Source organism: Parabacteroides sp. KHUB-02, assembly GCF_056640955.1.
The window spans coordinates 230,686-288,356 of the sequence record NZ_JBWQEV010000002.1 but is presented as its reverse complement, the minus strand read 5'-3'; the positions used below and the strand labels follow the sequence as shown (position 1 = coordinate 288,356).

Sequence of the window (57,671 nt, the reverse complement as noted above, 5' to 3'; positions counted from 1 at the left end):
TTATAGGACGAAAGAGATTCTGTTCGACGCTATTTTCGGGCAATTGCTTTCTTCATTGTTGCCGAACATCGATCGGGTTTTGGATGAGAAGAGTACGATGCTGGAGAAAATGCCGGTGATCGTTGATCTGTATATGGGAATTGTTCGTGCGAACCCGATGTTCCCGAATTTTGTGGTGGGCGAGTTAAACAGAGATCCGGAACGTTTATTCCAGACCGTGCTGAAAGATCCGAAAAAAATACAGCCCATCTTGCGTCTTCGTCGTCAGATAGAGGAGGAGATGGACAAGGGGCTTCTACGGAAGATGCCGGTCATAGATTTGGTTTCGACCTTGGTGAGCCTAGTGGTCTTCCCGTTGTTGATCCGCAAGCCACTAGCGGCGGCTTTTTTGGATAACGATATGGGGCGGTTTGAGGAATATATGGATAGGCGCAGGGATTTGATCGTCGAGGTAATAACCCAGCTGATGGTCCCGGATGCCAGATGATGGATTTGTTCAATTTAATAAACATATCATAGAGTATATGAGAGGTGTATATGTATTATTGTTAATTAGCCTGTTGGGTTATGCCGGAAGGGTTAGCGGACAGGAATCGGTCACGATCACCCAATGTTACGAGTGGGCGAGGGCGAATTATCCGCAGATTCATCAAATGGGTTTGATCGATCAGACGGAGCGTTATAGCTTGAGTAATGTGGGTAAGGCTTGGCTTCCCCAGCTTTCGGTAAGCGGTAAGGCAAGCTATCAGAGCGACGTGACGAAGTTGCCTTTGGATGGCGATAAGATCTCCTCGCTTCTTCCCGGCTTTGAGATCCCTAGCTTGAGCAAGGATCAGTATCAAGTCGTGGCGCAGGTGGACCAGACGATTTGGGACGGCGGTAGCACCCGTTCGGCCCGTGCCTTGACTCGTGCCGAGGCGATCGCCAACCGGGAGCAATTGGAAAGTGAGTTGTATGCGCTGAACGACCGGGTGAATCAAATCTACTTCGGTTGCCTGCTGCAAGACGAGTTGATACGTCAGAACGCTTTGCTTCAAAAGGAGTTGCAGGTCAATATCGAGCGTATCAAGGCGATGATGGACAATGGCGTGGCGAATCAATCGGATCTGGAAAGTATGGAAGTGGAACTGCTGAATGCCCGCCAAAATGAGATTGAGCTAAGAGCGTCTCGCACGGTATATCGGCAGATGTTGGCGACCTTTATCAATAAACCGTTGACGGATCAAGTCGTCTTGAAGACTCCGGAGTCACCCGAGCGTTCATTGTCCACGCAAATCAACCGTCCGGAATTACGGGCCTTGGATGCTAAGAGCGAATGGATTGAGACGCAAAACAAGCAGGTAACGGCGGGCTTGATGCCTCGTATCGGAGCTTTCGTACAAGGTGGTTACGGACGGCCGGGCTTGAACATGCTGGAGGATAGTTTCGAGCCTTATTATGTGGCCGGTGTCCGTCTTTCTTGGAATCTGGGGAAGTTGTACACGCTGAAGAACGACCGGAGGAAGATCGAGGTAAGCCGTCGCCAGATTGATGTGCAACGGGAGACCTTCTTATTCAATACCCGCCTGCAACTTTTGCAGCAAAACACGGAGATAAAGAAAATGACGGACCTGATGCGTGCCGATGACGATATCATCCGTCTGAGAACAAGCATCAAGCAGGCGGCGGAGGTGAAGCTGGAGAATGGCGTGATTTCTGTCACGGACCTAATCCGGGAGATCAACGCCGAGGACATGGCCCGGCAAACCGCCGCGGCGCACCGTGTACAGCGCTTGATGACCATTTATAATTATATGTATACAACGAATTAAATAGAGTATGACAAATACAATTGATTTATGAGACATTTGATTTTTATCAGCTTATGCAGCCTTCTATGGACGGCTTGCGGTAATACAGACAATGATTTTGACGCTTCCGGTACCTTTGAGGCAACCGAGATCTTGGTATCTTCGGAAGCCAACGGAAAGATCATGGAACTGAATATCGAGGAGGGCGATCGCTTGGATGCCGGCGCCATCGTGGGTTACGTGGATAGCACCCAGCTTTTTCTGCGGAAGATGCAACTCTCTGCCAGCCTTCGCTCGGTAGATATTCGCAAGCCGGATATCCGTAAGCAGATCGCTGTCTTGGAACAACAAATCGCCACGGCTAAAACCGAGCAACAGCGACAGGAAAACTTGGTGCGTGCGAAAGCGGGTAACCAAAAGCAACTAGACGATATCGTGAATAACATCAAATATCTCCAGAAACAACTGGATGCCCAATACTCCTCCTTAAGCAAGACGACGGGAGCTGCCGACGCCGAGGCGGAGGGCCTGCAATACCAGATCATGCAATTGGATGATCAACTGATGAAAAGCCGTATCCTCAATCCCCAGACCGGTACGGTATTGGTGAAATACGCCGAGCCGGGAGAGGTGACGGCGGCAGGCAAACCGCTTTACAAGATCGCCGATACGGACTTGCTTTATCTCCGTGCCTATGTGACGGCGGATCAGTTATCCCACCTGAAACTAGGGCAATCTCTCAAGGTCTTCGCCGACTATGGGAATGATCGCCGGGAATACCCCGGTACGATCACGTGGATCTCCGATAAATCCGAGTTTACCCCGAAAGGTATCCAGACGAAGGACGAACGGGCTAATTTGGTATATGCCATCAAGATCGCCGTCCGCAACGATGGTTATCTGAAGATCGGGCAATATGGGGAGATTAAATATGAATAACGAGATTCATATAAATCATATCACCAAGCGTTATGGCGATGTCGAGGCCCTGCGGGATCTGTCGCTGGAGATCGGCTCCGGTGAGTTGTTCGGGTTAATCGGTCCGGATGGGGCGGGAAAGACCACCCTGTTTCGTATCCTGACCACGTTGTTGCTGGCCGATAGCGGTACCGCCTCTGTCTGCGGCTTGGACGTGGTGAAAGACTTGAAGGAGATCCGTCGGCGGGTAGGATATATGCCCGGCCGCTTCTCGCTCTACCAAGACCTGACAGTAGAGGAGAACTTGAACTTCTTCGCTACGGTCTTCAATACGACGATCGAGGAGAACTACGATCTGGTACGGGATATCTATAGTCAGATAGAGCCGTTCAAGCATCGGCGGGCGGGGAAGCTGTCCGGTGGTATGAAGCAGAAGCTGGCTTTGAGTTGCGCCTTGATCCATCGTCCGGATGTCTTGTTCTTGGATGAGCCTACGACGGGGGTCGATCCTGTCTCCCGCTCTGAGTTCTGGGATATGCTGGATCGTCTGAAACGGCAAGGCATTACGATACTTGTCTCTACGCCTTATATGGATGAGGCCTCCCGTTGCGACCGTATCGCTTTGGTGCGTTCTGGGGAATGCCTGTCTATCGATACGCCGGTAGGTATCCGTACCTCATTCGATAGGCGGCTATACGCGGTGCGATGCGCATCGATGTATAAGTTGTTGGGAGACTTGCGGGAGTTCCCGGATACAAACTCGTGTTTCGCTTTTGGAGATGCTCATCATCTTACGTTGAGGAGGGATGGGGAGGATGTCATGAGGCGATTACAGGAATATCTGAAAGGCAAAGGTTACGCGGACGTAAGCATCGAACGCCTTGAGTCAAGCGTTGAGGATTGTTTCATGGCCTTGTAAGAGAGGGGAAATGCGGCATTGTAATTATGAAATAAGGATAAAAAATGAAAGCGATAGAAGTAAAACAACTGACCAAACGTTTCGGCACCTTCACCGCCGTCGATCATATCAGTTTCGAGGTGGAGCCGGGCGAGATATTCGGCTTCCTCGGGGCAAACGGGGCAGGGAAGACCACCGCCATGCGTATGCTCTGCGGCTTGTCGGCCCCGACATCCGGCGAGGCCCGGGTAGCCGGTTTCGATGTCTACCGGGAGAGCGAGTCCATCAAACGGAATATCGGATACATGAGCCAGAAATTCTCCCTATACGGCGATCTAAAGGTATGGGAGAATATCCGTCTTTTCGGCGGTATCTACGGCTTGTCTAAACGGCAGCTGTCCCAGAAAACGGATGAGCTGCTGGATATCCTCGGGCTGGAAAAGGAGCGGAACACCTTGGTCGATTCCCTGCCCTTGGGGTGGAAGCAGAAGCTATCCTTCTCCGTGGCGATCATCCATGAGCCCAAGATCGTTTTCTTGGATGAGCCTACCGGAGGCGTCGATCCCGTCACCCGCCGCCAGTTCTGGGAGTTGATCTATGAAGCGGCTGCCCGGGGGATCACGATCTTTGTCACCACCCATTATATGGATGAGGCGGAGTATTGTAACCGTGTCTCCATCATGGTAGACGGAAAGATCGAAGCGTTAGACAGTCCCTCCGCCTTGAAACGGGATTTTAAGACAACGAATATGAACCAAGTCTTCCACGCCTTGGCTCGAAAAGCAACGAGAGGAGAATAAACGATGAAACAATTCATATCCTTTGTTAGAAAGGAGTTCTATCACATTTTCAGGGACGCACGCACGACAATGATCCTCTTGCTCATGCCCGTCATCCTGATCATCTTGTTCGGATATGCCATCACGACCGAGATCAAGCGTGTGCCGATCGCTATTTTCGACCAAAGCCGGGATGAGCTGACACTGAAGATGGCAGACCGCTTGAATGCCAGCGAGTACTTCGAGCTGTATACGACCGTCGATAGCTATGAGGATGCCGGGGCCTTGTTTCGGCAAGGAAAGGTACACGTCATAGTTGTCTTCCCCCCCGGGTACGCTTCCACGGCCGATGCCCAAGTACAAGTCTTGGCGGACGCTACCGATCCGAACGAGGCCACGCAGCTAATCGCCTATTGCTCGGCGATCATCGCGGAACAGTTGAAAGGCGAGTCGGCGGTTGAGGGTAAAGCCGTGACCCCGGTTACCTCTTTGCTCTACAACCCTCAAATGAAAGGCGCCTACAACTTCGTTCCCGGCGTGATGGGCTTGATCCTTATCCTTATATGCGCCATGATGACCTCGATCGGCATCGTGAAAGAGAAGGAGATGGGAACGATGGAAGTCCTGCTGGTCTCCCCGTTGAAACCCATCTACATCATTCTGGCCAAGGCGATCCCATACCTATTGCTGAGTATGGTGAATATCGCTACGATCTTGCTGCTATCCTATTTCCTGCTGGACGTTCCGATAAAAGGCAGCCTGCTGTTGCTGGTTTCCGTGTCCATCCTGTACGCGATCGTATCCCTCTGTCTGGGCCTGCTGATCTCCACGGTAGCCGATACCCAGCAGGCGGCTATGTTGATCAGCGGTATCGCCTTGATGCTTCCGATCATGTTGTTGAGCGGCATGATGTTCCCGATAGAGAATATGCCGGATATCCTGCAATGGTTCTCCCATATCGTTCCGGCCAAATGGTATATCATCGCCGTGAAGGACGTGATGATCAAGGGGCTTCCCGCCGTGTCGATCTTGAAGGAGATCGGGATACTGTCGTTCATGGCGGTCGTGCTGGTATTCTTGAGTGTGAAACGTTTTAAAATACGATTATAAGCTATGTTACGATATTTGTTAGAGAAAGAGTTCAAGCAGATCCGTCGGGACCGGTTCATGCCGAAGATTATCTTCATCATCCCGATCATGCAGTTGATCATCTTGCCTTTCGCCGCTAATTTCGAGATGCGAAATATTAACCTTAGCATCGTGGACAACGATCATTCCGTCACCTCCATGCAATTGGTAGATAAGGTACTATCCTCCGGATATTTCCGCCTGACAGACCGGTCGGATCGCTACGACGAGGCGCTGACCTCGGTGGAGAGCAATGAGTCCGATATCATTCTGGAAATCCCCTCTGATTTCGAGCGGGACTTGGGTAAGGAGGGCAGGGCGGACGTGATGATCGCCGCTAACGCCGTGAACGGAACCAAGGGCGGCTTGGGTAGCTCCTACCTCTCCTCGATTATACAGGATTTCAATAGGGAGAAAGGTTTCGCCTCTATGGGATCGGGCAGGGGAGTGGCTTCGATTAACCTGTTTAATCCCCACTTGAGCTACAAGATCTATATGGTTCCCGGCATCATGGTATTCTTGCTGACGATTATCGGGGGATCGATCTCCGCCTTGAATATCGTGAGCGAGAAGGAGAAAGGGACGATCGAGCAGATAAACGTCTCGCCCGTACCCAAGTCCCTGTTCCTGCTGTCGAAGCTGATCCCTTTCTGGGTGATAGGCTTTGTCCTGCTGACGGTGGCGATCCTCATCGCTTGGCTGATCTACGGCTTGGTGCCGGAGGGGAGTTTCGGGGTGATCTATTTGTTTGCCGCCGTATATTTGATCGCTTTTACGGGATTTGGCTTGGCGATCTCCTCCTTCTCGTCCACACAGCAACAAGCGATGCTTACGGCGTTTTTCTTCTTGATCATTTTCGCCTTGCTAAGCGGATTGTTCACGCCGATCAGCAGTATGCCGGAATGGGCGCAGAAGATCACGCTGGCGAACCCGGTGCGTTATTTCGTGGAGGTGATGCGTATGGTCTATTTAAAGGGGAGCGGCTTTGCCGATTTACGGGGACATTTTGTGATTGTCTGTCTATTTGCTGTTTTTTTTAATCTGTTAGCGGTAATTAGTTATCGTAAAAAGGGGTAGTTCGGAAATAAATGTTTTCTTTGTATCCCGTTTACGGATTATAAACTAATACAGCGAAAAAACATGTCATTTATCATTGTCGTACTTTGTTTGGCCTTATTGATTGTCTTGATATCCTACTTTAAGGTGGATGCTTTCATCGCGTTTCTGATCTCCTCTATCTTGGCGGGCATCGCTTTGGGCATTCCGTTGGAGAAGCTGCCGGACTCGGTGAATAACGGTATCGGGAGTATCTTGGGTGGGTTGACGTTGATTATCGTATTAGGCGCTATGCTAGGCAAGTTGGTGGCCGAGAGCGGAGCGGCACAGAAGATCGCTTCCGTGATGGTGTCGCTTTTTGGTACTAAGCATATACAATGGGGGCTGATGGTGACAGGCTTTGTCGTGGGTATTCCGTTATTTTATGGGATCGGATTTGTGTTGTTGGTGCCATTGATCTTCTCGATCGTGTATAAATACAAGCTTCCGGCGGTCTATATCGGGTTGCCGATGTTGGCGGCGTTGTCCGTGACGCATGGATTCCTGCCCCCGCATCCGTCTCCGGTAGCCTTGGTGGTACAATTCAACGCGAATATCGGCCTTACGCTGATCTACGGTTTATGTTTGGCGATTCCGGCTATCATTATCGCCGGGCCGGTGTTCGGCAGTCGGTTGAAACATATAAAATCCGGTCCGGTCACGTTGTTCGAGCAGAAAGAGGATAGCGGGAGATATAGCATGCCGGGCAAGGCGAATAGTTTTATCAGCGCTACGTTGCCTGTCTTTTTACTGATTATCGTGACGGTTATTCCTTATTGCTTTAAGGATATGGGCGAGATGGCGAGCGGGATAGTCTCTTTTATTGGTGCTCCTTCCATTGTAATGCTGATCGCCTTGTTGTTCGCTACATATACGCTGGGCATCCGGCAGGGACGTAGTATCAAGTCGGTTATGGCAGTCTATGGGGAGGCCGTGAAAGATATCTCTATGATCCTTTTGATCATCGCGGGTTCCGGTATCTTCAAGCAGATCATGGAGGATAGCGGGGTAAGCAATGAGCTGGCGACAAGCCTAGAGCAATTGCCCGTTCATCCGTTGATCTTGGGTTGGTTGATCTCTGCCGTGATCCGTTTGTGCGTGGGATCGGCTACGGTGGCGGCGTTGACGGCGGCGGGCGTGGTGATGCCTTTAGTTACGCAAACGGGTGCGAACCCGAACTTGATGGTTTTATCTTTAGGAGCGGGTAGCTTGATGTTCTCGCATGTCAACGATTCCGGCTTCTGGATGTTCAAGGAATATTTTAACCTAAGCATAAAGGATACGATCTGCTCATGGTCTATCATGGAGACGATCGTGTCGGTCGTAGGATTGATCGGGGTAATGATCTTAAATATGATTGTATAACAAAAGAATGATTGAGCAATGAGAAAGAGATGGCTGCTTAGTATCGTTATTATGCTTTTCCCTTTCGTCGCCTCGTTTGCGGCGGACCCGGAGGAAGGTACTTATCCAACGGTCGGGAGGCTTTTTCATATAGCACGAAGCGTGAATAAGAACTTGGTTTGTTACGATGTGAATCTGAGGGATGGTAAGCTGGATACACATGATCCCTTGAACGTTTATTGGGTCAATCGGGAAAAGCATCCGGGGGAAACCAATGGCTTGAGCTATATCCAACGGAAAATGGCTTATGGGTATAAACTGATCTCGGCGAGTGATAATGCTTGTGTATGCTCATTGACCGCTTATCCCTCCCGCCAGTTGACGATTACCAAACGTGATTCCCGCTATGTATGCTACATAACGATCAACAACCAACAGGCGATTCTCCAGTCCCTCTACGTTAAAGCCAGCTCTAAGAATCCTTTAAGCGTCGAGTATGTAGAGCTACAAGGAATCTCTGTCGCCACGAATCAACCGGTAACGGAAAGAGTCAGGAAATAGATCAATATATTTTTTTACTAACATATAAATGAAAGAAATTATGAGCATGATTAACGCAGATGAGAATTTTGAGAAATTAGGGTTGACCTTACCTCCCGCACCGGCTCCGGCCGGAGTTTACAAGCCTTGTGTGATAGATGGCAAATACCTGTATCTTTCCGGTCACGGGCCTGTGCGGAATGATAAATCCTTGATCATCGGACGTATCGGTAAGGACTTGACGATGGATGAAGGCAAACTCGCCGCCCAGCAAGTAGGACTTACCATGTTGGCGACCATCCAGGCGAACCTTGGTAGCTTCAACAAGATAAAGAGAGTGATCAAGGTATTGGGTATGGTAAATTGTACGCCCGATTTCGGAAAGCATCCTTATGTGATCAATGGCTGTAGCGAGTTGTTCGCCGCCGTATGGGGGCCGGATAACGGTGTAGGTACCCGTAGCGCCGTAGGATTCGGTTCTCTTCCCGATAATATTCCTGTAGAGATAGAGGCTTTGTTCGAATTATACGAATAAGCCATGGACGATTGGTACGTCATAAGTAATGTAGACCGGATAGACTCGCCAGCCTTGGCGTTCTATCCGGATCGTATTTCCGGCAATATCGAGTTGGCCAAGAGGATCATAGGCGATACGAACCGGCTTCGTCCGCACGTGAAGACGAATAAGGCGGCTGAGGTATCCCGCATGCTGCTGGATGCCGGAATCCGGAAGTTCAAGTGCGCTACGATTGCCGAGGCCGAGATGCTGGGGCATATGAATGCCCCCGATGTATTATTAGCCTATCAGCCGGTAGGCCCGAAGATTTCCCGCTTATTAGATTTGATAAAGGCATATCCCGCCACCCATTACTCCTGCTTGGTAGATCAAGCGGAGAATGCCCGTGCGATCTCGGCTCTTTGCGAGGCCGGGAATATCACCTTGGATGTCTTTATCGATCTGAACGTGGGAATGAATCGTACCGGAGTCCTCCCGGAGAGAGCGGAGGCACTGGTGGATGCCATCCTGCCGCTGAAGTCTCTGCAGATTATCGGGTTGCATGGCTACGACGGACATATACATGACGCGGAGCTATCGGTACGTTGCCAAGGTGCGGATGCAGCGTACGCCTTGACCGAACGTGTGTTCCGGGAGATATCCCGCAAGTTTGCCTATCCATTGGTAAAGGTGATGGGAGGTACTCCTACATTCCCGATGTACGCGAAGCGGAAGGATTGCGAATGCAGTCCCGGCACGTTTGTGTTCTGGGATTGGGGGTATGGAAACGCTTATCCGGATATGCCGTTCAAGGTAGCTGCCTTATTGATAACTCGGGTCATTTCCGTGCTGGATGAGCATCATGTTTGCGTAGATCTTGGTTACAAGGCGGTAGCCTCGGAAAGTCCTTTGCCCCGTGTGTTTTTCTTGAACCATCCGGAGGCGAAACCTATCTCCCAGAGCGAGGAGCATCTGGTCTTGGAAGTCCCGGACAGTCGGCTCTATCCATTAGGTTCCGTATTCTATGGCATTCCCGTTCATATTTGTCCTACGGTCGCTTTATACGACAAGGCTTATGTGATCCGGGATCGTGAGGCGATCGGCGAATGGCCTATCATTGCCCGTTCACGCCGCATCACCTATTAACGGTAATCAAATTTTCAATTATCAATTATCAACTCTCAATTAATAAAATGAATAAGCCATTTATTATCGACGCCCATCTCGACCTTAGCATGAACGCTTTGGAGTGGAACCGGGATTTGCGTGAACCCCTAAAAGAAATCAATCGGAGAGAAATCGGTATGACCGATAAGCCCGACCGTGGAAACGCCACTATATCGTTTGAGGAACTGCGTAAAGGAAACGTCGGGTTAGTAGTCGCCACCCAGATCGGTCGCTATGTAGGGCCGGATAATCCACTTCCCGGTTGGCATTCCCCGGAACAAGCTTGGGCGCAGACCCAAGGCCAACTCGCTTGGTATAAGGCGATGGAAGAGGAGGGCCAGATGGTCATGATCCGGGATAAGAAGGCCTTGGAAGCGCATCTGGCTCTTTGGAAAGACGGTGAACCCGCCGACAAGAAGCCGATCGGTTATGTATTAAGTATCGAGGGCGCCGACTCGTTCATCACGGTGAATCATGTGGAAAGGGCGTATGCTTATGGCTTGAGGGCGGTTGGCCCGGCACATTACGGCCCCGGAAGATATGCCAACGGTACGGATTCTACCGGTCATCTGAATGCCATGGGGAAAGAGTTGTTGCGTACCATGGATCGCTTGGGTATGATTCTTGACGTGACCCATTTATGTGATGAGGCTTTCTGGGATGCGTTGGATTTGTATAAGGGACCGATTTGGGCGAGCCATAACAACTGTCGGGCCTTCGTAGATCACAACCGCCAGTTTAGCGACGAGATGATCAAGGCATTGATAGAGCGTGGCGCCGTGATCGGTATCGCCCTAGACGCTTGGATGATGGTACCGAACTGGGTGCGAGGCGAGTCTACTCCAAGAGGCATGAACTGTGGTATGGAGATTATGGCGAACAATATCGATCATGTCTGCCAATTGGCCGGAAACGCGAACCATGTGGCTATCGGCAGTGATCTGGATGGTGCTTTCGGTACGGAGCAATGCCCGTATGACCTAGTAACGATCGCCGATCTCCAAAAGATATTCCCGATCCTTCAATACCGTGGCTTTACGGACGATGCTATCAACCGTATCGCCTCTGGTAACTGGATTGAGTTCTTACGGAAGCATTTGCCGGAATAAGCTACTGCAATCCGGGTTGCAGTGATACCGCGATGCGGATGCAGTGTTACTGCAACCCGGATTGCAGCGTCACTGCATCCGCATCGCGGTAAAAAGACAAACAAGGTGAGTCTATTTTATATCTGCAATACCAAGACGAACCGGCATCCCTTCTTATATTCCTTATCGATAGATAGGGTTCCGTTTAATTTACTAGCCATCAGTGCGCAGATGGGTAATCCCAAACCATCGCCTTGCGCTAGATCCTTCGCCTCATTGAATGGCTTGAATAAGTTCTCTTTTAGATCATCCGGTATGCCTATACCATTATCGGTAATGATAAATTGGCAAACATGAGCGCCTTTCCGTTTAAATTCCAGACGGATGTTACCGCTGGAAGTATATAATGCGGCATTCTTTAACAAATGTAATAAGACTTGCTCCAGATGCTCGGCGTTCGTCTTAATCTCCAATTGGGGCACGTCTGTTACGAGATTGACCTCCGGTTGAATATCCCCTTTAACCTTTTCCACGATTTTCTTACTGAAGTTTCCTACATTAAAAGAACTAACCTCATACGGTTCCATCAACGTATTCTCCAAGGAGGAAAGCTCTTGGATATGAACCGTAAACTGTTTCAAAGCCTCTACCCGTGTCCATACATCCTCGGCCTGCTTCGGAGCTACCGCCTGTAATTCTTTGGCGGATGCGCTAAGCTTGTTCAAGGTAGGCTCCATCTGAACCGATATGTTTTGGATGAATTGGGCTTGTTGTTCGCTATGCTCGTTTGTCGTCTGGATGATTTTCTTTAATTTCTTGTTCAGCACAATAAAGCGTAATAGAAGGAATCCCAAGAAAAGCAAGGCGGCTATCAGGATTACCACGAATGTGATAAGTCCGACAATCATATATTGCTTAACAGACAATTTATCGTCTTTCTCCTGTATTGTCTGTAGGCTCTGATCGTATTTTTGCTGTAATGCCCCTAGTTTATCCTCTGCCGTAAGAGCTTTTACGGAATCCGTCCATACGATGTATTTGTCGTAGGTACGTTCCATCAGTGGGGCGTTGTTTGCCTTACGAGCGATAGAGATCAGGTTCCGGTAGCAATCGTTCACCTTCTCGTATTCTTTTTTCTCCTTATACTGGTTGATCAGTTTCTGGAAAGCAGCATCCCCCTGCTCGTTTTGCCCGAACGTATAATAATAACCTGCTTGGGTATATAATAAATTGTTCGATAACTTCTCATCGCCCGCTTGGCTGGCCAGATTATCTAATGTATTGAGTTGAACTTGCGCTTGGGCGGCGTTCTTTAGCTTAATATACATTTCCAACCGCTCTTTCGTTACTTGGAAGCGTTGCTCATAGAGCGATTTCTGCAACTTCTGTTCCTCGGTTAAGATGAATTGGTTCATCTGGCGGCAAAGATCGAATGCCTCTTGGTAATAATTCTCGCGATAATATAGATAAGCCGCCTGCGTACCGGCATCGATCGCCTGTTTGTAATCACCTTTTTGGGATAAGCTCTTGTAAGCTTGTAAAAAAAGATAACGAGCTTTGGTGTAGTCTTTTTTTTCCAGGCTGCTTTGTGCCTGTGTCATAAATTGATTCGTCGTGTTTTGCGCCTGTGTGACAGGGTAGAAACAAAGCATAAAAGATAGTAAAAGATAAATGACCCTCATAACTTAAATTTTTTTGAAGTAAAAATATGTATTTACTGGGATTCATACAAAATATATCAGGGGAAAAATAATAGATATTTTATTTTAAGATACGATTTGTGTGTCAATATTCATATTTATTTTGTCAATTCTGAAAGTTCCGAACAAGTGGAATGTGCTATCTTTATCACATTTATTAACCTTAAGAATTGTGTTTATGAGTATATCCGTATTAACAAAAGGCATGTCGTGTCTATTCTTTTGTTTTTGTGTTTGTTGTATGAATGCGCAAGTAAGAAACACTGATCCTGTACGTCACTTGAGGATATCCGGTTATTTGGGGCAACGGATCGACGCTTGTATCGAGTATCGAGTGAAAGCTCAAGATGTGGATCATTTGGTGGAACCTTTCCGGCATAAGGAAGAGACCTCGCGCTGGCAATCGGAATTTTGGGGAAAATGGATACAAGGGGCGATCGCCTCATACCGTTATGATAAAGATCCTGAGTTGTACAAGATTATTAAGAATGGAGCGGAATTGTTGATGGAAACCCAATTGCCGAATGGATATATCGGTAACTATTCCGAGGAAGCACAGTTGAACCAGTGGGATATATGGGGGCGAAAATACACGGCTTTAGGTTTGATCGCTTATTATGACTTATCCGGGGATCGAAAAGCTTTGGATGCCGCCTGCCGGGTGATCGACCATTTGATGACGCAGGTGGGACCCGGAAAAGTGAATATCGTGACGACCGGTAATTATATAGGAATGCCAAGCTCTTCGGTACTTGAGCCGGTGATGTATCTGTATAATCGTACCCGGCAAGATAAATATCTGGATTTTGCCAAGTACATCGTAAAGCAATGGGAGACTCCGGAAGGCCCTCGATTGATTAGTAAGGCGATTGCGGATATTCCTGTCGCCGGACGTTTCCCACATCCAAAGGTTTGGTTCTCTCCGGAGAATGGACAAAAAGCATATGAGATGATGTCTTGTTATGAGGGCTTGTTGGAACTTTACAAGGTCACTAAGAATCCATTATATTTATCTGTGGTGGAGAAAACGATGAATCATATAATCAATGAGGAAATCAATGTGGCCGGTTCTGGTAGTGCGTTCGAGTGCTGGTATGGAGGCAAGGCGTTACAGACCTATCCTACTTATCATACGATGGAGACTTGTGTGACGTTCACGTGGATGCAGATTTGTGACAGGATGCTCGGACTAACCGGAAATTCCTTATATGCGGACCAGATCGAGAAGGCTATGTATAACGCTTTACTAGCCTCGCTGAAAGCGGATGCCTCTCAAATAGCGAAATACAGTCCGTTGGAGGGCTGGCGGCATGAAGGAGAGGAGCAATGCGGTATGCATATCAATTGTTGCAATGCGAATGGACCTCGTGCTTTCGCGATGATTCCGCGGTTCGCTTATCAGGTAAACGGCAGACGTATCGATGTCAACCTATATGCGGCTTCGAGCGTGGAGGTAGAGTTGGATAAAAAGACGAGGGTGTCGATGACGCAGGAGACGGACTACCCGATAGATGGGCAAATCCGGATTGTGGTGGAACCGGAGAAGACGAGTGATTTTACGATCGCCTTGCGTATCCCGGCGTGGAGTGAGCGAACTGTGGTGTCTGTCAATGGTGAGCCTTTAACGGATCTGTTGGCTGGAGCATACCTACCGATTCATAGGACTTGGGAGAAAGGGGATGAAATTACGGTGGAGTTGGATATGCGGGCTCGCTTGGTGGAGCTGAACGAGGCTCAAGCGATCGTAAGAGGCCCTTTGGTGCTGGCTAGAGATAGCCGCTTTAAGGATGGAGATGTGGATGAGGCTTCCGTGATCGTCAGCAAGGATGGTTATGTGGAATTAACTCCGGTACAAGCCCCCGATTTCGCTTGGATGGCTTTTACCGTTCCTATGGTTTTAGGAACGGATTTGGAAGGAAACGGCAAGGCTCGCCCGATTCATCTGTGCGATTTCGCATCAGCTGGTAATACGTGGAATCAGGCAGAACGTTATAGAGTGTGGCTACCAAAAACATGGAATGTCATGCGTACGCCTTATAAACCTTATTGAGCGGTTCACTCCAGCTCAATGCGTCCGATCCCTGAACTCCGAGGGTGTAACCCCTTCTTTCTTCTTGAAGAATGTGGAGAATTGGCCGGCATTCTCGAAATGTAGGCTATAGGCGATCTCGGAGATCGTCAAAGGGGTACTAGTCAGAAGCTCTTTCGCACGAAGGAGCTTCTGTTGTAATTGATATTGGGCGGGGGAGACGCCGGTGTATTCCTTAAACATCCGGCGAAACCATGAATAACCTAAACCAAGACGGGCAGCGATCTCTTCCGGACTTAATGGGTCCTCGATGTTCTCCTTCATTAATATACGTGCCTCGTTGATTTTATCTACGACATAGGTGTTCGTGAAGGAGTTGTTCTTTTCCTTATAATATACGGAGCCTAATATATGAAGCACGATACTGGAGATCATCTGTTGGTAACCGGATTTCTCCTCCGAGGCGAACTTCAGTATATCCTCATAAAGTCCGACGATCGTAGCGCTCAGCCCGATCCGGTGTAGCGGCTCTTCCTTGGTAAAGAATTTCTTCTCCACACGTTTATCGATATGAATGCCCCGGAAACCTACCCAATACTCATCCCATCCCGTTTCCCGGTCCGGATAATAACTATGCCATTCCCCGGGGAAAAGGAGGATCATCGTCCCTGCGTTTATCTTTTGCGATTTACAAGACTGGGAGGAAAAGTACCCGCTACCTTTCGTTATATATACCAATTGATACTCATTCAGGATGCGCCCGGTCTGAGGCTTGAAATTATACTTCTCCGGATGCCGGGAAAGCGGATAGGCGCAACCCGGCGGGATGAATTGATATCCGACCGTCGTGACGACGATTCCCCATTCCTCATCCGTAGCGCTGATCGTCAAGTAACGTAGTAAATCATTCCGCAGTTCGTTCATGTCAGATTTGAAAGGTTTAAAATCATTTTCGTAAGCAAATATAGCAATAATGCTTCTACTTTTGCTTTCGTCAAACAAATAACTTTGTTAAGCCATGAAGGAATATAATTTTCTAGCCTTTGATATAGGGGCTACCAGTGGACGGGCCGTGCTCGGAACCTTAAAGGATGCCAAATTTGAAATGAAAGAGATCCATCGGTTCCCGAATCCGATGGTGGAATTACACGGACGGTTTTATTGGGATATCTATCATCTTTATACTTCTCTTATAGAAAGCTTGACGATATGCGCCCGGCAAAGAATCCGGTTGCACTCGATCGGAATAGATACATGGGGGGTGGATTTTGGGTATGTGGCTTTGGATGGCTCTTTATTGGGCTTACCTCGTGCTTACCGAGATCCTTATACGGACGGCGCTCCCGAGGACTTTTTCAAACGGATTCCCAAGGAAGAGGTCTATAAGCGGACAGGTATTCAAGTGATGCCGTTTAATAGCTTGTTCCAGCTTTTCAGGGCGGGGCAAGACTCGTTTATACCGCAGGAAGTGGCGGAAAAGATATTATTCATACCGGACCTTTTGGCTTATATGTTGACGGAGCGTATGGTATGTGAATATACGATCGCTTCCACGTCTCAATTATTGAATCCGGAAACCCATAAATTCGATTACAAGCTCTTGGAGGCCGTGGGTGTATCTCCTACTTTGATGTGTCCGGTGGTGATGCCGGGGACGTTGATCGGGCGGTTGAGCGAGTCGATCGCCCGTAAGACAGGAATCGGGGAAATCCCGGTAATCGCCGTGGCTGGTCACGATACGGCGTCGGCGGTAGCCGCTGTTCCTGCTTCTTCTCCTAATTTCGCTTACTTGAGTAGCGGTACTTGGAGCTTGATGGGTATCGAGGTGGAGAAGCCGATCATCAACGAGGTCTCTTTCAAGAATAATTTCACGAATGAGGGGGGTATCGAGGGTACGACCCGCTTTTTGAAGAATATTACAGGTATGTGGATCTTGGAACGTTGCCGGGAGCAATGGAAGCGGTCCGGATTGGATTATTCGTACGATGATATGGTTCGGATGGCGGAGTTGAGCGAATTTACTTCTTTGATCAATCCGGATGATCCCCGTTTCGCCAATCCAGAGAATATGCTACGTGAGATCACGGCCTATTGTGAGGAAACCGGACAGGCTGTTCCCGCTTCGGACGCCGATTATGTACATTGTATATTTTATAGCTTGGCGAATCGTTATAAAGAGGTGCTGGAAATACTCAAACCGATGTCGCCACATCCGATCGAACGATTGCATGTGATAGGTGGTGGCTCTCGGAACGATCTGCTGAATCAGTTGACAGCCAATGCTGTCGGTCTTCCCGTATTGGCTGGCCCGTCTGAGGCGACAGCCATTGGAAATTGCTTGATACAGGCTAAGTCGGCAGGATTACTGACGGATTGTTGGGAGATGCGAAGACTGATAGCCACCGCATTCCCTCCCAAGGAATTTTATCCGGAAAGATGATACACATTCAAATCATATAAATTTAAAAACATCATACCATGACAAAAGACAGTTTAATTCAACAGGCATTTGAAGTAGCGGCAGAACGTTATGCGGCCGTAGGTGTAGACGTTCGTAAAGCTTTAGAGGATATGAAGAAAATATCCCTATCCCTGCATTGCTGGCAGGCCGATGACGTAAGCGGTTTCGAGAACCAAGGCGGCTCCTTGACCGGTGGTATACAAGTGACCGGCAATTATCCGGGACGTGCCCGTACTATCGACGAGTTGCGTCGGGATGTATTGAAGGCGAAATCCTATATCCCCGGTAATCATCGGCTTAGTCTGCATGAGATCTATGGGGATTTCCAAGGGGAGAAAGTAGACCGTGACGAGGTAGAACCCCGTCATTTCGAGAGCTGGATACAATGGGCGAAAGAGAATGATTTCAAGCTAGACTTCAACAGTACCTCTTTCTCGCACCCTAAAAGCGGAGATTTGACCTTGGCGAACCCCAGCGATGATATCCGTAACTTCTGGATCGAGCATACGAAGCGTTGTCGCTGGATCAGCGATGAGATGGGTAAAGCCCAGAACGATCCTTGTATGATGAACCTTTGGATACATGACGGGAGCAAGGAAGTACCGGCCAGCCGCTTACGTTATCGCCGTATCTTGGAGGAATCGCTGGATGAGATATTCGCTACCGAATATAAATGGATGAAAGATTGTATCGAGGCGAAACTCTTCGGTATCGGTCTGGAAAGTTATACGGTAGGTTCCTATGATTTCTATTTGGGTTACGGGGCGAAAAAGAACAAGATCGTTACCTTGGACACCGGCCATTTCCATTTGACGGAAAGTATCGCCGACAAGGTTTCCTCGTTATTGCTGTTTACGCCCGAGATCATGTTGCACGTAAGTCGTCCGATCCGTTGGGATAGCGATCATGTCGTGATCTTGAATGACGATGTGCAGGATTTAGCCCGTGAGATCGTGCGTTGCGACGCCTTGGACCGGGTACATATCGGTTTGGATTATTTCGACGCTACCATCAATCGTATCGGTGCTTATGTCATTGGTAGCCGTGCCACGCAAAAAGCCTTTATGCTCGCTTTGCTGGAGCCGATCGCCTTGCTTCGCCAGTACGAGGATGAGGGTAAGTATTTCCAGCGTCTTGCCTTGCAGGAGGAAGCGAAGAGTCTGCCTTGGGGGGCGGTTTGGGATATGTATTGTCTACAAAGTGGGGTCCCCGTAGGAGAATCTTATATCGCTGAGATCGAGAAATATGAGTCCGACGTTACCTCAAGACGGCAATGATAGAGATCGGGATCGGGTTGTTGATCATCGCGATCGGCAGTTTCGGGCAGAGTAGCTCGTACGTGCCGATCAATAAGATCCGGGATTGGAGTTGGGAAAGCTTCTGGTTGGTGCAAGGTATCTTCGCTTGGTTGGTTTTCCCTTATCTCGGAGCGATGTTGGCGGTACCGGAAGGGAGTACCTTACTGGAGCTATGGCGTTCGCCGGGTAGCTTGGGAGCGGTTATCTATGGCATGCTCTGGGGCGTCGGCGGGTTGACTTTCGGGTTGAGTATGCGTTATCTGGGCGTAGCTTTGGGACAGAGCATCGCCTTGGGTACATGCGCCGGTTTCGGTACGCTCTTCCCGGCTTTGTTCGGTGGAACGAATCTGTTTGAGGGAACCGGATTGATCCTGTTGACCGGTGTTTGCATTACCTTGGCAGGTATCGCCGTGATCGGTTACGCCGGAAGCCTGCGGGCCCGGAATATGAGTGAGGAGGAGAAGAAAGCGGCGGTGAAGGATTTTGCCTTGACTAAGGGCTTGGCGGTAGCCTTGCTTGCCGGTGTGATGAGCGCCTGCTTCAATTTGGGTTTGGAATCGGGAAACGAGGTGCTGGCGAAAGCGAGAGAGGCGGGAGCTAGCGATCTGTTCGCCTTGAATCCCGTGATACTGTTGGTTACTTTGGGCGGCTTTTGTACGAACGCTGTGTATTGTATTTTCCAGAACGTGAAAAACGGGACGGGCAAGGATTATTTCTCGGTATCGGGAGGTACATTGCTGAATAATGTCTTATTTTGCGCTTTGGCAGGCGTGCTTTGGTACTCGCAGTTCTTCGGACTGGGGATGGGAAAGAGCTATTTCTCGGATTCCCCGGTTATGCTGGCTTTCTCGTGGAGTATCCTGATGTCGTTGAATGTTATTTTCAGTAATGTCTGGGGCATCTTATTAAAAGAATGGAAGGGCGTGGATCGCCGGACGATCGTGGTATTGATTACCGGCATGTGTATCTTGATCCTTTCCTTATTATATCCGAATATAGTTTAATTAAAATAGACATGATAATACTAAGAAACAATGAACGCCTGATGGCGGAAATAGATCGTATCGCCGAGGTCGCCGGCTATTTGTGGACCAAGGGTTGGGCTGAGCGAAACGGCGGGAATATATCGGTGAACCTGACTACTTTATTGAGCGAGGAGGAGAAGGCGTTGCCGGCTTTGGTTTCCTCGATTCCCTTGCAAGAGGCGATGACGGCCTTATGCGGGCACGTCTTTTATGTGACGGGTACCGGAAAACGGATGCGTTACGTGGCGAAAGATCCTTTCGCCAACGGCTCTTTGATCCGTATCGCCGCCGATGGGAAATCGTATGATATCCTAGCGGAGCAACCGATCCAACCGACTTCCGAGTTGCCTTCCCATTTGTTGATGCACAATTTCTTGCGTGCGAAGGGACGGGATAACCGGGTGGTATTGCATACGCATCCGACGGATATTATCGGCATGACGCATTGTAAGCCGTTCTTGGATTCGGAGAAGATTACCCGCACGTTATGGAGTATGATCCCGGAATGTCGGATTATCGTGCCGAAAGGGGTTGGTATCGTTCCTTACGAGATACCGGGCACTTTGGCGTTGGCGCACGCTACGATCCGCCAATTGGAGGAGCACGACGTGGTGTTCTGGGAGAAGCACGGTATCCTTGCCGTCGGTGAGGACCTGATCGAGTGCTTCGATGCGATCGATACGTTGAGTAAATCCGCCCAGATCTATTTCAGTGCCCGCATGACCGGTTACGAGCCGGAAGGTATGACGGATCAGCAATTGGATGACTTGGTTCCGGCTTTTGGACTCTAGCGTATGCGAAAGAAATTAATCATTCTATTCATAGGGATCGGTTCGTTCACGTTGTTCGCCCAGCAGCGAGACCATCGGACACGGGAGTATATCGCCCCGGTCCGTATTGTCTGGCAGCAAGATAGTTCGCGAATTACGGGAGCGAACCATTTGCTTGTTCCGGGCAACGGACAGTCGGATTTGGCGAATAATCGGTTGTGTGTGTTGAAAAGTACGCCAACCGAACATCCCGCTTTGCTGCTTGATTTCGGGAAGGAGTTGCAAGGCGGCCTTCAGCTGGTGACCGGTATGCCGCCGTCTCACGATCCGGTTTCCGTGCGGGTTCGTTTCGGCGAGTCCGTTAGTGAGGCTATGTGCGAGATAGATGGCGCGAACGGGGCGAGCAACGATCATGCGATGCGGGATTTCGTGGTATCGCTCCCTTGGCTGGGCGTGCAGGAGATCGGTAATTCCGGTTTCCGTTTCGTGCGTATTGATGTATTGGGTGATTCTACGGAGTTGCAATTAAAAGAGGTTCGTGCGATCTCTACGTTTCGGGATATTCCTTATCTGGGCTCTTTCCGTTGTAATGACGAGCGGTTGAACCGGATCTGGAAGACAGGTGCGTACACGGTCCACTTGAATATGCAGGAATATCTATGGGACGGCGTAAAACGGGATCGTCTGGTCTGGGTGGGGGATTTACATCCGGAGGTAATGACGGTCAGTACCGTCTTCGGTTATAATGAGGTGGTTCCTAAGAGCTTGGATTTGATTCGGGATATTACGCCGCTGCCTAGTTGGATGAACGGTATCAGTTCGTACTCGATCTGGTGGTTGTTGATTCAGCGGGATTGGTATTATTACCAAGGGAATCTTGCGTATCTGCAAGAGCAACGCTCTTATATGACTGCTTTGTTGCGTCACTTGATCTCGAAGGTTGACCCAAGCGGACAAGAGAGACTGGATGGGAACCGTTTCTTGGATTGGCCTTCCAGTGAGAATACACCCGCTATCGATGCCGGCCTTCAATCGCTGATGATACAAGCCATGCGTGCGGGAGAGGAGTTATGTACCGTTTTAGGCGAGGATGCGTTGGCTTCGGAATGTCGTATGGTAGCTTCCAAGGCTATTAAGTTTTCCCTTCGGAAGAAATCCCGGTTCCCTTCGGAGAAAGATCGGATTACGCCCGGGGATAAACAGGCCGCCGCCTTGATGGCTCTGGCGGGTATCATGGATGCTAAGGAGGCGAACGAGCGTTGCTTGGCGGTGGACGGGGCGAAAGGCTTCTCTACGTTTTACGGGTATTATATGCTACGGGCGATGGCGTTGGCTGGTAATTACCAAGGTGCGTTAGATGTGATCCGTACGTATTGGGGAGCTATGCTGGATGTAGGTGCTACGACGTTTTGGGAGGATTTCAATATGGAATGGCTTCCTGACGCAGGGCGTATTGATGAGCTGGTCCCCGCTGGAAAGAAAGATATTCATGGAGATTATGGGGCGTATTGCTATCAAGGTTTCCGCCATAGCTTGTGCCATGGATGGGCTTCGGGTCCCACATCGTGGTTAAGCGAGTACGTATTGGGCGTACAAGTGGTGGAACCGGGTTGCCGTACGGTACGTATCATCCCACATCTGGGAGATCTCGAATGGGTGGAAGGTACGTTCCCCACGCCTTATGGGGTGATCGAGATCCGGCATGAGAAAGGTGCGGACGGTAAGGTGATAAGCCATATCAACGCTCCTGAAGAGATACGAGTTACCCCGTAGCTCTTATACTTAGTTGTAGAATGTATATAATTATAGAATATATGAAACAAACTATTTGCATCTACGCTTTCGCCGCCCTCTTATTAGGCGGTTGCAAAAGCAATAATGAATTAACGATACCTACGAATCTCCGTACGGAATACCTTACGGAGCCTATCGGCTTGGATACTTCGTCTCCTCGCTTTACATGGGAATACTCCGGAAATGAGGAGGGCTTTAAGGCTTCCCGCTATGAGGTGCGGATCGGTACGAGTCCGGACGACTTGCGGCCCTATGCGGAAGGAATGGCCCTGAAACCTCATACCCGTTATTACTGGAATGTTACGGTATGGGATGGTGAAGGGCGTCCGTGCGCTACCTCGGAGACGGCTTCTTTCGAGACCGCTAAGTTCGATCCCTCGGATTGGTCTGCCTCTTGGATTACCGATCATAAGGATAAAGAGTTCGAGCCTGCCCCTCTGTTCCGCAAGTCTTTCCCGGTAGGCAAGGAAGTGAAGGATGCCCGTGTGTACGTAGCATCTGCCGGGTATCATGAGCTATTCATCAATGGCGAGCGGGTCGGAACGAATTATCTGGACCCGGGGTATACGCATTTCGATAAACGTATCTTGTACGTGACGCATGATGTTACCTCTTTGCTGAAGCAAGGCGACAACGCCGTGGCCGCTGTTCTGGGAAACGGCTGGTACAATGAGCAGTCCGTGGCGGTCTGGAATTTTCATGAGGCACGCTGGCGGGATCGTCCCCGCCTGCTATGTGAGTTGCGTATTACCTATACGGATGGTACGACGGAGGTGATTGGTTCGGACGAGACTTGGAAGACTTCCACCGGGGCCTATACCTATAATAATATATACAGCGGCGATAAATTCGATGCCCGGCTGGAAGAGGCCGGATGGAAAACCGCTCATTTCGACGATAGTAAATGGGAAGCGGCACTTCCGGCGCAGGCTCCGGCACCTCTGTTGGTAGCCCAGCAAATGCCGGGAATCCGTATCACGGAAGAGGTGAGGCCCGTGTCGATGAAACGTTTCTCCGATCAGTTATATGTATATTCTTTCCCGAAGAACATGTCCGGCCTTTGCCGCTTGAAGGTGAAAGGTGAGGCGGGAACCCGTATCACGTTAAAACATGGTGAGTTGTTGAAGAAAGATGGTCGCTTGGAGCAAGGCAATATCAATGTATATTATCATCCGGTCAAACCGGACGAGGTATTCCAGATGGATGTCTTTACCTTGAAAGGTACGGGAGAGGAGGAGATCTTCATGCCTTCCTTCTCTTATCACGGTTTCCAATACGTGGAGGTGGAGAGTAGCCGTCCCGTTACTTTAACGGAAGAGAACTTGACAGGCTTGTTTATGCATACCGATGTCCGTCCGTCCGGTTCCTTCGCTTGTTCGAATCCTCTATTGAATAAGATATGGGAGGCTACGATGCAGGCTTACCGCAGTAACCTGCACAGTATCCCGACCGATTGCCCGCAACGGGAGAAGAATGGCTGGACAGCCGACGCGCATATCGCGATCGACCTCGGTTTGCTGGGCTTCGATGGTATCACGCTTTATGAGAAATGGATGAATGATATTATCGATAACCAGCGTGAGGCGGGTGAGATTTCCGGTATCATTCCTTCCAGCGGTTGGGGATATGGCGAGTGGCCGGGTCCGGTTTGGGACGCTGTCATGTTTATCATCCCGAACGCCTTGTATGATTATTATGGAGAGTCTCGCAGTATAGAACGCTTATATCCTACGATGCTGCGATATCTGGATTATTTGAAGACGAAAGAGAAAGACGGTTACTTGCCGTTTGGCTTGGGTGACTGGGTGTATTGGAAAGCTACGACGAATAATGAATATACCTCTACCGCCTACTATTATCTGGATTATAAGTTGATGGCTCGCTTCGCCTCTTTGCTGGGCAAGGACGCCGCTCCTTATCAAGAGAAAGCGAATACCCTCAAATCCTTGATCAACCGGAAGTTCTTCAACGCCGAGACCGGTGTGTATGCCGAAGGGACCCAAACGGCGCAAGCCTTGGCCTTGTATCTGGGACTTGTACCGGAAGGAAAGGAACAACTCGTGGCGGATAAGCTGCGTGAGGTGGTAGCGGGAAATAACTATTTCTTGGACTTCGGTCTTTTAGGCAGTAAGACCGTTCCGGCCATGCTTACGAAATATGGCTATATCGAGGATGCCATGAAGATGATCACGAAGACCGAGGCACCTTCTTGGGGATATTGGGTAGAGACGATGGGTTACTCCACATTGCCGGAGACGTGGACACTTAGTCCGAAGTTTGCCGACGCTTCCTTGAACCACGTCTTTATGGGAGATGTCTCCGCTTGGATGATGAACCAGCTGGCCGGTATCAATCATGACGACTCGGCTCCGGGCTTCCGTCATATCCGTATCACGCCTCATTTCGTGAAAGAACTGGATTGGGCGAAAGGTGAGTACCATTCCGTACGCGGCCGTATCGCCAGCGAATGGAAACGGGAAGGGGATAAGGTTATGCTTACCGTGACGATTCCGGCTGATTGCTCCGCCGATATCGTGGTAGGCGATCAGACCGAGACCGTATCCGCCGGTACGCATACGTTTTCATATCCGGTGTGATAAGAACCGTATGACTTTAGTAAGCCGGTAATGACATCGCCTATATTGGCTTATTTTACCTAGTTGTAGAGACGGGGCGTGCCCCGTCTCTACAACTGGGGATTTCGAAAGCAAATAATTGAGAACCTTAAAGATTAAACGTATGAACAAGCTACTTCTTGCTCTTCTATTGTTTCTCCTATCTTTCAGCTGGATAAAAGTGACTGCCTCGGACAGTTGTCCCGCTGCCTTCCCTTGGAAAGCCCAATGGATCAATACCGAGCGTTGCCAAAGCGCTACGAATACTTGGTTGATCTACCGTAAATCATTCGCTGTGACGGATGTCCCGAATCAACTCATCGCCCGTATCGCCGCCGATTCCAAGTATTGGCTTTGGATCAACGACCAACTGGTTGTCTTCGAGGGTGGCTTGAAAAGAGGACCTTCTCCTTCCGGGACTTATTACGATCCGGTAGATATCGCCCCTTACCTGACAAAGGGCTCGAACACCATCGCTATCTTGCTCTGGCATTTCGGGAAAGACGGTTTCAGTCATATCAACAGTGGGAAAGCAGCTTTGTTATTCGAGGCGATCGCTCCGGGACTGGAGATCGTCTCCGACGCGAGCTGGCAGTGTGCCTTGTATGAGGCCTATCAAAATACCGAGGCCCCTTTCCCGAATTACCGTATGCCGGAGAGTAATATCCGCTTCGATGCCCGTCAAGCGATAACAAACTGGAACCGTACGAGTTTCGAAGGTTCCCTTCCGGGGGCGGTCTGCGTCGGTAAGGCGGGGAAAGCTCCTTTCGGGGAGCTGGTGGAACGTCCGATACCCCAGTGGAAAAACAGCGGCCTGTTATCCTATGTATCCGTCCGGGAATCCTTGAGAGGCGATACCCTGTTCTGTCGTTTACCCTATAATGCCCAGATCACTCCGTATCTGAAAGTAGAGGCGGAGGCCGGGAAGACTATCCACATCCGGATGGATAATTACGAGGGAGGAAGCGAGCGCAACGTACGTGCCGAATATATTACCCGTGAGGGTGAGCAGGAATACGAAAGCTATGGCTGGATGAACGGCCATGAGGTCTATTACATCATCCCCGAGGGCGTGAAGGTGCTGGATGTGAAATACCGTGAGACCGGTTACAACACGGACCTCGCGGGCTCTTTCCATTGTGACGACCCGTTCTACGACGAGCTTTGGCAACGTTCTGCCCGCACCTTATACATAACGATGCGTGATAATTATATGGACTGTCCGGACCGTGAACGTGCCCAATGGTGGGGTGACGAGGTGAATGAGCTAGGCGAGGCTTTCTACGCCCTTTCTCCGTCCGGGCAGAAACTAGCCGTAAAAGGCATCCATGAATTAATGAATTGGCAGCGGGAGGACGGAACGCTCTACGCTCCGGTTCCGGCGGGTAATTGGGATAAGGAGCTTCCTTTACAGATGTTGGCGTCTATCGGTTGGTACGGTTTTTATACACAATATTATTATAGTGCCGACAGTAGTTTCGTTCCGGTGATATACGACCGGATGCGCCGTTACCTGCACGAGGTCTGGCAAGTCGATAAGAGTGGCTTGGTGATCGAGCGTCAAGGTGCTTGGAGCTGGGGCGACTGGGGCGAGCATGTCGATATGGGCGTATTGACCAACTGCTGGTATTATCTGGCCTTGAAAGCGGAGCGAGCCTTCGCCCTGCAACTCGGCAAGGATAAGGATGCCGATGAGATCTCCCGGATGATGCGTAGCATAGAACGTTGTTTCGACACGAAGTTCTGGACAGGTTCCGCCTATCGCTCCCCCGGCTATAAAGGGGAGACGGACGATCGCTCCCAAGCCATGGCGGTTGTTTCCGGGCTGGCCTCGAAAGATAAGTATCCGGCGCTGACGAAGGTACTTAAAAAGGAGTATCACGCCAGCCCTTATATGGAGAAGTATGTCCTAGAGGCCCTTTTCCAGATGGGCGAGCCGGCGTTTGCCTTGGAACGGATGAAGCAACGTTACACCCGTATGCTGGATTATGCCGAATACACGACCTTGTTCGAGGGATGGGGCATCGGAGCCGAGGGCTTCGGTGGCGGCACGATCAATCACGCTTGGAGCGGTGGCCCGCTTACCTTATTGAGCCAGAAGGTCTGTGGTATCGAGCCAACCTCTCCCGGCTTCCGTACCTTTAAGATCACGCCTCAACTGGGTTCCTTATCGGAAGCCTCTGCCTGCCTAGAGACTCATTATGGAACCATCCAAGTAAGTATCAAGAAGAAAGGCAAGCGATTGAAGTTCGATCTCCAAATCCCGGAAGGCACCTCCGCCGAACTGATAAGACCGAACGGCACTCGCAAGCATCTCGGCCCGGGGCACCATTGGGTGGATTAGTAATCTGTGTGTTTGTTATGTTTCTCAAAAACAGAAGCAAAGAATAAATATTTTGGTAAAGAACGGAATTTATCCTACATTTGTAATATATAAGTATTATATCGAAGGATATGGAAAAAGAGAAAAATAGCAAGATTACCAGAGAAGAGGCTTTGCGTCGGTTGGAGACCGCACGGAAGCTGAAGCGAGAGTATGTAGCTAAACTGGAAAAAGAGATGAAAGAAGAGTTTAAGAAACGTACAGGGCAAGAAGCTACTTATTTTGAAGTATGGTAAGCCTTAACCTTGAACGTATAAATTCTAATTCTCCTTATGCGGTAACAGCTCTTAGGGATTCTATGTGTTTCCGGTTTGTTACGGACTTTGGTGTGATTTATTATGTCAGTTTTCTCGAGGACGAATTGATGCTTAGTGATGAATCCTATCAATTTATTATTGCTAATACGAATAATAGAAAGTCTCCTCGTGATTCTAAGTTGAGGCGGGCGATAATGGCGATAGTCTATGAGTTTTTCGAATGTTCTAATACAACTCTGTTGTATATTTGTGAGACAGGAGATAGCAAGCAGAGTATGCGCAATCGCCTTTTTGAGTTTTGGTTTCATTCCTCGCCGCGTAAATCTGATTTCGCTTTCATGTCTGCGGACATCCGAGATGCGGATGGGATACAGAATTATGCGGCGATTATTATTCGACTCGATAATCCCAATTTGAAGTCTATAGTCGCGGAGTTTACTGAAACAATACAAATGCTTAGTCAAAAGCCGGAGTAAAATGTATGTATTTTCTCCGGCCCGGGGCATCATTGGGTGGATTAGTGATCGCCCTCTGTTTTTCTGCGGACATACACCCGGTGGCTTCCATAACCCGATAGGGTGATTCCACTCGTCGGGTCGCTACTGAGGCGTAGTAGCTCACGGTTTGCGCTACTACGTTTTAGTCCGGTGACAGCCATGTAGTCTTGTATGCGCAAGAATGGGTGTTCATCCAGGTAATCCAATGCCCGTGTCCGGCGTTCCTCTTCGGTGAAGGGCGATTTCCGGACACGGCTGATACCTCCCCGTCTTAAATCGCAACGCAGGTTAGTCTCCCGTATCAGCTCCTTGTCGGCCCGGTAGTTGATACCATTCACCTCGATGCTCCGTGCGTTACGCTTCGGTTCGTCACCATCCAGCGAGTCGATCTCCTTGTCCTTCGCTACGCCTAGGCGGGGCGTGAACGTACCGATGCCATCCAACGTGACCGACTGCCCTTCCGCCATGCAATAGGCCAGATGTTCCGCTACTGTCCTCATCACCTGTATTACGCTACCCCTGCTCAAGCCCGATCCGGGGTAGGTGATCCGTTCCACGAAATCCTCCATGTCCATGTTCCGTTGTATCTTCATCCGATAATACACCGGCTTTTCCCCCGTCCCGTTCAGGTCGCACATCTCTTGCTTGATATATTCTGCCATAACTGCTACTAGGTATAATTGTTCGTATCTTCAAGTTAAAAACATTCTTCTTACTATATACAAATATACTAACTACTTGATCTATTTCCAAATTATCACCGTGGAATATATAGACCACGTCGTGATTTGTATATTCCATGTCTTGATCTGTACAGACCACGTCGTGGTTTGTAGAATTATACAGTATGCGAACAAGAATCCATAAGCTATCGAGCAAGAATTCATATAGGAGTAGAGCGTTTTTTGCTTAGGGGAGTAGAGGGTAGACAGGAAGGTAAAAGAACGTATGCCGCGTAAAAATGTACGTCCGTATACCTTATATCTGCGTATTTATGTATATTTGTATGGCGAATTGGTGCTGAAAAATGTGATGATTAGCTATATTTATCTGCGTAAAAATGTTGTATTCATATGGAAAGAGCTGTTTTAAAGGAACTTATTGAATGGAAAGAAAGAGCGGACAGAAAACCTCTTATCCTTAATGGTGCCAGACAAGTGGGCAAGACTTGGTTACTCCATGAGTTTGCCAGGCTTGAATATAAGAAAGAGGCTTATGTCGTATGTCGTAAGAACAATCTTGCCCGGCAGCTTTTTACGCAGGACTTTGATGTGGAAAGAATTTTGCGTGGTCTCCGTGCCATGACTTCGGTGGATATTACTCCGGGTGATACGCTCGTCATTTTGGATGAGGTACAAGATATTCCGGAGGTATTGGAGGCGTTGAAGTATTTTAAGGAGGAAGCTCCGGACTACCATATCGCGGTGGCGGGTTCGCTTTTGGGAATTTCTTTGCATGAGAATATATCATATCCGGTAGGCAAGGTTAATGTCATCAACCTGTATCCTATGAGTTTCGAGGAGTTTCTTATGGCGAAAGGAGAGAAAGAGGCCTGTAAACTACTTATGAGCCGTGACTATGGGATGATGAGTCTGTTGCATGAGAAGTATGTGGATCTTCTCCGCCAGTATTATTATGTGGGAGGCATGCCGGAGGCTGTTTCCAAATACGTGGAGACCGGAGCTTTACGGGAGGTAAGGCGTATCCAGCAGGAGATTCTCCAAGGTTACGATCTTGATTTTTCGAAACATGCGCCCAAAGAGCAAGTTCCGCGTATCCGGATGGTTTGGAACAGTGTGCCTTCTCAATTATTCAAGGAGAATAAGAAGTTTATCTATGGCGCTTTACGTAAAGGCGCGAGGGCCAACGACTTTGAGCTTTCCATACAATGGCTTGTCAATGCGGGTTTGTTGTATAAGGTACCTCGATGCGCAAAACCCGAGTTGCCGCTCGCCGTGTACGAGGACTTATCGGCTTTCAAGCTTTATATGGTAGACCTTGGCTTGATGGGAGCGATGGTCCAGACCGATCCTGCGCAAGTCTTAATAAAGAATGATATATTCAAGGAGTATAAGGGTGGACTAACTGAGCAATACGTTTTGCAACAGATGAAAAGCAAAGGCGTGTCTCCCATTTATTATCATACGGCGGACAATTCGCGCCTAGAGCTTGATTTCATCATCCAGCGGGGAGCGGAAATGATCCCGATAGAAGTGAAGGCCGAAGGAAATGTCCGGGCTAATTCCTTGATGAACTTATTGGACAAGGTACCAAGCCTGCATGCGGAGCGATATTCCATGCTGCCTTACAAGGAGCAAGGCAACCTGACGAATATTCCTCTTTATGCGGTATGAAATAGCAAAGGGCTGATCCCGGTTATCATCATCGCCTACGCCCAAGGCGATGACGATACGGGAAAGCATTATCTACTTGCCTTTCTGTCGCTTGGTGACTGAGAATTTAGAGTATTTCTCATATTTGGAGCCTTTGGAGAATATATCTGGCATATGTCTCGCCGCAAACCGTAACTTCTCCTCATCCGTATGGAAATCCTTTTCTTCGCAATATTTCTCTATGTCTTTGGCAGCCTCAAGAAAAGCGTCCTTTTGGGATTCGGTCACAATCGGTAGCTCCGTTGAGTCCGCCTCTATTGCGTTTCTCGGATCTGCCGGTGCGATCAAAAAGATCTTTTCGTTACATTCCCCCATCTTGATGTGAAACTGCACGTATTGCTCATCGGTAAGCTCAAGGAAATCTTCTTCTTTAAGGATAAATCCATATTGGAATATCAACTGCATGGCCTGCCCGCCCCAACCGAATAGTAAATCAAAAATATCCATAGCGTAAATTTTTATAAAGTTATTAATGTTCTAGCATGAAACCTAAGTTAAGGTTTGAGGCAAAGGTAATAGATATTTCATTTGAGCTGTTATATTTATTGTTATTTATGGGGAAGATGATGGAATTTCACTATATTTGCGAAGTCTCCTTACGCCGATGCCGTTAAAGCCGGCGGGCGAGGGAGGGCATATACATAAAGGCGTTTACTGAACGCTTTGGTTTTGACTGTTTGAGAACTTCGCAACTTCCAACTGTTCGTCAAAAACAAAGCAACGGTGAATGCCCCTTGGGTGTATTATATACTACCTTGATCGATTCGATGCCAAAGAAAGGCGTTGAAGCGTAAAGGGTAGACTATATATTCACATCGGCGTGGGGCTTTCGACGTTGCTCGTTTCGACGAACAGGGCAATGCGAAGGCCTTCAAACAGTGGAACGGGCGACAGGACTGGCTCCACGTTTTGTGTGTATAGAGGTATCTAATTTATTATGAACCATCGCTAAGGCAGCCAAGCGGGGAAATGAATTTAATTATGGACATGAAAGGTGTTTTGTCTCTATTGTTGTTTTCTTTTATTCTATCTTCGTGTGATAAAAAAAAAGTGTAACTGCAATTTATTTAGAACCTAATGAGGTTACTGTAAATGCAGGTGCTGAATTTCAGTTTGTAGTTATAACTGAACCTTCGGATGCGCCTATCCCGAATTGTCAATGGAGCCTATCTCCACAAGATAAAGGTGCGGAAATATCGAATACGGGATTGTTTAAATCAACTAACCTCGGTTCTTTTACTGTGAGTGTAACAGCGAAAGAGAATTTTTTTTCGGCATCTAGCAATGTGATAGTAGAGGCTTTGCCTATTTCTTCAATTCGATTTTCAAATGATACTATTGCTATAGAGGCTGGAAACGATACTTTATTGTCATGTGCGATTGAACCAGAATATGCATCAATATCTGATGTGAAGTGGGAATCTTCGGATGAGAGCATAGCAATAGTTAACGATGGTAGGATTGAGGCGAAACGTGCTGGAGAGTGTATAATTACGGCTTATTATGAAGAACATGTCACTAATATTTTTGTTCATAGAATAGAAGCGAAATGTATTTGTACGGTAACACCGCCTACATTAGAAAGGATTTCACTGGAAGAAAATGACTTTTATTTTAGTGGATTGGGGGAAGGTCGTATAATGCTGAATGTTTATTGCTATCCCGAAGGAGCTATATGTCCTAAAATACAATGGAGTACTTCCAATGCCAATATAGTTAAAGTAGATGAAGAAGGATGGCTTACCGCTGTATCCGCAGGAACTTGTATTATTACAGCTACATCCGTAGATGGTAAATTTACAGCTTCATATGAGATAAAAGTTCAAGAAGTGAAAGTGGATGGTATATTTTTTGCTGATGATAAAGAATTTGAAATAGGTGAAGGTGAGTCTTTTCTTCTTGATGATGAATATATTTCAGTTTCGCCATACAATGCATCAAACAAAAATTTTAAATTGGAACAAATATCAGGACATGATGTTGCCCAAATATCTTCAGATGGTAAAAGTATTATAGGATTACAAGAAGGTGTAGCTTATTTTAAAGCTATATCAGAAGAGGGCGGGTATACGGATGTATGTAAGGTCGTAGTTCTGAATAAAGTTGTAGCTAATATTGAAGTTAAAATATCTTTGTCAGGATGGGCTGTTATTGCAGGTTACACTTCTGCTAATTTAAAATGTCAAGTTTGGAACTATAATAATGATCCAATACGGGTTACCGGCCTAGAAGTTTTGCCATCACCCGGCAGTGGAAACTCAAATTCTGCATACTTCAAATATAATGGAGAAATAGAGTATCTAAGGTCGAAATATTGGTTGAATAGTTTTCAAAACATATATCAACCATATTATATATTACATTTCCAATACGGGAACAAAGTATATACTAAAAAAATAAAAAGGTAATGATCTTTGTTTTAATTGGTGAAAAGAAAGATGAGTCATAAATCTATTATCACAACGGACTCCGGTGAGCAAGTCGAGGCACTTGCTCCCATCATCATTTCGGCCAGCCGGTCAACGGATATCCCGGCCTTTTATGTCAAGTGGTTCTTTAATCGTTTGGCCAAGGGGTATTGTGTTTGGTATAATCCGTTTAATCGGCGGAAGATGTATGTGTCGTTTGAGCGGTGTAAGGCAATCGTGTTTTGGACAAAGAACCCGAAGCCGATATTACCTTATTTGCATGAGTTGGATAGGAGGGGTATCCATTATTATTTCCAGTTCACGTTGAACGACTATGTGAGCGAAGGCTTTGAGCCGAATGTGCCGAGCGTTACGCAACGGGTGGAGACATTTCGGGAGTTGTCGGAAATGATAGGGAAGGAACGGGTGATCTGGCGATTCGACCCGTTGATTATAACTCCATCTATCACGCCTCGTGTCCTGCTTAGCCGTATTTGGAAGATCGGCAATCAGTTGAATGGATATACTGATAAGCTCGTGTTCAGTTTCGTAGATGTAAAGGCGTATCGTAAGGTACAGAACAATCTTATAAAAGAGACGAATTGCTTTACGAAAGAGGATGTGGAAACCGCTGAGATGAATGCGACGCAACGTCAAGAAACTGTAGAGGGATTGGTGAGGTTGAGGGAAATTTGGGCTTCTACTGGTTGGAATGTGACACTCGCTACTTGTGCCGAGGATATTGACCTTGCGGTTTATGGCATTGAGCATAACCGGTGTATCGACGGTGATTTAATGGAGCGTGTGTTTGGGGAGGATTATGAATTGGTTTATTATCTTCGAACAGGCCAATTACCCGAACCGGATCTTTTTGGTACGTTTCCCGCTTTACCCGACAAACGCAAAGACCTAAAAGACAAAGGCCAACGGAAAGCCTGTGGTTGCATGATAAGCAAAGATATCGGTAGGTATAACACTTGCCGCCATTTCTGTGTCTATTGTTATGCCAATACAAGTAGGGAATGCGTACAAAAGAATGTGGTTCAGTGTTCAGACAATAGTGAAAATCTAATTTAGAATACTTTGCCAAAAGGTGTGAGTTGTCGGATTTTATTTGTATTTTTGAAATATTTGTCGAAGATTTGATACAGAGTGCATAATTGATCCAATAGCTATATGTCGTGAACTATAATTATTGTATATTGACCGATAAATAAACATAGTTGTTATGCAATTTCTTTACGGAAGCATTTTGTAATATAAACATAAGATATGAGCATTGAATCCCAAAACATAGAATTTAAAGAATCTTGGCGTGACGAATATCTGAAATGGATATGTGGCTTTGCCAATGCACAGGGTGGAACACTATTTGTCGGTATTGAGGACAAAGGCGAAGTATGCGGTGTGAAGGATGCCCAGAAATTAATGGAGGATATTCCGAACAAGGTTCGTGATATGCTCGGTATCTTAGTAGATGTCAACCTTAAAGAGAAAGATGAAAAGCAATATCTGGAAATTGTGACAGAGGCATATCCTTATCCAATTAGTTTTCGTGGTAAGTATTACCAGCGGAGCGGTGCCTCCAATCAAGAATTGAAAGGAGTCGCACTCGATCGCTTTATGCTTCGCAAGCAAGGCAAGACATGGGATGGTGTACCTGTACCTTATCTAAAAGCAGAGGATTTGGATAACGTTACGTTCGATTTGTTCCGTAAATATGCCAAACGAAGCGGACGCATGGAGGATGCGGATTTGATGGACGATAATCATGGCTTGTTAGAGAAACTTCGGCTTTATGAAGGCTGTTATCTGAAACGGGCCGCTACCTTGTTGTTCCATCCTGACCCAGAACGATATGTGGCTGGAGCTTTTGTCAAAGTCGGTTTCTTTCGCGAAGGTATGGATTTGGTGTATCAGGATGAAGTACATGGCAATTTGTTTCAGCAAATTGGGAAACTGATGGATTTGCTGTGTACCAAATACATGAAAGCCATTATTACCTACGAGGGCATTCATCGAATAGAAACATTACCTATGCCTAGGGAAGCTCTACGTGAGGCGTTACTGAACGCTTGTATCAATAAAGATTATGCAGAGCCTTCCCCTATACAAATCCGTGTATATGAGAATAAACTAGAAATCGTAAATGGTGGTGTATTGCCAGATGGTTGGACTGTAGAAACATTGTTATCTTCTCATCGAAGTTTCCCTTACAACCCCGACATAGCTAATACGTTCTTTCGCTCTGGGGAGATTGAAGCATGGGGACGTGGTATTGAACGTATCATCATGGCTTGTAAGAATGACGGATTCTCTACACCGGAGTTTCGTTATGACGCTTCGGGTATTTGGACTATATTCAAGTTTGAGTATCCGGAAAGAGCGGCTACCCAAAAGACTACCCAAAAGACTACCCAAAAGACTATACAAAACTTGACGGGGCAGCAACAAGCTATACTATCTTTTCTAAAAGAACATCCCGAAGCGACCCGAAAGGAAATAAGCGAAGAACTTCTTAATATTACAGAGAATGGTGTTAAATATAATCTTTCACGTCTTCAAGAACTTGGATTATTGAGACGTGTAGGTGGTAGGAAACAAGGGTATTGGCAAATTATGGAATAATGTGGTATGGGAGATTTTAGGGAACGTGCGTTAGGGGAGGATTATGAATTGGTTTATTCTGACATGGTAATATCCTTTGTAATCTTTCGTTGCTCAGCATATTATAAGAATGTTTAATTAAAATGTTGCGGAATTAAGGTTATTATGGATTTGAGTTTTCTTACAAATATACAAAGGGAGTGTTTCAGAGAAACTGCAATAGAGTTAATGAACCACTATTGCATTCTCAAACATGATTCAAGAGATAACAGCGATATCATTTATCGGTTTGCAGAGATAGAGTTTTACCTATATGATATCAAGGAACAGGACAAGGATATAAGTACATACAGTCGTGATTGCAAACGTGTGGAATGGTTCTTTCATGGCAGCGGTGTAGATATAGCCTTTGAAACGGTTAGAGATGGTGATGAATTGATGCGATTCGGCGGCATTCTCATTCGAGGTATTGAAATCTACAAGCAGAACCAACAGGAACAATGGGTACAGATTGGAGTTGTCGGTGCCCCAAAACTATCAATGTATGAGATATTCAATCATTGTTCTAGGATGCCAGATGTCATTGACATTCCTGATACATTCAAGAAAGACAGAAGCATTGGTGATGCCACAAAACGCATAGGTATAAAAGATGACTTACATCAGCGATTTGTTTTTGATGATGTGGATTGGGATATGCCTACCGAAAGAATTGTCGAAACAAAAGAAAAAAAAGGTACAGAAGAAAAGTATCATGTTATCTTAAAGAAGACAACAAGAAAATATACTCCAAAGCTCTAAATATGATAACAGACTTTCAATGTAATATGGTTTATCTCTCGTCCTCGTTACGAAGAGAATCTCCCAAGACTTATGCTTCACTGGTTTCTGCTCTTGAAAAACACGGTGCTGAGTATCGCTTTCTCGATAATACTCACGATATTTGGTGCAGGGACTATATGCCTGTTCAAGTTGCTGAAGATACATTTTGTGGCTTTGATTATGATCCCGATTATTTGCATGAGTCAAAAGAGTTACTTGCTACACGAACAGATGGAAACATGGTTTGCCATGATTTGGGACTTGAAGTAAAGCAACCTGCAACACCTTTGATAATAGATGGCGGTAATGTGATTCGCTGTGATAATAAAATTATCATGATTGAAAAGGTGTTTAGAGAGAACAACTATTCAAAAGACAATCTTGCCAAAGCTATAGAAGAGCATTTTATGGCTGAGTTGATTGTTCTGCCATGGGATGAATCTGAAATTTATGGCCATGCAGATGGATTGGTTAGGTATATAGGCAATGACCGAGTATTGATAACCAACTACGATCGGTTTGACAAAAGTTTTACTCGTAAGGTTATTGAAGCTTTGCGACAACATTTCAAGGAGGTTTTTAAGCTGGAATATAACGTACAACGCCAACACAAACATAATTGGGCATACATCAATTGGCTTCAAACGGACAAAGTGTTGCTTATCCCCTCTTTCGGTTATCCAGAAGATGAGCAAGCCTTTAAACAGATAACAGCACTTATGCCTATGTATCAAGGATATGCTGAAATGATAAATGTAAAAGACTTGATTCGTCACGAGGGCTGTTTGAATTGTGTAAGTTGGACTATAAGACAAGGATGATCTCTACAATCGGGAATTGTCAAAATGATAGGGAAAGGATGTGTACGAAAGAATGTGGCTCAGTGTTCAGAACGCTCGGGTTCGGGCAATTGCTCCGGTGAGAGCAGGGAGAGATAACCGATTTTTCCAGTTCGTCACGAACTCGCAAGACCGTGTACCCGCAGTCTTTGTGCCGTAGGCGGAACAGGCGAAGCGGTCGCTACGGCTATTACGGAATATTCCACCAAACTTTCTATTGCATGCATTGACATAACTACAGTAATTTATTAAGGATTGTCTGATTCAATATGAGATTCATGGCAATTCGGAAAGATACTGCTTGATCGCTTTGTCTTTTACCACATCCGCTACATTCTTTTTGCCGACCTGTAAACCAGCTCCATGTTCCACTAAGTACTTCACTATTTCAAGCCCTCCTTTTTTGCAGGCATTCCCCAATGGGGTCTTGCCTTTCTTGTCTTTTGCGTTTAAATCTGCCCCTTTCTCTACCAGCAAAGGTATGATTTTCGGCTTGAGCAAATGGCAGGCATACAGCAAAGGGGTGAAACCTTTATATCGTTCGCGAGCTTCTAGGTTAGCTCCGTTTTCTATCAACATTTGGGCAGCTTCGACATTATCGTGTGTGGCAGCATACAACAATGGGGTCATTCCCATCGTATCGACATTATTGACATCCGCGCCATGCTCAATTAACAGTTGCACAATCTCCGCGTTAGCCCAACGGGCGGCTTCTCCCAACACGCAACAGTTGTTTTCAGTTGTCCGTATCTTCACATCGGCACCTCGTTCTATGAGAAAACGTACCATTTCCGGGTCGTTTCTTGTTACCGCGTCCATCAGTACGGTTCGGTTGCCATCGTTCTTATCGTTGGCGTCCGCACCTTTATCTACCAAGTATCGGACATCGGCAAGGCTTCCTTTTATCACGGCATAGAACAGGACTGTGTATCCCCAGTTGGCTCTTGCATGAATATTTGCGCCTTTTTCAACCAAAAAACGCATCATGTCGAAATGTTTGAAAGAAGCGGAAGTCATCAAGGCAGTCCAACCTTCCTCGTCACACGCATCCAGCTCCGCCCCATTCTCCAGCAGGTATTCTGCAATGTCGATGACATTGTTTTTGGCCGCAGACATCAAGGGTGTCGCACCATCGGGCAACCTGTCATTCACGTCAAAGCCTTTTTCCACCAGTGTTTTGACCAGCTCCAGGCTTTTCCGATAAACGGCATGGAACAAGAGACTGCAATTGTATTGGTCCTTGTAAGACGGTTCCAGCATGTAGCCCGAGCGAATCATAGACAAGGCTTTGTCAATGTCGTTTTCATCCCGTACGAGTCGAAAGAGTTCTTCCATAAGAAATATTTGTTGACAAATTAAATACCACTCTGTTACCGTAAGCAAAGTTACAGATATTTATTATTCAACCGATGATTTTCCCTAAGAATTTGCACCGGATGCTGTCTGCATTAAATTAAGCCGTCTTTTATAGTAATCGAGACCAATACTATCCTAGAATAGTGTTGTATAACATGCCGGATTTATCTATTTTTGCGCCCAATACGAAAGGTTAAGAATAGGAAGTTTTAGGTATGGCAAAAAAGAAAGGTAAGCCTCAACCCCGGAAAAGCAAGAAGAAGCGGGCATCATCATTCATGTCTTCTGTAAAGAAGATGCTTCTTGGCGCTTTTGCGGTAGTTGTTTGTTTTATCGGTGTATTATTCATATATAACTGGTTTTATCCGGTATCCAAGACACGGCCTGTAGAGAAGAAACAGGATCGGGCGGAGACAATAGTCCGTCCGAAGATCTCGGACAAGGGCGGTTCCGGAACATCGGGTAAGAAAGCCGCGCAAGCGACGAAAAACAAGCAAACGACGAACCCAAAGAAAGAGACCACCGCTTATACTTTTCAAGAGGGAGCTGAGATACCGAGACTAAAGAATAAACAAAAAGAGCAGGTTATAAAGCATGAGGGCTATACGGTTTCTTATAATTCCGATTATAAGATCGCCAATTGGGTAGCCTATGAACTGACCTCGAAAGAGGCGACAAGTAAGAAGAACGAGCGGTCTAATAAGTTCGTCTCGGACCCCATGGTGAAAGGGGCTACCGCCATGAACGAGGACTATACCCGTTCCGGCTATGACCGAGGGCATATGGCGCCTGCCGGCGATATGAAATGGTCCGCCAAGGCCATGCGGGAATCGTTCTACCTAAGTAATATCTGTCCGCAAAAGCCCGGCTTGAACCGAGGTATCTGGAAAGATCTGGAAGAGCAGGCTCGTTTGTGGGCGAAAGAGAATGGCTCTTTGTTGATCGTGACCGGCCCGGTGATCACGGACGACCTGAAACGGTTAGGCAAGAATCGGGTGGGAATCCCGAAGACCTTTTATAAGGTAATCTGTACGATAACGAACGGTAAACCAGAAGGGGTAGGTTTTCTGTTTGATAATAAAGACTATGGAAAGACTCCCTTGAAATCGATGATGATCCCTATCGATAGCGTTGAGAAGGTTACCGGAATTGACTTTTTCCCTTCTTTGCCTGATTCGATAGAAAATCCGATGGAAGCATACGTGAATGATGGTAGTTGGTCTTTTTAAGGCACGTTATGCTCAACAATCTCTAGGCGAGAATGTTTTATATTTACTGTGAAGAAAAAGAAATCATAATTAAATAACAAAATGCAAGTTATCATGAAAGGAAAATTAATCCCTGTGTTTGTTTTGGCAGCATTGGTTTCCTGTAGTCAACCACCCGTTAAGGAGCAAGGTCCTCGTCCAGTTAAATTGGCGGACGTTACTTCTCTGAACATGGTTGAGAAATCATTCAGTGGAGTGGTATCGCCCGATCAATTCAGTGATTTGGCGTTTAAGATGTCCGGCCCGCTGATCTCATTAAACGTGGATGAAGGCCAGAAGGTCCGTACGGGACAGATCGTGGCCGAGATCGATCCGCTGGACTTTAAATGGGAATATGAGGCGAAGAAAGCGTCTTTCCAGACCGCTGAGGCGCAATTGCAACGTGCGAAGAAGTTATTGTCCAAACAAGCTATCTCCAAGCAAGAGTATGAGTCTACGGAAGCCTCTTACTCAAATGCCAAGGCGGCTTTCGAGTATGCGCAAAATACATTGAACCAGACAAAGCTTCGTGCGCCGTTCGATGGATTTATCCAGAAGAAATATGTGGAGAATTACCAGAAGGTACAGGCCGGACAAGGAATCGTTTGCTTGATCAACCCGAATAAGTTACAGGTCGTGTTTACGATGCCGGAGAGTAATATCAATTACTTCTCTTCTCCTTATTCTGTTTATGTGGAATTCGATAATTACAAGGGCGTTCGCTTCAAGGCGAAGGTGAAAGAATACGTGGAAGCCTCTCCCGATGGCTCCGGCGTTCCCGTATATCTGTATATCGATGATCCGAACTTTAATTTAGAGAAATATAAGGTAGCCGTAGGTTTCTCTTGCCGTGTGATCTTGAACGTGGATAGCGAGAGTTTCACGCAAGGCGCCGTATTGGTTCCGCTAGCCGCTGTCGTGGCTGACGATGCCAATAGCGATAAGTATGTGTTTGTTTATAATGGGCAGTCTCAAAAGGTTGAGCGTCGCAAGATTACCGAGTCTATGCTGATCGGCAAGGATGGCGTGATCGTAACGGATGGCTTGCGACCCGGCGAACAGGTTGTCTCAGCCGGAGCCACTCGTTTGGTGGATGGACAACAGGTAAAAGTATTAACAGATTAAGAGATAAACAATGAATATTCCAAAATATTCCTTAGAGAATCAGAAGATTATATACTTTTTCCTAGCGGTCATGCTGATAGGAGGTATATATTCTTTCTTTAAATTGCCGAAGAAGGAAGATTCTCCCTTCGTAATCAAGCAAGCGGTTTTGGTTACCCAATATCCGGGAGCGACACCTCAGGAGGTGGAGAAGCTGGTGACTGAGCCGATCGAACGGGAGATTCAGGCTATGTCGGATGTGTTCCAGATCAAATCTGAGTCTTATTTCGGTATGTCCAAGATTTCTATTGAGTTGCAGCCTACCTTGTCTCCGGATTATATGCCGGTCAAGTGGGACGAGTTGCGTCGTAAGGTGGCGAATATACAGCCCCGCCTTCCGTCTGGCGCCTCCTCGATATCCGTTAGTGATGACTTCGGTGACGTATTCGGAATTTATTATGCCTTGACGGCCGATGAGGGATATACTTACGACGACCTGCGTAATTGGGCGCAAAAGATCAAGACGGAGCTATCTCCTGTACCGGGTGTACAGAAGGTCTACCTATTCGGTGAACAGACACAAGTTGTCAACGTAAAGATCTCTATCCCGAAACTGGCTAACCTAGGTATCGACCCGAACGCTATCCAGCAGGTGATGCAAACGCAGAACTTGTTGGTGAATACGGGAGATATCAATACCGGTAATTATCAATTGCGTTTGCGTGCGGAAGGTACGTATAAGGATATACAAGATATCCGGGACCAATTGATCGTGACGAAAAGTGGCGGTGAGGTTCGTTTGGGAGATATCGCTACGGTAGAGCGTGGTTATATGGACCCTCCCTCGAACCTGATGCGTGTGGACGGTAAGCGTGCCATCGGTATCGGTGTCGCTACCGGTTCGAAAGACGATGTGGTTGCCGTGGGTAACGCCGTGGCGGATCATTTAGCGGAGATGGAGCAGCTGTTCCCGGTGGGTATGGACCTGAAAACGATCTATCCGGAGAACAAGATCGCGGATGAGGCGAACAACGGTTTTATCTTGAACTTGATCGAGTCGTTATTGATCGTTATCGTGATTATCTTTATCGTGATGGGGTCCCGTGCCGGTATGTTGGTCGGTAGTTCGTTGTTGTTCTCGGTAGGTGGTACCTTATTGATCATGTTGATCTGGGGTGTCGGCTTGAACCGAACCTCGTTGGCGGCCTTTATTATCGCTATGGGTATGTTGGTGGATAACGCTATCGTGGTGACGGATAATGCCCAAGTCGGTATCAAGCGGGGACTTTCCCGTTATCAGGCGTTGATCGATGGCGCGACGAAACCGCAGTGGGCGTTGTTGGGCGCTACCTTTATCGCCGTATGTTCTTTCTTGCCGATGTACTTGGCACCGGCATCCGTGGCCGAGATCGTGAAACCGTTGTTTATCGTATTGGCGGTATCCTTGGGATTAAGCTGGGTCTTGGCCTTGACGCAAACGACTACCTTCGGTAATTTTATCTTGAAAGAGGCGAAACCGGGTGAGAGCAAAGACCCGTACGATACGAAGCTGTATCATAAATTTGAGTCGGTATTGGGCCGTTTGATCAAGCGTAGATATGTAACGATCTCTACCGTGGTAGCTACGTTATTCCTTTCCTTGTTCGTGATGAGCATCATGCCGCAGAGTTTCTTCCCGATCATGAGCAAGCCTTATTTCCGTGCGGACTTGATCTTCCCGGAAGGATATAGCATCTACGACGTGGAGACGAACGTGAAGAAGATAGAGGAGGAATATCTCAGCAAGAATGAGAATATCAAATCATACTCGTTTACCTTGGGAGGTTCGCCGGTGCGTTATTACTTGGCCAGTTCTTCTATCGGTCCGAAGCCAAACTTCGCCAATGTGTTGATCGAGACACAAGATCCGGAGGATGCGCAAGCGGAAGAGGGTAAGTTCTACGATTATATGGTCGCTAACTATCCGAATATATTGACCCGTTCGGCTTTGTTCGCCTTGTCTCCGGTTCCGGATGCGGCGATCGAGATCGGTTTTATCGGCGATAACGTAGATACGTTGGTTGCCTTGACGCAAAGGGCGCAGGAGATCGCCCGGAATTATGATCAGGTGATGGAGGTTCGCAATAGTTGGGGTAACAAGGTTCCGGTATGGAAGCCGCTATATTCCCAAGAGAAAGGTTTGCGTCTGGGTATTACCCGTCAGCAGGTGGCTTATTCCTTGCGTTCGGCTACGAATGGCGTACCTTTGGGTGAGTATCGTGAGGGCGACGTGTTTATGCCGATCTTACTGAAAGATGCGGATAAGGATTCTATCAGTCTGAATGATATAAAGACTTTGCCGGTTTATAGCGCTAAAGGCCGTTCGGTAAAAGTGGAGCAGGTGATCGATGATTTCTCGCTGGATTATGAGTTTAACGTAGTGAGACGATTCAACCGTGAGCCGTGTATGCTTATGCAGTGTGAGCCGAAGCGTGGTGCCAATACGATGGCTGCTTTCAGTCATTTGTGGAAAGAGGTACAGGAGAAGATTCAGGTGCCGGAAGGATATAAGATGACGTATTTCGGTGAGCAATCCGAGCAAGATAAAGGTAATAAGGCGATCGCCGCTAATATCCCGTTGATGTTCGGTTTGATTTATGTCACCTTGTTATTCTTATTCCCGAAATATTACCGGAAACCGGTATTGATCATGGCGATGCTGCCGTTGATCTTCATTGGTGTGGTATTGGGATTGTTGGTGTTCGGTAAGTCTCTCGACTTCTTTGCTATGCTGGGTCTGTTGGGCTTGATCGGTATGAATATCAAGAATGCGATCGTGCTGGTGGACGAGATCGGTTTGCAATTGAACGCGGGCTTGTCTCCGGTGAATGCCGTGATAGAGGCAACGAAAACCCGTATCGTTCCGGTGACGATGGCTTCCGGTACGACGATCTTAGGTATGTTGCCGTTGTTGGGTGACGCTATGTTCGCCGGTATGGCGGCTACCATCATGGGTGGTCTGTTCGTATCTACGATCTTGACGATCTTCGTGCTTCCGGTTACTTATTGTGTTTTCTTTAAGATTAAATCAGAGTAAAAGGTATGAGAAATAAAATAATCATAGGTTGTTTATTGTTGGGTGCCTTGTCCGCTAAAGCGCAAGACGCCCGGCTATCGGCTGTGGAATATAAGGAACGGGTCCTTGAATACAGCCGTCAGATCAAGCAAAGCTCTGAGGAGCGTATCGCTATGCAGCATGCGATCAAGGCCGCTAAGACCGGTTTCTTCCCTTCTGTGGACTTCTCCGGCAGTTATCAGTACCGTATCAATAAATATGATTTGGATTTCGGACCGGGCATGTCCGTAGAGATGGACCATAATACGTATAGCCTAGGCGCTACGGTGAGCCAGCCCATCTATGCCGGCGGACAGATCTATAATAACTATAAGGCAGCTCAGGTACAAGGCAAGATCACCGAGCAAGCGGAAGAATTGACAACGGATAATATCGTTTATTCCGCCGATTTGAACTATTGGACGGCCGCCGCACGTAAAGGTATGTACGATGTGATGTGTCAGTATGTAGACATTGTCGGGGAGTTGGCGAACGTGTTGACGATCCGTTTCAATGACGGCCAGATCAGCAAGACCGATTTATTGCAAGTGGAGTCCCGCTTGAAAGAAGCGGAATTGAATAAAAGCTCGGCTTATAAGGAATATCAGATCGCGTTACAGAACTTGAACTCATTGATGGGTGTGTCTCCGTTAGACCCGATCGAGGTGGAAGATTCCATTACGACCTATCTGGCCTTGCCGTTGCAAGTAGGAGAGGATGTAGCTCTTCGGAATCGTCCGGACTACGCTATTTCCGAGTTGAACATAGAGTATCAAAAGAGACAGATCAATTTGTCGAAGGCGAAATATAACCCGTCTTTGGCGATCGGTTTTCAAGGTACTTGGGGTACGCCGATGTTGAACGTGAAAGGTTCGGACCAGTTGTGGACTCCGGCCGTCTTCGCTTCCTTGAAGATACCTTTGTTCCGTTGGGGAGCCCGTTTCAAGGAGGTAAATTCCCAGAAGGCCATCCTTCGTAGTAAGGAATACGCCTTGGACAATACGCGTGATAAGATCGCTCAAGAGGTAGCGAACGCATGGACAAGCCTAACCGAGTATACGAAACAAATTACCGTCGCGGAAGAGGCTTGTAAGATTGCCGAGGAGAACCTTGATTTGAATACCTTCAGCTACAACGAGGGTAAACTACCGATCTTGGATGTGCTCTCCGCCCAATTGTCATGGATTCAGTCTTACAGTAGCTTGATCCAGACTTGGTATCAGCAAAAGGCTTCTTTAGCCCAATATAACAAGGCTATAGGTATTCGCCGTTTGCAGTAAAAGAAACATATTTATACTTAGAAGACAAGGTCCCTTATTTTGAAAACGAGATAAGGGACCTTCTTTATGAAATAAAACGTCCTTTATTCCGTTAGGTAAACTGAAGATTGCTACATTTGCATACAATCTTGTCTGTTTGGGATACTCGTCGGAATCCGGACTTTTTAAGTAGAATGATGAAATAATAAGATGTATACAAAGTTACTAGATAAACAAACAAAACTTGCCCTAATCGGACTAGGATATGTCGGGCTTCCTATCGCGATGGAATTCGCTAAACATGTTTCCGTTATCGGATTTGATATCAACGAGGATCGCTTGGACAAGCTTCGGAACGGTATAGATCCGTGTGGTGAGCTTTCCTCTGAGGTATTTGAACATAAGGACATCACATTTACTTCTTCTATAGAGAAGCTAAGGGAGGCTTCTTTTTACGTGATAGCTGTTCCTACCCCGATAGACAGCCATAACGAGCCGGATCTATCCCCTTTGTTGGGTGCGACTCGCACGGTAGGCAAAGTCCTTAAACGAGGCGATTATGTAGTATACGAATCTACCGTATATCCGGGATGTACGGAAGAGGATTGCATCCCGATCTTGGAGGAGGTTTCAGGGTTGAGAGTAGGAGAGGACTTTAAGGTTGGATATTCACCGGAACGAATCAATCCGGGTGATAAGGTACATACCTTGGTAAATACCGTGAAGATCGTTTCCGGCTGCGATGCCGAAGCTTTGGAAACGATATCGGACGTCTATAAGCTGGTCGTTCAAGCGGGGTTGCACCGTGCGCCTAGTATCAAGGTAGCCGAAGCCGCCAAGATTATCGAGAATACCCAGCGTGATGTGAATATAGCCCTTATGAACGAGCTTTCCATTATTTTCGATCGAATGGGGGTAAATACGTTTGATGTCTTGAAAGCCGCCGGAACGAAATGGAATTTCCTGCCTTTCTCTCCCGGATTGGTAGGTGGGCATTGTATAGGGGTAGATCCTTACTATCTGGTGCATAAAGCCAAAGAATTGCAATATCACACGAAGATGATCAACTCCGGTCGCTACGTGAACGATTCCATGGGACGGTATATCGGAAAGAAGGTCGTGAAAAAGATTATCTCGCAGGGGAAAAATATCCTAGGAGCGCATGTGTTGGTGATGGGTATGACTTTTAAGGAAAACGTATCGGATATACGTAACTCGAAAGTAGCCGATATTATCAATGAGTTTAAGGACTTCGGAGCCGAGGTCGATGTGATGGATCCGTTCGCTTCCCCCTCGGAAGTATTGCAAGAGTACGGTATCCGGTTAGTAGAGAGGCCCGGGAAGAAATATGACGCGGTAGTGGTAGCTGTCGCTCATACGACTTATTTGAAGCTGGATGAGTCCTACTTCATGTCGATCACGAACGAACATGCCGTGTTGGCGGACGTGAAAGGAGTCTATCGAGGTAGCATCCATCAGATGATCTATTGGAGTCTGTAATTGTTAAAAAGTAACACAAGCTGCAAAGAAATTTCGATAAACTTAAAAAAATGTGTTGTACAATATCTTTTTTTATTTGCTCAATTATATTAATTAGCCCATCTTTGCATGCAGATAACCTAAACAATCTTTTTGCCTTAAAGACTAATACCTATTAAAAACCTATAAAGAGAGCCTTTGCGAAAAGGCTCTCTTTATGATTTTCAGGGGATTAGTAGTTCGTTTCCTCTATCTTTGAGGTGATTCTGCTAATAGCCTCATTCAGTTTGTCTTCGGGTAATATTACGTTAAAATCTCCCCAGAAACCCTCGTCGTAGTTGAAGTGAGTATCCGAGAAAACCGTGCGGGTGGGAAGGGATTCAATGCGTGAGAAGCGGTTCACATTGGCTGTATCTATCTTACAGGTAACCATTTCGAACCAAGTATGTAAAATATTTGTGTTAAAAAGTTGTCTTCTTTTTTTAATTTTAAAATGCAGATCTCCCCGGATATGGTTAATGTAGTAGGTGCCATTCCATTGCTTGTAAGATACCGTATAGGCTACTTTCTGGGGCGTGATCCGTAAATTCCTGCTTTTTCTCTCGACGAACATGCCGGCCGCTTGCTCGATATATTGGGGATTGACCTCAAAGTCCACTCTTAATAAGGCATTATTTTCCATGTCGATATATATCTGTCCCCGATAAAGCGGTTCATTGATACTCTTTCGTTGCTCGAAAGAGATGACGTTAGCAAGTCGATCACCCACTACCGTGATGTCGGTATGGGCGTATGTATAGGGTGAATCCGGGCTAGGATCCAGAAACTCCGGTAACTGTTTCATCAAGTCCAAGACAAGGCAGGAGTAGATACCCGACTTCATTTTTGTGATCAATGTGTCCTTTTCCTGCTCGTTACTGATGCGGCGCATCTTTAGTAGTTTCACTTGATCGGCCAAGGCATTGCTGTGGTAAGATGCCTTATATACCTTAAAAACAGCCTCGGTCAGTCCTACGAGTCCTTTTTTACGTTCAACGCCTTCTCTGTAAAATGTGGTAAGGTAAATCGGGTGCTGGGAATAATTGCTTCTTCTCTCGTTCAGCATCTCCTGTAATAAGCGTTTCGGATTGGTTAGACGCACGATAACTTCTTGGATGGAGATTACTTTAGGCTCTAGGGATAAGACGGTATGTTTATCTATTAACTCCCGACCATCTATCTCTTGGGGAAGATAGCCGATATGAGAGAAACGTACCTTGGATAATCGGAGTGAGTCCGGTAATTTCAATCGGAACTCTCCATTCTGGTTGGTGATGGTGCCGATAGCGGCCTCGCCGATTCCTACCGATCCGAACGCGATTGGCTCATGGGTATATTGATCCTGTAAAGAACCTTCTATCGAGAAATAGGTTTGTATGGAATCGGGAGTTACGGATGCGCTTTTAGGAGCGGAGGGACTCTCTGGCAGATAAAGCAAGAGATGGTTCTCTATCGTACGGATCGCCAGATTTTTATTACCGGTAATAGCGTATATAGCTTCTTGTATCGTATAATCTCCACCTTTTATCGATGTTGTTTGTTCATTATCGATAATCTTACTGTCGTATATAAAAAGATAGCCGGAACGTTCCGTGACGAGTCCCAGCAATTGGTAGATATTTCCTTTTGATTTAGGCAATCGTATGACCTGTCCCAGTACGTTACCATTCTGGGCATTCATAGGGATGAGAGCTACGAGTAACAGCAACCATCCTACGATCAGCTGTCTCAAGGTTCGGAAATCATCCATATATTATTTTGTTGCGTACATTTTAGTTTTAACGCCGCGCAGATCAGTTCAGCCATCGTTGCGGGTGAGTTATTATAGAAACTAACGGTCAGCCGTCTATTCTCTAAATCAGCCGTTGTCTTCAATGGCATCATCGGATACTCCAGATTAATTACATGCAAGATATCTCCTAAGCGCTCATCCTTAAACTGGATACGGCGGGTGTAATCGGAAAATTGTTCGTTATCTTGAGTCGGAGCTACTTGTAAACGGTTGGAGAATAAGGATACGGTTTGACCGGCCTTTACCAGCGTTTGTTCTCCGTTCTTCTTGAGTGTCACTTTCACTAATCCCCGGCGAACGGCCAATTCAAAGGCGCTTTTATCCGAGCTTTTGATATTGAATGAGGTTCCCAATACCTCGATCCGGGCCTGCTCTGTCTCGATTAGGAAAGGACGTTCCTTATTCCCGCTTACATCAAAAAGGGCGTTTCCTAATAGAGACACCTCTCTTTTTTCTCTTTGGAAATGTTCCGGATAGCTTAACTGGCTGTTATCGGCCAGATAAACGATAGACCCGTCTTCCAAAGTCGTGACCAAGGTGGTGGAAGCCTCGTTATTATGCAGGGTGAGCAGAGTGGTCTCCGGTGTCCGTTCTTGTCCAAGGAAAATAGCTGTAGCTACCGATACGCAAAGTATAATGATAGCGGCGGCCCATTTCATGAGTCCGATCCGGTATGGGATTTGTGTACCGGAAATTGGCTTATCCAGCAGCCCGTCTTGCTCCAAGCGAGTGTATAATTGTGCCCATGCTTGGTCTGTCTTCGATTTATTTTTTTCTATTTGATTCATAACTGTTAGGTATAATTCTCGATTTCTTTTCTTAGTGTTTGTAGTGCCTTGGTCATTTCCGCTTCTACTGTCTTTATGGACAATGAGAGGCTGGAGGCTATCTCCGCGTATTTCATTCCTTCGAAACGGTGCATCCGAAAGATCCGGAGGCGGCGTTCGGGCAATTTACCTAATGCCCGGTTGACCAAGGATTGCAATTCTTTGTACTCAAGTTGATCTTGCGGGGTATACGATTCGGATTCCGGATTCTCTCCGGCTAAAACCGTATTCCGGTATCGGTATCGTACTTCCCGATGCTCCAGATATTGTAAGGACCGGTTCCGGGTAGCTCCATAAAGGTAGTTCTTGATGGAACGTAAGATTGGAAGAGATTCTCTTTCTTTCCAGAATACATAAAACAAGTCCTGAACGATCTCCTCCGCGACTTCCTGCTCTCCTGTTATACTGGTCGCGTACAGGCAAAGAGGGGTATAATAAAGCCTGAAAATACTTTCGAATGCTTTAATATCCCCTTCCTTGATCTTTTTGAGTACGAACAAATCCATAATAATTTGGTTTCAACAGATAATTGATAATGGACAAAGATAATGATTTGTCCATATCATTGTCGATAGTATATTTACACGGTCAATTTTTATGTTGCTTCTTTAATTTATATACCGCATTCTCCAAAGACTCGGTAGGCTCGATAATGTTGTAAGCTCCCCAGAAGTTCTCGTCGGCGAAGTCCGATACCTTGTCGGATAGAGACTGATCCGCTTTAAAAGACATCCGGTAGGGGATGGAGTTATTTTGTTCTTTACCATCGGTAACGACCATCTCGGATACGATCGTGTAGTTGGTAGAGAAAAGTTTTCGTTTCCAGTCGCATTTAAAGCGAACCTCATTGCGGATATAACTCAGATAGCTCATGCCGTCACGTTCTTTGTAAGTTACGAGGAAAGCTACCTCCACGGGTTTAAATCGCAAGCCAAAAGGCTTTTTGCGGAGGATGGCCTCGGTAGCCTTATTCCGGTCATCCATGCTGAGGGCGAATTCCGCACGGCTGAAGGAAAGCCGTTCCTTATCGATATATAATTTGCCGTAATATAAAGCGTAAGGCAAGATCGCTTGAGGTTGGAAACTGATTACGTAATGCGGTCGGTCGTTTAACATCACGCTTTCTTCCATACGGAAGGCGTAATAAGGTAAGATATTCGGGTCGAGCAATAAATCCGGATTCTTCACTACATCCACGTAAACGGATAGGTTTGGGCCTCCCAATAATTTCACGGCTAATGTGTCGCTAGCCTTCTCGCTCAATAATTTACGTCCTTTATAGATCTGTACCCGATCCCGTTCCACGTTCCTGTCCTTATAGGGAGTTTTGTAAACATCGATAACCGCTTCCGAGATATTGATGTAACGACGGCCTTTTTGTGCGGTCTCCCGGTAGAACCCGGTAAGCATGCTACCTGTGGCGATGTAATTCTTATTTACTTTCTCAATCGCCTCCTCTACGATATATCGAGGATCTCCGGCCCGGATAATGACTTCGCTAAGCGTATTCATGTTCGGTTCGAGTAATACCGTACATTCTAATATGTCCTTATCGTTCACGGGGATCAAGCCATTCAAATATCCGATATGCGATACTTCTACTTGTCTGGCATGGAGGCCGTTTTTCACTTTGATAGAGAACTCACCGTCATTATTGGTGATCGTTCCCACGTTGGTTCCCGGAATAGAGATATTTACGTATTCCAGTTTTTTTCGTGTTTGCTTGTCTTTTACTACACCGCTGACAGTGATAAACTCATCGTCTGCGCTATCCTGTGCCTTTATAGAGGTTACACCGCAAGCCAACAGTATCATCAGGATAAATCCCATAGTTTGTTTACAGAGCGCTTTCATATTTGTATTGTTTTAATGGTAAATAATCACTTTGTACTTATATGATCGCCCAGGAAAGAAATACCCTATGGGATTTATCGAAAAAATCACACAACCTTTTGTCCGGGCTGCAAAGTCAACATTTCTTTAGGTACCGCTTTCTTGATGCTCTCTATTAAAATACCCGCTACGGTATGCCGGATAAAATCTTTACGGGTGACAAAGACGATCTCCCGTGTCGGCTTGGGAATGGCGAACGGACGTACCAATTCTTTCTGCTCTTTACTTAATTGCAGGGTAGCCAATTCCGGGATGAACGTAATACCGTTACCGCTTTCCACCATACGCATAAATGTCTCTAGGCTACCTAAACGGTAAGCGGCTTGGCGAACCTTTACCTTTTCCATCTGGCAGAAACGCATCAGCTGGTCACGGAAGCAATGTCCCTCGTCCAGCAGCCACAACCGCTCGTCGTTGATATCGGCGGTACGGATCAAATCCTTTTTGAAGATAGATTCATTATGAGCCACGTATCCGAAGAATTGCTCATAATATAATATGTCTCCTTGTAAATAGGATTCTGTGGGTTGGTTCGCTATGATAGCGGCATCGATTTCCCCGTTTTGCAGGGCGGCCATAGTGGGAGCGGTTTTCATTTCCAGCATACGGATGTCAAGATCCGTATGCTTTTCCGATAATTGCTGGAAAAAGCGAGGTAGCAAATAAGGGGCGATAGTCGGTAGCACCGCTAAGCGGAACGTACCTTTCAATGACTGTTCCTCCTCGTTCACGATATCTTTGATAAGAGAAGCTTGATAGAGGACATTTCTCGCTTGCTCAATAACCTTACGTCCGGCAGGTGTGGGGCGAACGGGCTGCAGGTTTCGATCGAACAATTTAATACCTAGTTCGTCTTCCAGCTTTTGGATCATCATACTCAATGTCGGTTGTGTCACCCTACAATGCTCTGCTGCCTTTGCGAAATGACGATAAGTATCCACCGCTAGGATATATTCGAGTTGCTGTATATTCATAGTACTTAATTTTACAAGCGTTAGAAATTAATGAAGACAAACTTACGGAAAAACGCTGGAATAATCGAATAAAAGTGGAAGAATAAAGCAACTTAATTTGAGTATTAGGCATTTAGGGGGAAATCGGGGAAGTTGGGTGAAAAGCCAAAATACATTTGCTTATCATGGAACAGACGAATGGGCTAACAGGATGATAGATTTACACAGAAAAAATATGTAACTTTGGAGAGTAATTTACAAATGGTTTACAGTCGTATATATAATGAGCTAAAAATTAATTGATTAAAGTATATGTCAGACAGTATCGTCATTATTCCTACATACAACGAGAAGGAGAATATTGAGAATATCATTCGTGCCGTGTTCGGGCTGGAGAAAGTGTTTCATATCTTGGTGATCGATGATGGCTCTCCGGATGGGACGGCGGCTATCGTGAAGGGCTTGCAGAAGGAGTTCCCGGAGCGTCTTTTTATCGTGGAGCGTAAAGGGAAGCTGGGATTGGGTACCGCTTATATCCGGGGTTTTAAATGGGCTATCGAGCATAAATATGATTTTATTTTCGAGATGGACGCCGATTTCAGTCATAATCCCAATGACCTGCCGAAGCTATACGCCGCTTGTACCGCACAGGGTGCCGACGTAGCCATCGGGTCGAGGTATTGCAACGGGGTGAATGTGGTGAACTGGCCGTTGGGCCGTGTGTTGATGTCTTATTTCGCCTCGGTGTATGTCCGTATCGTCACGGGTATGAAGATACAGGATACGACGGCGGGCTTTAAATGTTACCGCCGTGAGGTGCTGGAGACGATCGATCTGGACCGTGTCCATTTCAAGGGATACGCCTTTCAGGTGGAGATGAAGTTTACGGCTTATAAGTGCGGCTTCAAGCTCGTGGAGGTGCCGATCATCTTTATCAACCGTGCCTTGGGTGTCTCCAAGATGAACTCTTCGATATTCGGGGAGGCTTTATTCGGCGTCCTTCAATTGAAATGGTGGAGTTTCTTCAGGAAGTATCCGAGGAAACATGCGAGCCATGCCTAATGAAAACAGAGTTTGACAATTTATAATAGAATAAGAAAGATGAATAAAATATTAATCCAAAATCCGAGAATCATCAACGAGGGCCGTTCTTTTATCGGCTCGGTGTTGGTGGAGGGGGATAAGATCGCGGCGGTGTTCGAGGGGGAGGTTCCCGGGAATGTGCGTGCCGAGGCGAACCAAGTGATCGACGCTACGGGGAAATGGTTGATACCGGGCGTCATCGATGATCAGGTGCATTTCCGGGAGCCCGGGCTTACCCATAAGGGGGATATCGGGACCGAGAGCCGTGCGGCCGTGGCCGGTGGCGTGACGACCTTCATGGACATGCCGAACACGAAGCCACAGACCACGACGATCGCCGATCTGGAATGGAAATTCAACCGTGCCGCCGAGGTCTCCCGTGCGAATTACTCCTTCTTCTTCGGTGGGACAAACGATAATATGGACGAGATCCGCAGGCTGGATCGTAGCCGTGTGCCGGGACTGAAACTCTTCCTCGGCTCGTCTACGGGAAATATGCTGGTGGACAAGAAAGACTCGTTGGAGCGTATCTTCGGCGAGGCCGGTATGCTGATCGCCATCCATGCGGAGAAAGAGGAGGTGATCCGGCGTAATATCCAGTATTACACGAACCTGCATGGCGAGGATCTGGATATCTCTTTCCATAGCAAGATCCGTAGCGAGGAGGCCTGCTACCAATGCTCGGCCGAGGCGGTTGAACTGGCTACCCGCTTGGATTCCCGTTTGCATATCCTGCATCTCTCCACGGAGAAGGAATTATCGTTGCTCAGTAACCATCTTCCCTTGAGCGAGAAAAAGATAACCGGCGAGGTCTGCGTGCACCATCTGTGGTTTCATGACGGCGACTACGCCCAATTCGGTAATCGTATCAAGTGGAATCCCGCTATCAAGACGATCGAGGATCGCGCGGCGCTGCGTGAGGCGGTCAATAACAATACGATCGATATCGTGGCTACCGACCATGCCCCGCATCTACCGGAGGAGAAGCAAGGCTCTTGCTTGAAGGCGGCTTCCGGAGGACCGCTTATCCAGCACTCCTTGATCACGATGTTGGAGCTGGCGATGGAAGGCCGTTTCACGTACGAGAAGGTGGTCGAGAAGATGGCGCATATGCCGGCGGAGCTGTTTCGTATCGATAGGAGGGGATACATCCGTCCCGGATACTACGCCGATATCGTATTGATCGATCCGGAGCAGACTTGGACGGTATCGAAGGAGAATATCTTGTACAAATGCGGCTGGTCTCCTTTCGAGGGCTATACGTTCCACCATGGCGTATGGAAGACTTTCGTGAATGGCGAGTTGGCCTATGGCGATGGAGAGGTGAATGACGCCGTGAGAGGTAAAGAAGTCCGTTATCTATAGCAGTAGAGACGGGGCATGCCCCCGTCTCATCCTATCTATTGGATATCGATCAGTTTATGGGTTTGCAGACTTAGTCTCCACCGGGGATGCCGGAGGATGTAATCCACTACCTCTTTCGTATTTTGGCAGGAGCAGGGTTGCAGGAAATGGTACCGTGCGGGGATTTCGGCGTATGCGGACAGGTCTTGCCCGGTATAAACCACCTTTATCTCGTCGACTCTTTCCAATACCACCGGGGCGTTCTCCTTGGGCGAGCAAGTCACCCAGTCGATGCCGTCGGGCAAGGGGCGTGTGCCGTTGGTCTCGATACAGATCTGTTTCCCCGCCTCACGTAAGCGGGATATAAGCGCCTTGTCGATCCACAGGCTAGGTTCTCCTCCCGTCAGGATTACCATCCGTGCGGGAAAGGAAGATACCTTCTCCACGATCTCCTCGTCCGTCATCATTACGCCCTCCTCGTGGCGGGTGTCGCAGAAGCTACATCTCAGGTTGCAACCGGAGAAGCGGACGAATACGGCGGGAGTCCCCGTATGGAACCCTTCGCCTTGCAAGCTGTAGAATATCTCGTTAATCTTCCTCATAGATCGCCGTGTTACCCTCAGACTCTTTTACCTCTACCTTGAAACAAGACGGGATCTGCTCGTATACCCAAAAGGCTATGTTCTCCGCCGTCGGGTTGAAAGGCAAGATATCGTTCAAGTTCTGGTGGTCCAACAGGGATTTCACCGATCTCTTGATATGACTGAAATCGACTACCATGCCATCGGCGTTTAATTCCTTGGAGCGGCAATAAACCGTGATCATCCAATTGTGACCATGTAGATTCTCACATTTGCTGGGGTAGGACAATCTCAAGCTATGGGAAGCGGAGATCTCCATACGTTTAATTACGGTATACATACGATAATAATGTTTATACGATAAATAATAATGTACCTAATGTCACCTCGGCACACAAAAAAATCCCGGATATTAATCCGGGATGCAAATATACGAAATATTTAGTTTGTTTGTACGACACTTGTCTACGATCGGTAGAGACAGGCGGTACGTCGATCGGCTATGCCTCTTGGTTCAGCGCCTTCATCGAGAACAGGAAGATCGTTCCTTTGCCCTCGCCCTCGGACTCGAACCAAAGCTTTCCTCCATGAAGCTCCACGAAGTCCTTGCAAAGCATCAATCCCAGACCGGAGCCTTTCTCGTTCTTCGTCCCGTAGGTCGTGAAATGCGAGTCTTGTTTCAAGAGCTTGTCTTGATCCTCTTTCTTGATGCCCTTGCCGGTATCTTTCACGCTAACGGTTACGAAATCCCCCTCGGAGCGTGAGGATAAGGTGATCGTGCCCCCCTCGAAACTAAACTTCATGGCGTTAGAGATCAGGTTACGGATAATCGTCTTGAGCATATCGATATCGACCAAGCCTACCAGCTCTTTATCCAGATTTTCTAGGATAATCTTCACGCCTTTTTGCGCCGCCATCGGGACATACATCTCGGCGGTACTGTCGATGATACTGTTTATGTCGGTCTGTTGCTTATATACGTGCTGCTTGTTCAAGCGGTTCTTGGCCCATTTCAGCAGGTTGTCCAGCAAGAGGAAGATCTCCTCGGAGGTCTTGTTCATCATCTGGATCATCTCGTACACCTCGTCGCCTACCCGCTCCTTGTCCACCATCATCAAGATGGCGTTATTCATCATTTTCAACGAGCCTAGCGGGGAACGCAGGTCATGGGCGATAACGGAGTATAGCGTATCCCTAGACTCGATCGTGTTCTCCAGCTCGGCCTTGATGCGCTTGATGCTGTAAAGCTCGTAGCGGTGGGCCACCCTCTTCACCAGCTCCTCACGTTGGAAAGGCTTTGTGACGTATTCGGTGGCGCCCAATTGGTAACCTTTCACGATGCTTTGCATATCGCTTAGGGCGGACATGATAATCACGGGTATATCCGTAGTCTCGGGATTGCTTTTCAGATGCTGGAGGACCTCATATCCGTCCATCTCAGGCATCATGATATCGAGTAATATCAGATTTGGGTGTTTCTCGTTAGCTATGCGTAGCGCTTTTGTCCCGCTGTCGCAAGTCAAAAGCGTATATCCCTCTTTCTTCAGTATGGCTTGTACTAGCATGACGTTTGTAGGGACATCATCTACGATAAGAACTTTATACTCTGAGGCCAATTTATCCATTGTATCTAAATTGTGTTCTAGTTTTCTTGATATTCAAATAGTATCAATAGCGCAAAAGTATTAATTAAAGTCGACATATAACGACTATTTATCCATCTATTTTTTTATTTTTTTATCCCGCGCCTCGTTTGGCTTTTTCCCAAGCGCCTGTGCCTTTATGCTTAGCGAGATAGCTATACCCTCGTATGACATTGATATTCATGAATAAAAAGTAATAAGGAATGAATAATAGCTTGTTCCGGATGTTCCGTTTTTCCATTTTATACCCCAAGTATCCCAGCAGGTAAAACGCTAATTGCAGGGCAAGGATGACCGTGTAAAGGGTATGCCCGGTACAGGCAAGGAGCAGGTTGAGGGGCAGGAGGGCGAAGAGCACGACCGGCGTCAGCGTCCAGCGCAGTACCCGGTGGCTGATGTATTGGAAGCTCAGTATCCCGTACCGGAAGATATTCAATAATCCCCGTAGCCGCCATACCGATTGCAATCCTCCGGCCGATATGCGTACTTTACGTTTCTCCTCCTCCCGCATGTTCAGGGAGGCGCCCTCGAGGGCGTACGCCTCTTTGCTGTAAGCGATCTTATAGCCTTTCATCGCTATGCGCAGGGAGAGGATGAAATCGTCCAGTAGGGTATCCGGGGGCATCTGCTCGAAGAGGGAGGTACGGATGGCGAAGAGCTCGCCTGCCGCCCCGACGGCGGAGTATAACCGGTAGTCCAGTCGCTTGAGGGCGGACTCGTATTTCCAGTATATGCCTTCTCCGGCGGTGGCTCCTTGCTCGGCTTGTATCTCTACCCGTTTCTCTCCGGCCACGCAGCCTACCCGTGGGTCGCTGAACTGGCGTATGATCTCCTTG

The 57,671-nt window shown here is 47.2% G+C and carries 49 protein-coding genes (2 of these 49 only partly in view); 35 read left to right on the top strand and 14 right to left on the bottom strand.

Translation table 11 applies throughout. The annotated features are described in order from the left end of the window. From ACYIA1_RS21720 to ACYIA1_RS21665, 12 genes are all read left to right on the top strand, one after another. A protein-coding gene (locus tag ACYIA1_RS21720; RefSeq protein ID WP_005856435.1) for a TetR/AcrR family transcriptional regulator crosses the window boundary here: on the top strand, window positions 1-487 show its 3' portion. It extends 143 nt beyond the left edge of the window; the window shows 487 of its 630 coding nt (coding positions 144-630); its start codon lies beyond the left edge, outside the window; its stop codon occupies window positions 485-487. Window positions 488-524: 37 nt separating this feature from the next. Next, window positions 525-1,811 carry a TolC family protein gene (locus ACYIA1_RS21715; protein WP_122382958.1) on the top strand — a complete coding sequence of 429 codons (1,287 nt, stop codon included), beginning with the start codon at window positions 525-527 and terminating at the stop codon, window positions 1,809-1,811. 27 nt (window positions 1,812-1,838) lie between these two features. Then, window positions 1,839-2,729, top strand: coding sequence for an HlyD family secretion protein (locus ACYIA1_RS21710; protein WP_048927395.1), 891 nt, complete (start codon window positions 1,839-1,841; stop codon window positions 2,727-2,729). After that, window positions 2,707-3,627, top strand: a complete 921-nt coding sequence (locus ACYIA1_RS21705) for an ABC transporter ATP-binding protein (protein ID WP_480336385.1) — start codon at window positions 2,707-2,709, stop codon at window positions 3,625-3,627. Before ACYIA1_RS21710 ends, ACYIA1_RS21705 begins: the two co-directional genes overlap by 23 nt. 44 nt (window positions 3,628-3,671) lie before the next feature. Continuing rightward, a complete protein-coding gene (locus ACYIA1_RS21700) occupies window positions 3,672-4,406 on the top strand; it encodes an ABC transporter ATP-binding protein (RefSeq protein ID WP_008771942.1) in 735 nt (244 codons plus the stop codon). 3 nt (window positions 4,407-4,409) lie between these two features. Then, window positions 4,410-5,495: an ABC transporter permease gene (locus ACYIA1_RS21695; protein WP_122379722.1), complete on the top strand. Its 1,086-nt coding sequence runs from the start codon at window positions 4,410-4,412 to the stop codon at window positions 5,493-5,495. 3 nt (window positions 5,496-5,498) lie between these two features. Then, window positions 5,499-6,590 carry an ABC transporter permease gene (locus ACYIA1_RS21690; protein ID WP_008771944.1) on the top strand — a complete coding sequence of 364 codons (1,092 nt, stop codon included), beginning with the start codon at window positions 5,499-5,501 and terminating at the stop codon, window positions 6,588-6,590. Between the two features lie 63 nt (window positions 6,591-6,653). Further along, window positions 6,654-7,973, top strand: a complete 1,320-nt coding sequence (locus tag ACYIA1_RS21685) for a gluconate:H+ symporter (protein ID WP_005856449.1) — start codon at window positions 6,654-6,656, stop codon at window positions 7,971-7,973. Between the two features lie 18 nt (window positions 7,974-7,991). After that, entirely contained in the window at window positions 7,992-8,513 is a 522-nt protein-coding gene (locus ACYIA1_RS21680) for a DUF4833 domain-containing protein (RefSeq protein ID WP_005856451.1), read from the top strand. Window positions 8,514-8,553: 40 nt separating this feature from the next. Beyond that, the gene (locus ACYIA1_RS21675; protein ID WP_005856453.1) at window positions 8,554-9,027 is read left to right on the top strand and encodes a RidA family protein; all 474 of its coding nucleotides are present in this window, start codon (window positions 8,554-8,556) and stop codon (window positions 9,025-9,027) included. Window positions 9,028-9,030: 3 nt separating this feature from the next. Continuing rightward, window positions 9,031-10,134, top strand: a complete 1,104-nt coding sequence (locus tag ACYIA1_RS21670; protein WP_008780489.1) for a D-TA family PLP-dependent enzyme — start codon at window positions 9,031-9,033, stop codon at window positions 10,132-10,134. A gap of 47 nt (window positions 10,135-10,181) precedes the next feature. Next, window positions 10,182-11,264, top strand: a complete 1,083-nt coding sequence (locus tag ACYIA1_RS21665; RefSeq protein ID WP_005856457.1) for a dipeptidase — start codon at window positions 10,182-10,184, stop codon at window positions 11,262-11,264. Between the two features lie 116 nt (window positions 11,265-11,380). On the opposite strand, the gene ACYIA1_RS21660 is transcribed toward ACYIA1_RS21665, so the two are convergent. Further along, window positions 11,381-12,925 (bottom strand): sensor histidine kinase, encoded by a 1,545-nt coding sequence (locus ACYIA1_RS21660; protein WP_057328511.1) that lies wholly within the window; start codon window positions 12,923-12,925, stop codon window positions 11,381-11,383. Window positions 12,926-13,121: 196 nt separating this feature from the next. Between ACYIA1_RS21660 and ACYIA1_RS21655 the strand changes: the two genes are divergently transcribed. Continuing rightward, window positions 13,122-14,993 (top strand): glycoside hydrolase family 127 protein, encoded by a 1,872-nt coding sequence (locus tag ACYIA1_RS21655; RefSeq protein ID WP_122382954.1) that lies wholly within the window; start codon window positions 13,122-13,124, stop codon window positions 14,991-14,993. Between the two features lie 15 nt (window positions 14,994-15,008). Here ACYIA1_RS21655 and ACYIA1_RS21650 read toward each other — a convergent pair whose 3' ends face one another. Continuing rightward, complete coding sequence (locus ACYIA1_RS21650) at window positions 15,009-15,896, bottom strand: AraC family transcriptional regulator (RefSeq protein WP_005856470.1); 888 nt, start codon at window positions 15,894-15,896, stop codon at window positions 15,009-15,011. Window positions 15,897-15,990: 94 nt separating this feature from the next. Between ACYIA1_RS21650 and ACYIA1_RS21645 the strand changes: the two genes are divergently transcribed. The 9 genes from ACYIA1_RS21645 (at window position 15,991) to ACYIA1_RS21605 (ending at window position 28,051) form a co-directional block, all read left to right on the top strand. Then, entirely contained in the window at window positions 15,991-17,412 is a 1,422-nt protein-coding gene (locus tag ACYIA1_RS21645; RefSeq protein ID WP_057326354.1) for a rhamnulokinase, read from the top strand. 38 nt (window positions 17,413-17,450) lie between these two features. After that, window positions 17,451-18,710, top strand: coding sequence for an L-rhamnose isomerase (locus ACYIA1_RS21640; protein WP_009276030.1), 1,260 nt, complete (start codon window positions 17,451-17,453; stop codon window positions 18,708-18,710). After that, window positions 18,710-19,735, top strand: a complete 1,026-nt coding sequence (gene rhaT, locus ACYIA1_RS21635) for an L-rhamnose/proton symporter RhaT (protein ID WP_085939812.1) — start codon at window positions 18,710-18,712, stop codon at window positions 19,733-19,735. The genes ACYIA1_RS21640 and rhaT overlap by 1 nt, the downstream gene beginning before the upstream one ends. A gap of 11 nt (window positions 19,736-19,746) precedes the next feature. Beyond that, window positions 19,747-20,547, top strand: a complete 801-nt coding sequence (gene rhaD, locus ACYIA1_RS21630) for a rhamnulose-1-phosphate aldolase (RefSeq protein WP_036651062.1) — start codon at window positions 19,747-19,749, stop codon at window positions 20,545-20,547. 3 nt (window positions 20,548-20,550) lie between these two features. Continuing rightward, the gene (locus tag ACYIA1_RS21625) at window positions 20,551-22,299 is read left to right on the top strand and encodes an alpha-L-rhamnosidase-related protein (RefSeq protein WP_122382952.1); all 1,749 of its coding nucleotides are present in this window, start codon (window positions 20,551-20,553) and stop codon (window positions 22,297-22,299) included. A 20-nt stretch (window positions 22,300-22,319) separates the two neighbouring features. Further along, a complete protein-coding gene (locus tag ACYIA1_RS21620; RefSeq protein ID WP_480336384.1) occupies window positions 22,320-24,917 on the top strand; it encodes a family 78 glycoside hydrolase catalytic domain in 2,598 nt (865 codons plus the stop codon). Between the two features lie 142 nt (window positions 24,918-25,059). After that, window positions 25,060-27,279: an alpha-L-rhamnosidase-related protein gene (locus ACYIA1_RS21615; protein WP_480336383.1), complete on the top strand. Its 2,220-nt coding sequence runs from the start codon at window positions 25,060-25,062 to the stop codon at window positions 27,277-27,279. Between the two features lie 110 nt (window positions 27,280-27,389). Beyond that, a complete protein-coding gene (locus tag ACYIA1_RS21610) occupies window positions 27,390-27,554 on the top strand; it encodes a hypothetical protein (RefSeq protein WP_005856488.1) in 165 nt (54 codons plus the stop codon). After that, entirely contained in the window at window positions 27,548-28,051 is a 504-nt protein-coding gene (locus ACYIA1_RS21605) for a DUF6169 family protein (protein WP_022192410.1), read from the top strand. Before ACYIA1_RS21610 ends, ACYIA1_RS21605 begins: the two co-directional genes overlap by 7 nt. A gap of 41 nt (window positions 28,052-28,092) precedes the next feature. On the opposite strand, the gene ACYIA1_RS21600 is transcribed toward ACYIA1_RS21605, so the two are convergent. After that, a complete protein-coding gene (locus tag ACYIA1_RS21600; protein WP_480336382.1) occupies window positions 28,093-28,734 on the bottom strand; it encodes an HU family DNA-binding protein in 642 nt (213 codons plus the stop codon). Between the two features lie 411 nt (window positions 28,735-29,145). Between ACYIA1_RS21600 and ACYIA1_RS21595 the strand changes: the two genes are divergently transcribed. Next, on the top strand, window positions 29,146-30,426 hold the full coding sequence (locus ACYIA1_RS21595) for an ATP-binding protein (RefSeq protein ID WP_480336381.1): 1,281 nt from the start codon (window positions 29,146-29,148) through the stop codon (window positions 30,424-30,426). A 72-nt stretch (window positions 30,427-30,498) separates the two neighbouring features. Here ACYIA1_RS21595 and ACYIA1_RS21590 read toward each other — a convergent pair whose 3' ends face one another. After that, window positions 30,499-30,912: a hypothetical protein gene (locus tag ACYIA1_RS21590; RefSeq protein WP_480336380.1), complete on the bottom strand. Its 414-nt coding sequence runs from the start codon at window positions 30,910-30,912 to the stop codon at window positions 30,499-30,501. A gap of 614 nt (window positions 30,913-31,526) precedes the next feature. Here ACYIA1_RS21590 and ACYIA1_RS21585 point away from each other — a divergent pair. The 5 genes from ACYIA1_RS21585 (at window position 31,527) to ACYIA1_RS21565 (ending at window position 37,123) form a co-directional block, all read left to right on the top strand. Further along, window positions 31,527-32,873, top strand: coding sequence for an Ig-like domain-containing protein (locus ACYIA1_RS21585; RefSeq protein WP_480336454.1), 1,347 nt, complete (start codon window positions 31,527-31,529; stop codon window positions 32,871-32,873). 45 nt (window positions 32,874-32,918) lie between these two features. Next, on the top strand, window positions 32,919-33,950 hold the full coding sequence (locus ACYIA1_RS21580; protein WP_480336453.1) for a DUF1848 domain-containing protein: 1,032 nt from the start codon (window positions 32,919-32,921) through the stop codon (window positions 33,948-33,950). Window positions 33,951-34,145: 195 nt separating this feature from the next. Next, on the top strand, window positions 34,146-35,501 hold the full coding sequence (locus tag ACYIA1_RS21575) for an RNA-binding domain-containing protein (RefSeq protein ID WP_413640083.1): 1,356 nt from the start codon (window positions 34,146-34,148) through the stop codon (window positions 35,499-35,501). A gap of 144 nt (window positions 35,502-35,645) precedes the next feature. Then, window positions 35,646-36,281 (top strand): hypothetical protein, encoded by a 636-nt coding sequence (locus ACYIA1_RS21570; RefSeq protein WP_480336379.1) that lies wholly within the window; start codon window positions 35,646-35,648, stop codon window positions 36,279-36,281. Window positions 36,282-36,283: 2 nt separating this feature from the next. Further along, entirely contained in the window at window positions 36,284-37,123 is an 840-nt protein-coding gene (locus tag ACYIA1_RS21565; protein WP_480336378.1) for an agmatine deiminase family protein, read from the top strand. Window positions 37,124-37,417: 294 nt separating this feature from the next. On the opposite strand, the gene ACYIA1_RS21560 is transcribed toward ACYIA1_RS21565, so the two are convergent. Beyond that, complete coding sequence (locus ACYIA1_RS21560) at window positions 37,418-38,476, bottom strand: ankyrin repeat domain-containing protein (RefSeq protein WP_259013008.1); 1,059 nt, start codon at window positions 38,474-38,476, stop codon at window positions 37,418-37,420. Window positions 38,477-38,712: 236 nt separating this feature from the next. Here ACYIA1_RS21560 and ACYIA1_RS21555 point away from each other — a divergent pair, with 236 nt between their 5' ends. From ACYIA1_RS21555 to ACYIA1_RS21535, 5 genes are all read left to right on the top strand, one after another. Continuing rightward, window positions 38,713-39,726 (top strand): DNA/RNA non-specific endonuclease, encoded by a 1,014-nt coding sequence (locus ACYIA1_RS21555; RefSeq protein WP_122379713.1) that lies wholly within the window; start codon window positions 38,713-38,715, stop codon window positions 39,724-39,726. A gap of 93 nt (window positions 39,727-39,819) precedes the next feature. Next, window positions 39,820-40,869: an efflux RND transporter periplasmic adaptor subunit gene (locus ACYIA1_RS21550; protein WP_008778321.1), complete on the top strand. Its 1,050-nt coding sequence runs from the start codon at window positions 39,820-39,822 to the stop codon at window positions 40,867-40,869. Between the two features lie 10 nt (window positions 40,870-40,879). Then, window positions 40,880-43,924 (top strand): efflux RND transporter permease subunit, encoded by a 3,045-nt coding sequence (locus tag ACYIA1_RS21545; protein WP_005868335.1) that lies wholly within the window; start codon window positions 40,880-40,882, stop codon window positions 43,922-43,924. Window positions 43,925-43,929: 5 nt separating this feature from the next. Beyond that, window positions 43,930-45,222, top strand: a complete 1,293-nt coding sequence (locus ACYIA1_RS21540) for a TolC family protein (RefSeq protein WP_009276023.1) — start codon at window positions 43,930-43,932, stop codon at window positions 45,220-45,222. A 189-nt stretch (window positions 45,223-45,411) separates the two neighbouring features. Then, window positions 45,412-46,701: a nucleotide sugar dehydrogenase gene (locus ACYIA1_RS21535; RefSeq protein WP_480336377.1), complete on the top strand. Its 1,290-nt coding sequence runs from the start codon at window positions 45,412-45,414 to the stop codon at window positions 46,699-46,701. Window positions 46,702-46,912: 211 nt separating this feature from the next. Here the strand turns inward: ACYIA1_RS21535 and ACYIA1_RS21530 are convergent, their stop codons facing one another. From ACYIA1_RS21530 to ACYIA1_RS21510, 5 genes are all read right to left on the bottom strand, one after another. Next, entirely contained in the window at window positions 46,913-48,469 is a 1,557-nt protein-coding gene (locus ACYIA1_RS21530; RefSeq protein ID WP_122297336.1) for an STN and carboxypeptidase regulatory-like domain-containing protein, read from the bottom strand. Further along, window positions 48,448-49,299: a FecR family protein gene (locus tag ACYIA1_RS21525; protein WP_005868343.1), complete on the bottom strand. Its 852-nt coding sequence runs from the start codon at window positions 49,297-49,299 to the stop codon at window positions 48,448-48,450. Before ACYIA1_RS21525 ends, ACYIA1_RS21530 begins: the two co-directional genes overlap by 22 nt. 5 nt (window positions 49,300-49,304) lie before the next feature. After that, a complete protein-coding gene (locus ACYIA1_RS21520) occupies window positions 49,305-49,844 on the bottom strand; it encodes an RNA polymerase sigma-70 factor (protein ID WP_005856513.1) in 540 nt (179 codons plus the stop codon). 82 nt (window positions 49,845-49,926) lie between these two features. Then, window positions 49,927-51,192, bottom strand: a complete 1,266-nt coding sequence (locus ACYIA1_RS21515; RefSeq protein ID WP_005868347.1) for a carboxypeptidase-like regulatory domain-containing protein — start codon at window positions 51,190-51,192, stop codon at window positions 49,927-49,929. Window positions 51,193-51,278: 86 nt separating this feature from the next. Beyond that, entirely contained in the window at window positions 51,279-52,205 is a 927-nt protein-coding gene (locus ACYIA1_RS21510) for a hydrogen peroxide-inducible genes activator (protein ID WP_005868349.1), read from the bottom strand. A gap of 291 nt (window positions 52,206-52,496) precedes the next feature. On the opposite strand from ACYIA1_RS21510, the gene ACYIA1_RS21505 reads away from it, so the two are divergent. Continuing rightward, entirely contained in the window at window positions 52,497-53,246 is a 750-nt protein-coding gene (locus ACYIA1_RS21505; RefSeq protein WP_008780511.1) for a polyprenol monophosphomannose synthase, read from the top strand. A gap of 39 nt (window positions 53,247-53,285) precedes the next feature. Beyond that, entirely contained in the window at window positions 53,286-54,632 is a 1,347-nt protein-coding gene (locus ACYIA1_RS21500; protein WP_121960921.1) for a dihydroorotase, read from the top strand. Between the two features lie 35 nt (window positions 54,633-54,667). Here ACYIA1_RS21500 and ACYIA1_RS21495 read toward each other — a convergent pair whose 3' ends face one another. The 4 genes from ACYIA1_RS21495 to ACYIA1_RS21480 form a co-directional block, all read right to left on the bottom strand. Further along, window positions 54,668-55,213, bottom strand: coding sequence for a 7-carboxy-7-deazaguanine synthase QueE (locus tag ACYIA1_RS21495; RefSeq protein ID WP_005868354.1), 546 nt, complete (start codon window positions 55,211-55,213; stop codon window positions 54,668-54,670). Continuing rightward, complete coding sequence (locus ACYIA1_RS21490) at window positions 55,200-55,532, bottom strand: 6-pyruvoyl trahydropterin synthase family protein (protein WP_005856525.1); 333 nt, start codon at window positions 55,530-55,532, stop codon at window positions 55,200-55,202. The genes ACYIA1_RS21495 and ACYIA1_RS21490 overlap by 14 nt, the downstream gene beginning before the upstream one ends. Window positions 55,533-55,692: 160 nt before the next feature. Then, window positions 55,693-56,817 carry a hybrid sensor histidine kinase/response regulator gene (locus ACYIA1_RS21485; RefSeq protein WP_048927378.1) on the bottom strand — a complete coding sequence of 375 codons (1,125 nt, stop codon included), beginning with the start codon at window positions 56,815-56,817 and terminating at the stop codon, window positions 55,693-55,695. 112 nt (window positions 56,818-56,929) lie between these two features. Next, window positions 56,930-57,671, bottom strand: partial view of a glycosyltransferase family 2 protein gene (locus ACYIA1_RS21480; protein ID WP_480336376.1) — the 3' portion only. Its footprint extends 446 nt past the window's final position; 742 of the gene's 1,188 nt are visible here — the last part of the coding sequence; the start codon falls outside the window, past its right edge; its stop codon occupies window positions 56,930-56,932.

Coding starts and splice junctions, on each gene's coding strand:
- ACYIA1_RS21715 (WP_122382958.1), top strand. CDS start 525: ATGAGAGGTGTATATGTATTATTGTTAATTAGCCTGTTGGGTTATGCC.
- ACYIA1_RS21710 (WP_048927395.1), top strand. CDS start 1,839: ATGAGACATTTGATTTTTATCAGCTTATGCAGCCTTCTATGGACGGCT.
- ACYIA1_RS21705 (WP_480336385.1), top strand. CDS start 2,707: ATGGGGAGATTAAATATGAATAACGAGATTCATATAAATCATATCACC.
- ACYIA1_RS21700 (WP_008771942.1), top strand. CDS start 3,672: ATGAAAGCGATAGAAGTAAAACAACTGACCAAACGTTTCGGCACCTTC.
- ACYIA1_RS21695 (WP_122379722.1), top strand. CDS start 4,410: ATGAAACAATTCATATCCTTTGTTAGAAAGGAGTTCTATCACATTTTC.
- ACYIA1_RS21690 (WP_008771944.1), top strand. CDS start 5,499: ATGTTACGATATTTGTTAGAGAAAGAGTTCAAGCAGATCCGTCGGGAC.
- ACYIA1_RS21685 (WP_005856449.1), top strand. CDS start 6,654: ATGTCATTTATCATTGTCGTACTTTGTTTGGCCTTATTGATTGTCTTG.
- ACYIA1_RS21680 (WP_005856451.1), top strand. CDS start 7,992: ATGAGAAAGAGATGGCTGCTTAGTATCGTTATTATGCTTTTCCCTTTC.
- ACYIA1_RS21675 (WP_005856453.1), top strand. CDS start 8,554: ATGAGCATGATTAACGCAGATGAGAATTTTGAGAAATTAGGGTTGACC.
- ACYIA1_RS21670 (WP_008780489.1), top strand. CDS start 9,031: ATGGACGATTGGTACGTCATAAGTAATGTAGACCGGATAGACTCGCCA.
- ACYIA1_RS21665 (WP_005856457.1), top strand. CDS start 10,182: ATGAATAAGCCATTTATTATCGACGCCCATCTCGACCTTAGCATGAAC.
- ACYIA1_RS21660 (WP_057328511.1), bottom strand. CDS start 12,925: ATGAGGGTCATTTATCTTTTACTATCTTTTATGCTTTGTTTCTACCCT.
- ACYIA1_RS21655 (WP_122382954.1), top strand. CDS start 13,122: ATGAGTATATCCGTATTAACAAAAGGCATGTCGTGTCTATTCTTTTGT.
- ACYIA1_RS21650 (WP_005856470.1), bottom strand. CDS start 15,896: ATGAACGAACTGCGGAATGATTTACTACGTTACTTGACGATCAGCGCT.
- ACYIA1_RS21645 (WP_057326354.1), top strand. CDS start 15,991: ATGAAGGAATATAATTTTCTAGCCTTTGATATAGGGGCTACCAGTGGA.
- ACYIA1_RS21640 (WP_009276030.1), top strand. CDS start 17,451: ATGACAAAAGACAGTTTAATTCAACAGGCATTTGAAGTAGCGGCAGAA.
- rhaD (WP_036651062.1), top strand. CDS start 19,747: ATGATAATACTAAGAAACAATGAACGCCTGATGGCGGAAATAGATCGT.
- ACYIA1_RS21625 (WP_122382952.1), top strand. CDS start 20,551: ATGCGAAAGAAATTAATCATTCTATTCATAGGGATCGGTTCGTTCACG.
- ACYIA1_RS21620 (WP_480336384.1), top strand. CDS start 22,320: ATGTATATAATTATAGAATATATGAAACAAACTATTTGCATCTACGCT.
- ACYIA1_RS21615 (WP_480336383.1), top strand. CDS start 25,060: ATGAACAAGCTACTTCTTGCTCTTCTATTGTTTCTCCTATCTTTCAGC.
- ACYIA1_RS21610 (WP_005856488.1), top strand. CDS start 27,390: ATGGAAAAAGAGAAAAATAGCAAGATTACCAGAGAAGAGGCTTTGCGT.
- ACYIA1_RS21605 (WP_022192410.1), top strand. CDS start 27,548: ATGGTAAGCCTTAACCTTGAACGTATAAATTCTAATTCTCCTTATGCG.
- ACYIA1_RS21600 (WP_480336382.1), bottom strand. CDS start 28,734: ATGGCAGAATATATCAAGCAAGAGATGTGCGACCTGAACGGGACGGGG.
- ACYIA1_RS21595 (WP_480336381.1), top strand. CDS start 29,146: ATGGAAAGAGCTGTTTTAAAGGAACTTATTGAATGGAAAGAAAGAGCG.
- ACYIA1_RS21590 (WP_480336380.1), bottom strand. CDS start 30,912: ATGGATATTTTTGATTTACTATTCGGTTGGGGCGGGCAGGCCATGCAG.
- ACYIA1_RS21575 (WP_413640083.1), top strand. CDS start 34,146: ATGAGCATTGAATCCCAAAACATAGAATTTAAAGAATCTTGGCGTGAC.
- ACYIA1_RS21570 (WP_480336379.1), top strand. CDS start 35,646: ATGGATTTGAGTTTTCTTACAAATATACAAAGGGAGTGTTTCAGAGAA.
- ACYIA1_RS21565 (WP_480336378.1), top strand. CDS start 36,284: ATGATAACAGACTTTCAATGTAATATGGTTTATCTCTCGTCCTCGTTA.
- ACYIA1_RS21560 (WP_259013008.1), bottom strand. CDS start 38,476: ATGGAAGAACTCTTTCGACTCGTACGGGATGAAAACGACATTGACAAA.
- ACYIA1_RS21555 (WP_122379713.1), top strand. CDS start 38,713: ATGGCAAAAAAGAAAGGTAAGCCTCAACCCCGGAAAAGCAAGAAGAAG.
- ACYIA1_RS21550 (WP_008778321.1), top strand. CDS start 39,820: ATGAAAGGAAAATTAATCCCTGTGTTTGTTTTGGCAGCATTGGTTTCC.
- ACYIA1_RS21545 (WP_005868335.1), top strand. CDS start 40,880: ATGAATATTCCAAAATATTCCTTAGAGAATCAGAAGATTATATACTTT.
- ACYIA1_RS21540 (WP_009276023.1), top strand. CDS start 43,930: ATGAGAAATAAAATAATCATAGGTTGTTTATTGTTGGGTGCCTTGTCC.
- ACYIA1_RS21535 (WP_480336377.1), top strand. CDS start 45,412: ATGTATACAAAGTTACTAGATAAACAAACAAAACTTGCCCTAATCGGA.
- ACYIA1_RS21530 (WP_122297336.1), bottom strand. CDS start 48,469: ATGGATGATTTCCGAACCTTGAGACAGCTGATCGTAGGATGGTTGCTG.
- ACYIA1_RS21525 (WP_005868343.1), bottom strand. CDS start 49,299: ATGAATCAAATAGAAAAAAATAAATCGAAGACAGACCAAGCATGGGCA.
- ACYIA1_RS21520 (WP_005856513.1), bottom strand. CDS start 49,844: ATGGATTTGTTCGTACTCAAAAAGATCAAGGAAGGGGATATTAAAGCA.
- ACYIA1_RS21515 (WP_005868347.1), bottom strand. CDS start 51,192: ATGAAAGCGCTCTGTAAACAAACTATGGGATTTATCCTGATGATACTG.
- ACYIA1_RS21510 (WP_005868349.1), bottom strand. CDS start 52,205: ATGAATATACAGCAACTCGAATATATCCTAGCGGTGGATACTTATCGT.
- ACYIA1_RS21505 (WP_008780511.1), top strand. CDS start 52,497: ATGTCAGACAGTATCGTCATTATTCCTACATACAACGAGAAGGAGAAT.
- ACYIA1_RS21500 (WP_121960921.1), top strand. CDS start 53,286: ATGAATAAAATATTAATCCAAAATCCGAGAATCATCAACGAGGGCCGT.
- ACYIA1_RS21495 (WP_005868354.1), bottom strand. CDS start 55,213: ATGAGGAAGATTAACGAGATATTCTACAGCTTGCAAGGCGAAGGGTTC.
- ACYIA1_RS21490 (WP_005856525.1), bottom strand. CDS start 55,532: ATGTATACCGTAATTAAACGTATGGAGATCTCCGCTTCCCATAGCTTG.
- ACYIA1_RS21485 (WP_048927378.1), bottom strand. CDS start 56,817: ATGGATAAATTGGCCTCAGAGTATAAAGTTCTTATCGTAGATGATGTC.